Source organism: Candidatus Acidiferrales bacterium, assembly GCA_035515795.1.
In the GTDB taxonomy this organism is placed as follows: Bacteria; Bacteroidota; Ignavibacteria; order Kryptoniales; family JAKASW01; genus JAKASW01.
Genome location: DATJAY010000027.1, coordinates 1 through 57,671, shown reverse-complemented (window position 1 = coordinate 57,671; position 57,671 = coordinate 1). Strand labels below are relative to the sequence as shown.

Sequence of the window (57,671 nt, the reverse complement as noted above, 5' to 3'; positions counted from 1 at the left end):
CCCAGAAGCATTTGCCGAAATGCTCTTTATGGTTGCAGCGTTCTCTTTAAACTTCAGCCATGATGGAATTTTGTTGAACGCGACGGACACATTCTTCGTCTCAGTGCCGGAATTGTTTTGAACACTCAGAGAGATTGTGTTGTCCGATGAGGCGAATGGGACTTGCCAGACCTGTCCCGAACTTTGTTGAGGGATCTGTCCCACGGCATCCGTTTTGCCAACCTTTGCCGGTTGGGCAAAGGCACCTCCTACGATCAGCGATAGAAAGATTAAAATGCATTTCATCTAACTTCTTCCTCCCTTTCTTTTGGCTCCTAATTCTTACCTCTTCCCTCTGGTAACTTCTCTATCAAATACTCCGCATTATATTTCAGCAGCGCATAAGCTTCGCTTGTCATGATCGGAGCCTGTTTTCTATCCTCCAGCTTCTTGCTCAGATTATTCAACAGTTCTACTTCCATCACAAATATCTGCAAATCTCTCCTTGCACCCACAGAATCCCGCTTGGAAAGTTCTGTCTTTGCCCTGTCCAATCTTCTATCCAATACTTCGACTATTCCATTATTCCAATCGCGGTCGAAGTCCCAGTCATTAGTCGGATTCCATTTGCCAAACTTTTCGAAGTCACCTTTCTTATACCAGTCCCTGCCGTTCATTATTTCGTCGCAATCCTGTTTGTGAGTTTTGTCCTCCTTGAGCCAGCCGAGCGTAACGGATTGGTGCTTGTAGGAAATGAGGGTGTCTATCCATGATGACGCAGAGAAGTCTAATGGCGGAGCGGTGGGGCCGAGTGTTTTGCCATAATAATTTAGTGACTCCCTTACGGAATCAATGTTCACGGTGTCTGATTCCGGGTACTCATCAGGATCGGGGAAATATTTTGTGGGGTCATAATCCGGGATTGCCACGAATGATCGTATTCCTGGCAACCCTTTACTCATGATGACAAATCCCCCCAGTGCACTTCCTGGCTTGATCCAATTGCGAGAATCTCCGCCAAAGCCAGCCGCGAGGTCTGTTCCAACTCCCGCGAACCAATGAAGGGGCATCGAAGGAAATCCAACAGGAACGATCTTACCCTTAATCACTGGGTAGTCATTTTGAAAGATCTTCTCAGTGAACCCATCGTCCCTGTAGCGCAAACCGCTGGTATCATACTGAATCGAGTTTTGGCTCGTAGAGATGTCAATGTTAAACATGATAATGTTTCCAACGCTGCTGAGATCGTTCCGTACATCGTAGGTAAAGTAGTACATTCCATTCTGTTGCTGAAATGAAACGGCACACTTTACTTGGACTTCTTTTAGAAGGGGTAATTCTTGCCCTTGTGAGCATAGCGATCCGCACGCAAGCAACACCAAAATAGCTAAATTCTTTTTATTCATCTTAGTTTCTCCCATTTAAATATCCATAGTGTATTTGTCTTTCGCTGTTCCGATAACATTGGTGCTTTGCCATCCAAAAATTAAGTTGGCGGATCTGATCTAAGGTCAACGGGATATCATTTGCATCATTCGGGTTTATGTCTATACTCAGGCCTATCCTGTGAGCACTATGAGGAGGTTGCCAATTCGAATATAGTGCATCGAACAACCCGCCCCACGGCAGGCTCATGTCGTTAATGCTCAAGTACGTTCCGCCGCCATCTGCTGAACCGGACAAGAAATAGAAATCAAGTATTCCAAGGAAGAATTGGTCGCCCGCTTCCGGTGTACACCAGTTGTTGTCAGGATGATTGTCAATGGCGGTTTGAGTCGTTTGTTGGAATGCGTAAGGTCGGGCTCTATTTGGCAGGAATATCAAATCTCTGAAATTAACAAAACCCGGGACCATCACTGAAATGGTATCGTGTGCACTTACATTTTCGGTAGTTGACGAAGCAGTCATCAATACATTTCCGCTAAATTCCGGCGCTGTGAAATCTATAAAGATATTTCCATCACCGTCTGTCAAGGTCGTTATCGTTCCGTTCCCATCAACATGGTGCACATAGTCCTCGAGTTCTCCCATTTCAGCCTGCGGTGGCTGATTTAGATGAGCGTGTCCCCCGGATGGCAGTATCATGGATGCTGTTGTAGTTACACCATAATTGGGCAAGGGTTTGCCTCCACGTGTCACTGTGACCGTGAATTTCTTCTCGTCCCTTGCATTGGGATTTCCTCCAGAATGTGGTGGCAAATTTGGCCATTCCTGCTTTGGTGTTGGGATATTGATTGTGATCTTAGTCTTTTCTATCTCAACCCAGCCGATACCATAGTAACCCGATGAAAAGTTAGGCGCATCGGAGACCGACTTGCGGTGAACTGGTAATATATTCACCTTCCTTGCCGGAGGGTTGATCGCCGTGTTCTTTAGATTTGCATCAACCGTTGTGCCTCCCGCTTTCCTGTTTTGCCCGGAATTCTCTTTTACACCCGGCACCGTTGAGCAAGGTACCTCCTGCTCCCAGCCCACTCTAATCCCGACTATCTCTGAGTCTGCACTTATGCTGTCGACTGCTATGAACTGCAACGGCTGAGGTCTTCGCGCGAAGTATTGAGCCGTATCACCCTGCGACAGAATCGTTCCATATGCGTTCCCGCTGTCTATCCCGACTTCAAAGAATTGATCCGGCGTGAAATCCGTTATCGTACCGTCGGGGTTCTGATTCTTTACGACTATCATCGCAGTATCACCCGGTGAAATCTCGGACGGAACAAGACCGACGACTACCGGTGATGGAAAGATTCGTATCGAATCTATGCTTTTCACCCCTTTGCTCTCTGCTTCGACTACCACCCACTCGCCAGCTGAATCCGGTCGAACACTGTCTGCAGCAAGAAAAAACTGATCCATCCAAATCTCCATCGCGGTCGTGGTAAAGGTCGAGTCAAGCTTTACGTCTTCACCATCGGGTCCAAAAGTATGGAACGAAGCGTATCGATGGCCGGATAATATAGTAAATGTTATAGGATCAGGATCATCGAAAGACCACGCAGTATTCGTGCAGCTATCCGAACCCTGCAATCTTACTATGGATTCATCCCCGTAGAAGAAGCCTGACTCCTGACCGTAAGAAAAGCCGGTGGGCACCAATTGAAGCTGAAATGTTGAATAGTAAGGAGTTGAGTAATATTTGAGGGTGTCGCCTTCCGGATTATAACCCTGGTGGAGATAATTCCACGCATTGGGAACAACATTCCTTGTCGCCCATGACCACCTGGTCTCTTCATAGATAAGTGAGTCATCTTGATAGATGGAGCACTCGCCAATTGAAGAATCTGTTGTAGTCTTGAATAGCGAGAGGCTAAACCAGTAGTCGCCTGCCCTTGCAGGATTTATGACCATAATCGGACGGCGATCTGTGTCTTCACATGTGGTATCAAGACCGCATGGACCGTAGACATGTATACGGCCAATCTCAGTCTGCGTGCAGCCTTCACAATCTGTGTTCCAGACAAATGTAAAGCATATCTTGTGTTTGTTTTCCGATATCTGCACCCTCTTCGCCTGCCCCGGTATAATCGTTGCGCTCTCTCTTATATGCACCTGCGCAAGAAGTGAACTTACCGTTAGAAATGTAATCGCAATAACCGCTGCACTCTTCATCTCAAAGACTCCTTTGATGCCAAGTAATGTTTCAAAACTACTCAGCTTCAAGTTGAAACAATCGTAAGGTGAATCTTCGTGCTTCGGGCTCCCTGACTTCATTTGCCCTCTGGCAATATCTATGCCTAAATTTTAACAAGCCATGGTGTAAATATCAAGAAGAAAACCGGAAAACTTATTTAGTCTAAATAAACCTGCTCAAGTAGCTCGGGCAAAAATCATAAGGAGCCACCTGCTGGCTGAAAGTCTGCTTGGACTTGTCGAAAGCAGGATGAGCCAATGGCTTCTTATGTCTTCTGCGGTTTCCTCTCTGCTGCCGGGAACAAGATATTATTCAAAATCAATCTGTATCCCGGCGAGTCTTTGTGCAGAGACAAATCGGTAGGTGGATCGCCGACCAGATGAGTGTACGCTTCAGGATCGTGACCGCCGAGAAATGTCCAGGTCCCCTTTCCGTAATCGCCATGGATGTACTTCACTTCCCCGGTGCCTTCCTTTTCCCCCATGATCACGACATTAGGTTTGATCAAGCTTTTCTTGAATGACGAAGTCTGCCCCATGAAATTCTTTATCACGTTAACGTGATCCTGAGTCAACATTGTCGGTACCGGATCATATTTTGCGGAGAACTGGAACAGCGTGAAGTAGTCCGTGGTCGGGTCGCGGAACTGTACCATGTTGTTCGGAGGATCGTTGATATCCGAGAAGGCGTACTCATACGGATTCATCACCAGCTTGAAATTCTGGAATGCCAGACACTGCAAATAATCGAGTTTGTCCTGCGCATCGGGATCGGGCGGATCGCCGTCGAACATAACGTCGCAGATATCCGTGTGCTGGGCGGCGAGCGCGATGTCGAGCGTCTCTGTCGCCGAACACATTGCGAACAGAAAGCCGCCCTGCCCCACATAGTTTCTTATTGCGAGCGCAACCGCTTTCTTTTCATCGGAGACCTTTTTGAATCCGAGCCTACGAGCTTCTTTTTCATAAGTTGCTTGCTCCTCGACATACCATGGCGCATTGCTGTATGAAGCATAGAATTTCCCGTACTGCCCCGTGAAATCTTCGTGGTGAAGGTGGAGCCAGTCGTATTGTGAAAGTTTGCCGTCGAGCACCTCCTCATCCCAAACCTGCGTGAATGGGATTTGAGCGTAATTCAGCGCAAGAGTCACTGCATCGTCCCATGGCTTGTAGTTCGGCGGAATATAAACGGCGATTTTTGGGGCTTTCTCGAGACGCACAACGTCCATATTATTGTTCACATCCTGGACGATGGCGTAAATTTGAGATGACTCCACGGCAGTCAGCTCGTCGAACGCGACGCCGCGTATTCTGCATTCATTTGCAATGACATCGTTGTCGTCCATCATAAACGAACCGCCGCGGTAGTTCAGCAACCAGTCGACTTCGATGCCATGCTGGAGTGCATAGTATGCCACGCCGTAAGCCTTCAAATCGTCGGTTTGCTTGAGATCCATGTAAATAAGAAGTTTCGATTGGCCGAAAACGGCCGTTGCCGAAAAGATCAAGAACAAAAAAGCAAATCTTTTCATTTTATCACCTGCGATTGCAATTATTCGCCATCTCTTGAACGATGACACATAATCCGTAAATGTTGATTCGTATACACTGCAGCTATGAATCTTCCCCTAGCAGATTTCTCAGGATTTCCCGGACTCGATTCTGATAAATTGAATTCGGGAATCGGACCAAGAAGTCTTCGTATTCTGAAATTGCCTTTTCATTTTGACGCAGCGTCGTCTGATAAATCCTGCAGATCCTTAAGTCCGCTCTGTCCGCAAATATCCCGGTGCTGTCCTCCGCAAGCAATGAATAGTTTTTCAAAGCTGCGTCTACGTTTCCCATCCTGCAATAATCGGACGCTAAATCAAATCGCGCGTTGTCCGCCAATGGAACATTCGGATATTCGTTCAGAATTTTCTCAAGGGCAGAAGCGGCTTCAGGAATTTTGTCCGATTCTTCCATTGCCGAGGCAGAAGCGAATTCCCGCAGCGCCGCCGGGTTGCCGCGGTTGTTTGTAATCGTATTCAAAAGCTGAATAGCATCATTAGCGGCGTCGGACATTGGATTGGAACTTATCTCGCTTAAATAAAAAGCGGAGCTGTCGTAGTTGCCCAGGTAATAAAGGGCAAGTGCAGCTTGAAATTTTATTTTATCACGCACGCTTTCGTCCGCCGCTGGGCTCGACTGGATGACTCCTAACGATGTGTTGAAGGCATCTTGAAATTTTCCTTCCATCATGCACAAGCGGATACGTGCCATGGTCCAATCATCGGTGCCAGCGCGATCTCTGTGGTCGGACAGTAATTTTCCCGCGCCGGCGAAATCATGAAAATATTTCATCTTCAAGCCGACAGAATTCAGAACCGCGGAGCTCAAGAATTGCGTATTCGGATATTGCTCTATGATTGTTTCGTATGTCGACAGGGCTTGATCAAGTTCGGCTAAAGTGTCCGTTGTGGAACATGGGCCGTCGCCTTCGGTATATTTATTCTCCCCGAGCTCCTGAAGCGAGTTCGCATATCCGTACAAACCCTGGACGACAATGGAATTGTTTTTGGATAGAGTAGAAACTTCCTTATATGCGTTCGATGCCACTTCATACGCCTCGTCGTTATATGCCCTGACGGCAAACTGGAGGAGCTCCGATCCGGGCGCACTGGAATGGTTGTCGAGCCATTTGTATGCCGTATAAGCTGCGGCGTAATTTTTTTTCTCCATATATATAAAGCTGAGCAGCCGTCTGTAGTCTCTATTGTCGGGGTTTTCTACAACCTGTTTTTCCATCTCGCCTGTGAACTGATTGAGAGCCTCCTTGCTCGAACCGTACGATGCTATTTGCACCTCTATGTTTGACAAGATATAGGTGGTTTGCTGTGTTTTTAGCTGCTTCAGGAGCTCGCGTAATGAGCCGGCGTAATTCGCGTTAAGAAAATAAAGCCGCGCTATTTCATTCGTAAACGTCTGATTGGAATTAACCTCGCCGTTTCGGTAAACATCTATCGCCTTGTCAAAAAGTCTATTCTCCGCCATCGTGTTTGCGACTGCTTTATAAACATTGGGATTTTTCGGATCAATTGTCAGCGCTTTGTTCCATATCACCAATGCCGAGTCCTGCTGGCCATTCTTGAAGTACGCATCGCCAAGCTGGCACAACATGACAACATTGGACGGATCACTCTGCAATCTATCATTCAGCAATTCCTTGGCGCTCTCGTACCTTTTCAAGTTCATATAAACTCGCCGGAGTCCGTCGAAGTAGACAAAGTTGTCCGGCGACGATTGATGCAGCTGCAGATAAAAGTCGAGGGCTTTTTCGTATTCACCTGCCTGCTCGAGAGCCTGGGCAATTCTGAGCTTGTTAAGCTCTTCAGTACTTGCCGAAGGCACGGGCAGACTCTGCGAGTAAGTAAAAGATGCAAGTGTTAGAAGGAGAATTGCCGTCAGTGTTCTTCTCATGGCATCAATATAAACTCACCACCGTGCCCGCACAATGAACAAAAAGTTGTTTCATTAAGAATTCGGAGATAAGGCGGATCAACGGGAATTTGTCGAGAAGTAATAAGATAAGATTCGTACTGGCCATAATATTGAGGTCAATCTTTTGTGAACGGATGCATTTGAATCATTTTGTTTGATTTGCAAACTCATTAATTTCTTACTCGAATTGCGTAAATTGAATTCATGAGGAGTCGCGCAGCTACTGCTACATTCTTTCAAAATCGTTTCGTCCGATTTTTTTCAACTCCAAGAGCAAAGGTAGAATAAAATGAAAATGTCTGTGGTTTTCTTACTGAGTATGACCTTTTTGACGGCATATGCCCAAAAACAGTATAGCCCGACCAAAAACGGAATTATTGTTCCGGTAACAGATACTGTCAAGAACGGCGCGAAGCTGATTCGTGTCGTACCCGTCACTGACAGAATAATTCGTGTAAGTGCAGTGAATTCGGATTCCTTTCCCGCCGTGCAAAGTTTAATGGTCGAACCGCAGGAGTTCCCTGCCGTAAAATATGAGACACAAGAATCGGGCGACACCCTGGTACTAAAGACGGCTTCATTACAGGTGAGAATTTCCACCAAGACCGGCGCCCTGGTTTTCTGCGATTCTATAGGGAAACCAATTCTAAATGAAATCAAAGACGGCGGCAAAACAATCGAGCCTGTCACAATTGAGAACAAAGATCTTTTCACGATCCGCCAGCAGTTTGAATCTACATCAGATGAGGCGTTCTACGGGCTCGGTCAGCAGCAGGAAGGATTGTTTGACTATAAAGGCCAGGATGTCGATCTGTACCAGTATAATACTAAGATTTCTATTCCGTTCGTGATCTCAAACAAGAACTACGGAATATTATGGGACAATTATTCAAGGACCAAGTTTGGCGACCCAAGAGATTATGGCTCTCTATCGGATCTGAAACTCTATGATGCAAACGGGAAAGAAGGCGGGCTAACAGCAGCTTACTGCAATTCGCTCGACACATCGAAAGTCGCGGTTGTCCGTGATGAATCAGAAATAAACTACGAATTCCTTTCCGACCTGAAGAAATTCCCTACGGGCTATTCTTTGGCGACTGGAATTGTTTCTTGGAATGGTTCTTTCGAGCCGGATTCCACAGGGCTGTTTAAATTCCGTCTTTATTCTTCCGGTCATTGCAAGATGTGGATCGGCGGTAGGCTGATTGTCGACAGATGGAGACAATCGTGGAACGCTTTCGTCTATCTTTTCAATCTGCAGCTTGAAAAAAGAGAAAGCTATCCGATCAGGATTGAATGGATCCCTGATGGCGGAGAAGCATACATTTCGTTGAAGATAAAAACGCCGCTCAGCCCGGAAGAACAGAATAATCTGTCTTTGTATTCCGAATATGCAAATCAGATCGATTATTACTTCATCTCCGGCCAGAATTTCGATGACGTTATCAGCGGTTATCGACAATTGACCGGGAAGGCTATGATCCCGCCGAAGTGGGCGTTCGGTTTCTGGCAGAGCCGTGAACGATATGCGACACAGGATCAACTACTACAGGTCGCAAATGAATACCGCAGACTCAAAATACCGTTCGACAATATCGTGCAGGACTGGTTTTACTGGAAGGAAGATCAGTGGGGCAGCATGGAATTTGACAGCACGCGTTATCCGAATCCGAAGGCCATGGTCGATGAAGTGCATAAACTCCATGAGCACATCATGATTTCCGTTTGGGCAAAATTCTACAAAAGCATCACGAACTTCGACAGGATGATGGACAAGGGCTACCTTTACCTAGGCAATCTAAATTTAGGGAACAGAGACTGGGTCGGCAAAGGATACCTTTCGACATTCTACGATGCATTCAATCCCGGTGCGCGCAAATTGTTCTGGCAGATGATAGACGAAAAACTCTATCCGCTCGGCATCGATGCATGGTGGATCGATTCGGACGAACCGGATATGAATTCGAATTTGTCGATGGATGGAAGAAAATATATCATGGATCCAACCTACCTCGGCCCGGGGGCAGAATACTTCAACGCATATGCTTTGGAACATTGCCGGGGTGTATATGATGGCCTGATGTCGGCAAATCCGGATAAACGGGTATTCATCCTCAGCCGCTCTGCCTACGCCGGTTCACAGCGTTATGGAGTTTCCGTCTGGAGCGGCGACATCGGTTCCACATGGGAAGATTTGAAAGGGCAGCTTCCTGCCGGGCTGAACTACTCGATGTCGGGTCTTCCCTACTGGACTTTTGATATCGGCGGCTTTGCCGTCCCCAACAAATTCATCAACGCGAAAGGAGAAGCTCTCGACGAATGGCGTGAACTCTTGACAAGATGGTACGAGTTTGGTGCATTCTGTCCTCTCTATCGTTCGCACGGTCAGTATCCGTTCAGAGAGATTTTCAACGTCGCTCCGGAGGGAAGCCCCGAATACGACGCCATGGTCGGCGTGACTACCCTCCGCTACAGACTGATGCCTTACATTTATTCATTGGCCGGAATGGTCTATTGGAATAATTATACGATGATGCGCGCTCTGGAAATGGATTTCCCTCATGACCAGAATGTCGTGAATCTCTCGAACGAATACATGTTCGGCCCTTCGCTGCTTGTCGCTCCGGTTACGACTTACAGGGAACGAGCGAAGGTAGTTTATCTCCCGACCGGATGCGGTTGGTATGATTTATATACCGGCAAATATTTCGATGGCGGTAGAACTATGACAGCCGAAGCGCCTCTGGATAAAATCCCGCTGTTTATCCGCGAAGGTTCAATAATTCCGGTCGGCGGTGAGATCCAATACGCTGAGCAAGAAACTGAGGTAACTCTTTACGTTTACACCGGGAAAGACGCAGAGTTCACTCTTTATGAAGACGAGAATGAGAATAACGACTATGAGAAAGGAATCTGTGCCATGATACCGATCAGATACGACAATCAAAGCGGGAAATTATCGATCGGTCCGACAAAGGGCTCGTACCCTGGGATGCCCAAGGAACGGAATTTCGGAATTGTCTGGATGGGAAAAGAAAATCCGGAGTCTTTCCTGTCCGAGAATGTTAAAGTTCAAGCTGTTACTTATAAGAACGAGTTGATCGAGGTAACAAGAAGTAAATAGTTAGAAATTGTTTTAGCCTTAGCACGTTGATCTCTTATTTGGAAAGGGTCTATCATGAAACGTCCTGAAATGTTTCTCTCTTTGCTTCTTTCCGTGGTGCTGCCCGTGCATGCACAGGTAAAGGAAAGTACCGCTGCTCTAGATGCTTCGAATATTCGATACAAGATAAATAAAAATATCTATGGTCAGTTCAGCGAGCATCTCGGTCACTGTATCTACGGCGGAATCTGGGTCGGAGAAAATTCATCCATTCCCAACATTGACGGCATGAGAAAGGATGTTATCGATGCATTGAGGGAAATCCATGTTCCTGTTCTTCGCTGGCCCGGCGGGTGTTTTGCCGACGAATATCATTGGATGAACGGCGTAGGTCCACGTGATCTTCGCCCGAAAATGATAAACACCAACTGGGGCGACGTCACGGAAGATAACAGCTTCGGAACTCACGAGTACCTGGAATTCTGCAAGCTGATCGGCTGCGACCCGTACATAACCGGAAACGTCGGAAGCGGAACCGTCCAGGAATTTTCGCAGTGGGTCGAGTATGTCAACTCGGATAATGTGAGTCCCATGACCGATCTTCGCAAGAAGAACGGCCGAGAAAATTCATGGGGAGTAAAATATTGGGGGCTCGGGAACGAGAGCTGGGGTTGCGGCGGCACCATGACTCCTGAATATTATGCAGATCAAGTCAGAAGATACGGGACATTTCTGAAAAATTATGGGAAGAACAAAATTTTCAAGATAGCCTGCGGTCCGGGCGGCAGCGATTACAATTGGACCGAAGTCCTGATGAAGAAGGCGAAGAACGGCTTCGACGGGTTGTCACTTCATTACTACACATTCGAGAACAGAAAGCCGGCGGCCGATTTCGACGAGAGCGGCTGGTTCAACACGATCAAAGGTACTCTCAAGATGGACGAGTTGATAGACAGGAATTGCGCGATCATGGATAAATACGACCCCGGAAAAAGAGTGGCTTTGGTAGTCGACGAATATGGAACATGGTACGCGGTCGAACCCGGAACCAACCCGGCATTTCTTTACCAGCAGAATACGATGCGCGACGCCATCGCCGCTGCCTGCAACTTGAACATTTTTAACAATCATTGCGACCGCGTCAGGATGGCAAACATCGCTCAGATGGTAAATGTTCTTCAAGCGATGATCCTTACCGACAGCAGTAAAATGGTTTTAACACCGACTTATTACGTTTTTGATCTCTTCAAAGTGCACCAGGATGCCGAGATGATTCCGATTAAGTTGAACTCTGCCAAATATATTTTTAAAGGAGACACACTCCCAGCTGTCAACGCATCCGCCTCGCTCGATAATGATGGAAGGGTGCATATATCGTTGTGCAACGTCGATCCTGATGCGTCCGAAAAGATTTCTATACGGTTCCTGAAATTCGACGGAGACAAAATATCCGGAAAGATATTGACCGCAGCCAGGATGAACGCAGAAAATACTTTCGAGAATCCTGATCAAATTATGCCCAAAACTTTTTCAGATTTCACTTTTGAAGGAAATGATCTCGTCGTCGACATGCCGCCGATGTCGGTGGTTGTGCTTGAAGCTACCGGAACTATCGAAATGCCGCCTGCGATCGAAATTAAAAATCCAATTATGGGAATCAATTACTCTTATTACGAAGGAAGATGGGAGGATCTGCCGAATTTCAACACTATGGCTCCGGTAAGGAAGGGATCAATGGCAAACTTCGCGATTCCGAATGAAAATTCCGGCGAGAATTTTGCAGTGGAGTATGACGGTTACATAAAGATTCCCAAAGATGGGTCATATGCTTTTTACTTGAATTCCGACGATGGCTCAAGCCTATACATTGACGACAACCTGGTGGTTTCGAACGACGGCCTTCATGCTCCCGAAGAGCAATCGGGGAATGTCTTCTTGAAAGCCGGTTATCACAACATAAAAGTCGGCTTTTTCCAGGCTGGAGGAGGAATGACTTTGGAGGTAAGCATTGAAGGGCCGGGCCTGGCAAAAGAGGTCATTCCCGCCGGTATGTTGTTTGAAGAGGGGAAATAGAGTTATATTTCACGAGTAGGCACAACAAAATGCCGGAAATATCTGCGTGCTTCGGACCGCGTCCATGATAGTTAGTTCCCGTCACCTTAATAATTCATGATAGGGAAAAGTAATAGAAGTTCAGCGGCAAGTTTAAAGTTAGGAGGTATCATCATGGCAGGCGACATTCCTGAAGTACAGGTACATAACGCATTGGCGGCCATCAACAAGGCGTGGCGCAACGGACAGCCGATGGAAATGTACGAATACCTTCACCCTGATATAACCATGGCACTCCCCAATTTTAAAGAAAGAGTAGTCGGGCGTCATACGTTTCTGGCCAGCTTCGTAGAATTTTGCACAAATGCCCAGGTCGTGCAATATTCAGAGACCAACGAAACCATAAACGTGATCGATAAGGTTGCTGTTGCAAGTATTAAGTTTAATATGGTTTACGACCGCGCAACATACCGCGCGAGATCATCAGGAAGGGACCTCTGGGTATTCGAGAACATCGGTGAAAAGTGGCTCGCCGTCTGGCGTACCATGATCGAATTGGAAGAGTCGCGCGAACAACGAAGATGACCGAGAAAACATCTGTCAGACTCGGCGACGTTCAAAAGACACTTCTCCTTCCATTATGGGGACGTGCGGTTGAAGCGATGAAAGTAAGACCGCTGCTGGTTGACAGGACGGCGACCGGAATTATCGACAAAATCGACTACGATTTTTCAACTCTGACAAAAAACATTAGCGACATAACGCAACTTGCCTGGATAGCACGCTCCTTGTTGATCGACAGGCTTGTCTCAAGTTTTCTGAATAAGTACCCAGGGGCGTCAATTGTCAACATCGGCTGCGGCCTTGATACCACATTCGATAGAATTGACAACGGAAGCATACGGTGGTACGACCTCGACCTGGCGGACGTTATTGATTTAAGAAGAAAATTTATTCCCGAAAGCGAGAGAAGAAAATTTATTGCCTCCTCTTTTCTTGATGCCGACTGGTTCAAGCGATTGGAAAAGGAAGAGCATATATTGTTTATTGCTGCAGGCGTGTATTATTACTTTGAAAAGAGTCAGATAAGGAAATTTTTCTTAAAAGTTGCAGATGCTTTTCCCGGAAGTGAAATGGTCTTCGACGCATCTTCCCCGCGCGGAGTCAGGGTCGCGAACAAATTAGTAATTGAAAATGCCGGCTTGGATGAAAAATCGTTTCTCAAATGGGGGTTGTCCAATGCGTCGGAATTGGAAACCTGGGACCGCAGGATCAAAGTGACTGACGAATATTTCTATTTCAGAGAACTTAAGGACAGAATCAGTCTCAGGGCCAGGGTTATCGGTTGCATCTCAGACCGCTTGAAGATACAGTATTTGGTGCACGTTAAATTCTCGGGATGATAATTTCTATTCTCCTCATAAGTACTTTTCTATTCCATCAAAAGCTGCTGGCCACACAAGAGTTTTTTCGACTCGCTCCACTTTCCCAACACCTACAACCGCGTCAATATTTAATCCTCCATAGACATGCGGAAATAATATCCCATCTATGAGGTGACTCGTTCCAGATCCTTGAATTGGCGCCGGAGCTTCGTATTTGATCTCCGATTTCAATTTAGTGGGATCAATTTCGAGTATCAGAATTGTATTGCCCCCAGGTATTTCGAGAAAATAATCATCCAACACAACTAAGGATGTAGATTTTCCGGCCGTACAGTGTATAAAATGATCTTTCTCAAAGCTACTTGGTCTGTAGTAACCATCATTGGTGTGCGACTTAAGCTCATCAAGAGTGACAATGTGATAGATCATGTCCCCCTCTGCCATTTCTGTACCTTGATCAAATTTTTTGCTGCGAATAATTGCATGTAGCGTACGGCGGCAGCAATGCATTGGCGGGCAGCTGTAATAATACACGCCGAAATTTCATTTCTTATCCGGCTCGCTTCAAACAAGCGAGCATTCATGACTGCGATCAAACCAATCCCCCCGTTCCTGCGAATGCCAAAGCTATGCGATTACCTTCAGACTCCCTGGAATAATTTGCACCGCAATCTCACCTACTTTCAAGTTTGATACTTCCCCGTCTCTGTGAATTGAAACCGGCGTTTCGCTCTGTATTCTGATGTGCGTTGTCCTCGTCATTAAAACCTCACGTCGCTTTTCGAGCGTCCCGTTTATTGCTCGCGGCAATATTCGCATTACTTTCGGAATTGAAAGTTCACACGCCATGCAGACGTCGAGGATTCCGTCGTCAAGCAGCGCGTGCGGAGTGAGAAGAAATCCGCCGCCGGCGGAAATACCATTTCCTATCGCCACTAGGAAAGTCCTTTGTTCGATGAGCCGGTCGTCGAGTTCAATCTTCATAAAAGAGGATTTATAATTCCTGAGTGTCTTTGCGACTGCAAGAAGATATTTTGAAATTCCCTTGAGCCCGTGGATGCTCAGACTTTCTTTCGCAACCTCCGCATCAAACCCGACGCCGACCCCGTTTACAAAAAGTGCTTCTCTGCCGTCCATCTGAACTGAACCGATGTCGATGGATTTAATCTTTCCGCTTACAAGTCTGTGGACATAATCATGCAGGCTCTTCAGCTTGCCCAGCGCCCGCGCGAAATCATTGCCGGTGCCGGTCGGAATGACGCCCATGATTTTCTGGGACTTGAAAGCACCTGCGGCAACTTCGTTTACCGTACCATCTCCTCCGACCGCGACCATGACGTCAAACTGATCCGAACGGTCGCTTGCTAATTCCGTTGCGTGCTCCGGCGCCTTCGTCAACTGAAGGTCAAAATTCACGCCAAGCCTCTTCGCTATACCGAGGAGATGAGGAAGTATCTTTCCAGTTCTGCCGTTTCCGGAAACCGGGTTCACAATGAACTTTACCGTATGCCTGAACGAAGTGTCGGTCATTTAGGTGATCTCTTTGCCAGCCGGATTGTCTCCTTTATCCCGTTAGAGATTTGAATTTCCTTCCTGTGACGGATAATTTCATAGACGCTCAATAATCCGAAAATAGTCGCAACGACGATCCTTGAATTGTTCCCGATGATCGGAATATCCGGCATGAAAGTAAAATGCGATGGATACATGAATTGAGCAAGCCAGAGCACGAGCATGAATATCGCGTTCCACCTCGTGAACCGCAATTTTGCCAGCGCGGCACAGCCATAGAAAGTCATCATCATCGAGAGAAGAATTTCTTCGCGATGATGCATATCGAGAGGAATAGTTGAGACTCGGCCCATCGAAAACGAATAAACGATAGGTACCATGGAGACCAAAAGCGTCCACTGGCTCACTTTGCTGCTGATCAAGTTGAGCAGAGCCATCGGCGCGAGCCGGACGGTTCTTGCCCAGTAGAAAGCTGTAACTCCTTCCGGAAACTCGGATAGGAATGGGGCGACCCATTGAACGAACAAGAACACACTTATTCCTGCAGCCGTAGCGACCTCTTTCGTGCTCATGAGAAAAGGATCTGCGACAGCCCACATTGTACCGCCCCCAATTAAGAATAATGCAATGAGGAGCAGCCCGCGCTTACCCTCCCTAATTGAAACAAGATAACGCGGCATCGACAACAGGTCTTCCTTTTTTTCTTCTTCCTCTTCCGGCAAAAACCGAAGGATAAACAGATAACTCACATAGAGGACACCGAGGAAAATTCCGTCGTATATCTGCAAGGTTCGCTTAAGAAGGACCACCACGAAGTACAGTGATGCCATAAACAATGCAATCACTTCGACAATGTTTTCCGGACGAAGGTGGATGGCCTGGCTCCCCTTCTTGTGCCTGATTCGTGAATAGATATTCGATGCGACAAAGATCATTGGCCAACCGATTCCCATGAGAAGCCTGTTGGCACCGGTTACATTCGCGAGCATCAAATCTACGTCTTTGTGCCATGCAATGACTGCTTCGACCATGAACTCCGGAACGACCTGAAGGAGTGCAACGATAGCAACCGCCAGTCCCTGACTTATGCTGAACTCCGCCGCTTCAGCGGCCCAGCCTATGAGCAACGCAGAAGTTATAACGGCACTGAAACACAAAATCGCTACAACGCTGACGAAGTGCGATTCGAAAATACGAAGCCACAAGGAAACGACTGCGGTATACAAGGAGAGGAAGAGAAAAAAATAGCCGTAGCGTGATTTCATGGAATCACAGGTAATGACTTGAAGTGCGGTTGTGATGTTGAAATGAGAAGGCGAAGGACAATGGGATTCGCGAATCTAGCAAGTTGAGTTGTTGCCTAATTTCAAGATTCCATTATTTCAATATTTAGGAATCCGTCTATCCGTCAATCCGCCTTCTCCTCTCTCTTGTTTCCCATCTGAATTTCGTGGACAAACATTTGAGTGATAACAGTCGGCCTTGTGATTGCCGCGCCGACAACTACGGCATACGCCCCTAACTCAATCGCGTGTGCAGCCTCGGATGGGAGAAGAATCCTTCCCTCTGCGATGACCGGAACGACAAGTGCGTCGGAGAGCCGTTCGATGAGATCAAAGTCAACACCTTCTCTTCCCTTCTGTGCAGTCGCAGGGGTATAACCCGAGAGTGTCGTTGAAACGATGTCTGCTCCAAGTTCCGCTGCCTGTACCCCTTCCTCAAAAGTGGAAACGTCGGCGAGGAGGAGCGTCCCGGGATGATTTGTTCTGACCCGTTTGAGAAACTCAAACCCCGTCAGGCCGTTCGGACGTACTCGCTCGGTGACATCGAGTGCAACGATATCGGCGCCGGCTTCTATTATGTCCTTCACTTCCTTGAAATCCCCGGTTATCAGAACGGAGCCGTCCGGATAAGCGGTCTGGACGAGCCCGATTATTGGCAGTGCGACTTTCGATTTCACGGCTTTGATGTTTTCATTTCCCTCGGTTCGGATCCCGGCTGCTCCGCCCCTCTGGCAGGACAATGCAAAAAGTGAAACGTACTCAGGTTTGTTGAAGGGGTCGTCGGCATCAAACTGGCACGAAACAATCAATCCGTTCTTCACATTTGCCACGGAGTTCAGATATTCCATCTACTGTTCCTACTTGTTTTGGTTATCAAAAATCGGCTCAGCGCTTGGTTAAGGTTTGCTTTGTAATTTCCATCGCCGTGAACAATAATATAAAGAAAATTCCCGCAAAGATTGCTGTCTTTTTCCCGTTTCCAAAAAATAGTCTGGTTAATCTGAATACTAAGAAAATTGCCGCCGTTCCCATGAGGCATTCGAGAAATCCGAAGAGATAAAATGGAGCAGGATTAATAGTTTGAGGCGATGGGTTATTTGAAAAAACGTACGAGCCAAATACCGCCGCTTCGGACGGCAGAATGATTATTGCGCCTAACCCGATCGGATGCAGCGCGTATATCATGCCTGCAATGAATCCTTTTAGAGAAGCACCCGTTCGCGACACACGCCCCGCCATATAACTTAAAATTGAATACAGATAAAGAAACGGCAAATAAACCACAATAGCCAATCCGATTCCCGCAGAAAAAAGCTGCACCAGATCGATAGAATAAATATCGCCTGCTTTCAATATGAAAAAGGAAAGGAAACTCAGGCCCACCGCCTCCAATACTCCCATCAATATCGTATGGTTTCTGTGTTCTGCAAGTATAATCTTTCTGAATGTGAAATCCGGATAGCGCCACAGATTGTATATCGTCGAAAATAAATCGAGGGCTTTAACGTTCTGCTGGAGGATGCCACCGCATGAAATACACCTGAGCGCGAAGTCAGGATTGACCGTGTTGCAGATGGAACAGTTATTCAAGGACAAATCGGGCAACCTTGTGATCCATTTTCATCCATAACCTCTCGAAAACTGGAAACCCCTGGCAAAATGGAATACCACTTCTTTAGTTCGAAAGACGGCGATGTCTTATTGCCCATGGCTCCGGTCATGCTTCTTCATAATATAGTGCTTCGAATTTAAGATTTCATTGCTTCGGAGCATTTGGCTTAAAGTGGGCGGTGAAATGGCGAAGATAAGGCGGCTCATAGGTGATACTGTATCCGGGCATCGTGTTTCTTCGCTTGAATAGATCGATTATGATTTCGGATGCGTAATCAATGTGACTTTGTGTGTAGACTCTCCGTGGAATCGCAAGGCGCACCAACTCCAAATTCGAAGGAATGAACTTCCCGTCTATTGTTTTGCCGAACATGACCGAACCTATCTCGACACTTCTTATTCCTCCTTCAAGATAAAGCTCTGCGGCGATCGCCTGTCCGGGATATTCGTGAGGTGGAATATGCGGGACAAATTTTTTTGCATCGATAAAAACCGCATGACCTCCTGTCGGGATAATGATCGGCACATTTTCATTCCGCAATTGTTCTCCGAAGTATTCGATGGATCGTATCCTATATTTCAAATAATCCTCGTCCAATACTTCCATCAGCCCTTGTGCCATGGCGTCTAGATCGCGTCCTGCCAGACCACCATACGTTGGGAATCCTTCAGTCATAATTAAGAGGCTTCTCGCTTTTTCCGCGACTTTTTCGTCATTCAGTGCAAGGAATCCTCCGATGTTCACGAGAGCATCTTTCTTAGCGCTCATCGTGCAGCCGTCTGCATGACTGAACATTTCCTGAGCAATTTCTCTGACGCTCTTATCCTTGTAACCCTGCTCCCGAAGTTTTATGAAATAAGCGTTCTCGGCGAACCGGCATGCGTCGAGAAATAATGGGATATCATATTTTTGGAGCAGTGCTTTTGTCTCTTTTATATTTTTCATGCTGACCGGCTGGCCTCCCACGGAATTATTAGTCAAGGTCAACATGCAAATCGGGATGTCGCTAGCGCCGGCTTTCTTGATGAGATGCTCCAGCCTGTTCAACTCAATGTCGCCTTTGAAATCGGCGTACTTGTCCGTCTCAAGGGCGATAGGTAATGGAAGGTCGATTGCTTCCGCCCCCGAGAACTCCACATTTGCCCGCGTCGTATCGAAATGTGTATTGTTAGGAATAATTTTCCCCTTGCCGCCGACAACTGTGAACAGAATCTTTTCTGCAGCTCTTCCCTGATGAGTCGGTATTATATGTTTAAACCCCGTAAGTCCTTTTACTGCTTCTTCAAACTTATAAAAACTTCGCGAGCCGGCGTAAGATTCGTCACCGTCCATGATAGCCGCCCACTGTTTTGAACTCATTGCTGCCGTCCCTGAATCCGTCAACAAATCTATCAGTACATCTTCCGCTTTTACCGAAAAGAGGTTGTAATATGCCTCCCTGAGTATTTTCTCCCTGTATCCCCGAGTTGTAAAGTTGATCGGCTCGACCGATTTGATCTTGAACGGCTCAATGATAGTCTTTGTCATCCAGCGCGACTAATCATATGGAGATCATCCTCCGCCCTTTCCATTGCCATTTCCATTACCACCTCCGTTGCCATTTCCGTTACCACCTGCGTTACCATTTCCGTTGCCGTTACCAGTGCTAACCGCAGTGGGTATGCCCTTTGCCTTTCCCTTGTTTACATGATATTGACTTTCGGATTGAGGATTAACGCCTACATCTACCGTGAAGGCAGAGGAATTCGATTCGTCGAGGCTGGCCGCTTCGATGAATAAAGAATCTTTGTCTGCATATACAACTGTAAAGGAAGCGAGTTCAGTGGAATCCGGTTGAGAAATTGCATGCAGACTAAAGCCCGTGAATGAACCATTGCCCCCCCCTAGTTCCATCGGCTTGCGGTACCAGATCTGAGCGGAAGACGTAATGTTGCCCAGCTCGTTGATGACTTCATCGATCTCGGTGTCCTGTTTGTTCGATATGAAGTAGTTGATAGCGATTACCACCGCGATAATTACAACAACTGCAACCAGGACCAGCAGAAGAAGCTGTTGCGTTCCCATCTAAGATCTCCTTGGACGCCAAGCTGAGAGAATTAATTCTCTCGTTGGTTTCGTTTGGACGTTCTCAGTTTTCTTCCACCAATTTCTTGTCGAGGCTTGAATCTTAAACGGTTACTGTGTCAACTTTGACTTGTGATTGTGCATCTCGTTAACAACTAAAACTAACAATACTCTGAAAATACTGTCATTCCTGCAATCGCTGGGGACGCCTTCAGTACCAATCCTAAAACCAAGCCCTAGGACTTCAACCGTAAGTTAATAACGATTTGTATTGAAAAGCAATAGCCATCGGAGAAAATCGTATGAATTGGCTAATGAGGCAATCGGGAGTATGAAAAGCCTCATTTTTTGAGCGTTTCTGAAGGATGAAATCATTTGCTTGTTCAAATTGGCGGCAACGAGTTCAGGAGACCTTATACTTGTGCTCAAATCCTTCAAAAAATTGCGCCCTATTCGAACCTCAGTTTCCGATCCCCCTCCCCCCGGTTAATTCCCGCCTGAACCTCACTTGTGGGCTGAACAGGATCACCTGATTGATTTTAAATTGATCACTGGTTTTGTTCTTCACTTGATCACGGTGTACGCTCCAATAGAACTCGGAGACACTACGACGTTGATCGTGAAATGTGAAAAACCAACCGCCTCCAAAGAGAGTGAATCTCCCTTTGCTGAGACGACGTGGTATATGGCAAGCCCGGTCGTATCGGGCTGCGCGACTGTCATCAATGTAAAACCCGTAAAGGATCCGTCCCCTCCTCCGAGTTGTGTCGGCTTGCGGTACCATCCCTGAGCGGTCGACGAAATGTGATTAAGCTCGTTGATGACTTCGTCGATCTCGGTTTGTTGCTGATTCGATCTGAAGTAGATGATGGCGAGAACTACAGCGACACCGACGATGAATGTCCCGAGTACCAGGAGCAGGATCTGTTGCGTTCCCATCTATGAACTCCGTGAACGCCGATTTGAAAAATTGATGTTCACTACGTTTTCATCCGGACGCTCTCAGTTTCCTTCCACAGATTCATGCCGTAACTTCTTTAAAGTTGAAGCGCGAGACGTGTGCATCGTAAGTCTCTTCGAGTATTGACATGAAATTGTCCGCATGCGCTTCTTCAATGACCAGCGGGGGCAAAATCCTGATGACGTTCCCGTTCGTGCAATTAACCAGCACGCCATTCGATAAGAGATTGCTTACGAACTCAGAACAATCGACTGTGCATTCGACACCAAGCATTAATCCAAGACCACGGACTTCCGAGACAAATTGCGGATGTCTCGACTTGAATTCCAGAAGTCTTTGCTTCAAATGGCCGCCGACTTTTGAAACGTGAGAAGCAATTCTCCTCTCCGATAATTCCTGCAAGGTTGCCAGACCTGCTGCACATGAGACGGGGTTCCCGCCGAAAGTTGTACCATGTCCACCATATCCAAGAACATCCACCAGGTGCGGGTCCACCAAGAGGCCCCCCAGCGGGAGGCTTCCTCCGAGCGGTTTAGCAAGTGTAACCATATCGGGATGCACCCCATGATACTCGAAAGAAAAAAGTTTGCCGGTCCGGTAAATGCCTGTCTGAATTTCGTCGGCCACGACAAGAAAGCCATGTTTTTGTTTCAATGCGAACAGTTGCTCTACAAACCGACCCGAGGCGACATTTATTCCCCCTTCTCCCTGGATAAACTCAATAAACACAGCCGCTGTCGTCGAATCGACTTTCGCTGCCAGATCAGTTACATCATTGAACTCTACATGCTCGACATCCGGAAGAAACGGCTCAAAACCTTGTCGATACTTCGGCCTGTCAGTCAGTGAAAGCGCCCCCATCGTTCTGCCATGGAACGAATTTGTCAGGGCGAGGAGTTTAGATTTATTTTCCTTGCTTCCCCATTTCCTCGACACCTTTATTGCCGCTTCGACCGCTTCCGTCCCGGAATTTGTGAAGAAGATTTTCGCATAACCGGAGAGTTCGCAGATCAACTCTGCCAGATCAACCTGCACGTCCATGTAAAACAGATTAGACATGTGCATGTACCGATTGATTTGATTTAATATTGCCGATTTCACTCTCGAATTGTCGTAGCCAAGTGCATTAACGGCGATTCCGCCGAAGAAATCCAGATATTTTCTTCCATCTTTAGCATAAACGTAAACCCCATCGGCATGATCGACCTCGATGGGAAGTCGTTTATACGTTTGCAGGATGTATTGTTTTTCTTTTTCTTTCAGTTCCATCTTCGTTACACTTCCTAAGGTGCTATTTATACATAGATTCTATTACATCAGAATATTTCTGCTCGACGATTTTTCTCTTGACTTTCAGAGTCGGGGTAAGCTCCCCGTTTTCGATCGTGAACGGATTGGGGAGCAATTTGAAGCGCCGAACTTGTTCGTATTTTGCCAAATCCTTCTGCAATTCGTTGATATCTTTTTGTATTACGGTACAGATCTTTTCGTTATTGATCAGCCCGTTGATATCCGGAAAAAATATGCTTTCTTCCTTCGCAAGTTCTTTGAGAGCATCGAAGTCAGGAACTATCAGCGCGGAATTGAATCTCCTCTTATCTCCGATCAAAACTATTTGGTCTATAAATTTACTCTGCTGCAGCAAACTTTCAATCGGCTGGGGGGCAATATTTTTTCCGCCGGAGTTTACAAAAAGATGCTTCTTTCTGTCGGTGATTACCAAAAATCCATCGCTGTCAAAGTGGCCGACATCGCCGGTGTGGAGCCAGCCGTCCCTATCTATGGCTTCTTGCGTTCCCGCTTTATCCTTATAGTAACCGGCCATGACATGCGGACCGCGGGTCAAAATCTCGCCATCATCGGCGATCTTTACCTGAACGTTAATAATCGGTTTGCCCACCGTGCCAAACTTGTAGTCATCGAGCCTGTTTGCACTGATGACGGGCGAACACTCCGTCATTCCGTATCCCTCGATTATAAAAATGCCCATCGCCTCAAAAAATTCGCCCAGCTCGCGGGAAAGGGCCGCCCCTCCACTTACAAAAAATTTTATTTTGCCTCCCGTTCGGGCCTTCAACTTTGAAAAAACCAACCTGTCCGCTAAAACACGCTTGGCCCGCAGGAGCGGACCCGGGCCTCCCTTCTTATTTGCGGCCGCATAGCGCTTTCCCACATTCACTGCCCAGTAAAAGATTTCGCGCTTTACCGCAGAGCCCGTCTCGACACTCTTGATGACCTGGGCGTGGATTCGCTCGAACAATCGTGGTACAGTCGTAACGATCGTGGGCCTTTCCTCAAGAAGATTCTGTGCTACGGTCTCAATGCTCTCGGCATAAGAAACCGTCGCACCGGCTGTGAGCGCACTGTAATATCCGCCCATCCTTTCGAAGCTATGTGAGATCGGCAAGAACGAAAGAAGAGTATCGTCCTGGTTTATTATTATGTGATCGAGCGCTGCTTTTATGTTTGAGACGAAATTGCCGTGGGTCAGCATTACGCCTTTAGGTTCACCTGTCGTGCCGCTCGTGTAAATTATGGTGGCTAAGTCCGAAGGCTTGGCTTGTAGCAGCCACATTCTAAACGCGCCGCGATGTTTTTCTCTTTCGACCCTTCCGAGTTCATAAACATCAGCAAAGTCGAGGAACGAATTATCATCCGAATTTTCTTTGCCGCTCATCGATATGATTTTTCGGATCGCCTTGAGACTTTTTCGAATGCGAAGAATCTTGTTCATTTGGAAGGAATTTGAAACTACAAGGACGGAAACGTCTCCATGAAGAAGTATGTATTCAATCTGTTTTGCCGTCAGCGTGGGGAAAATAGGAACGTCAATTGCGCCGAGTGACAGGGACGCGAGATCGGTGATCGGCCATTCGGGTCTGTTTTCGGATAGAATAGATATCCTATCGCCGCGTTTTATTCCGACTGCCTTGAGTCCGTGGGCAAAGAGTTCTACCTTTTCGTAGAATTCATCGTAAGTTATGCCGACATACCGTCCATCCAATTTATATCTATAAACTTCCCTGCCGGTGCCGGCATATTTCTTCGAGAGGCGCTCGAACATCTCGGTCAATGTCGTAAACTCTACGGCTGCGCCCATCTACTTCTCACGCAAAAACAAAATTTGAATGATGAATGGCAAATCGTCCGCACCCTTGTTCGCCTGTCTCTCAATTGCCATTATTGATTTGTTCCGGCTGGTTCTTCTTTCGCAAGTAGACCGATAGGAGAAAAGCTCCCGAAACAATGATCATCAGAATTCCCCAGAACAGATTTATGTTTAAGTACAGTGATTTCCTGTAGATGTCAGCAGGTCCGAAGATCCCGTACAAAAGGAGCAGTATACCGTAAAATCCCAACAGATAGCCCAGGGGAATTTTCAGGTCAAAAAAATGACGGCGGTTTTGAGATGTCTCCATTTCTATCTCCAACTTCCTTTACCAAAATATAATATTTAGAATTATCATCACGACCAGCGAAAGCACTCCCCAAAATTCCGGTTTGCGAAAAAGGCGATCCCCCGAATGCGGTCTCGGCGTCAGCCCATAAACCAAACCGACGAGGGTGCTTTCGTCTCTTCTCGCCGTGAACAGACTCACTACTATTGTTACCACAAAATCAGTGCACCACGCCCACCATGCCTGATAGAAGTTTGCAGCCATGTCGCTTGAATAATGCACGATCCCATGTTGGTACAAGACGAAATAGTGGAACGCGGCCGCGAAAATCCCCGCCAGTAGTCCGAAAAAGCCGCCCCATGGTGTCGCCTTCTTCCAAAACATTCCCAGAAGAAATGTCGCAAACAACGGGGCATTGAAGAACGAGAAGAGAAGCTGCATATAATCCATCAGATTTGGAAAGGACCGGACGATATACGCAGTGCCGATGCTGAACAGAACTCCGAAAATTGTCGTGTACTTTCCCATTTTCAGATAATGCTCGTCCGGCATTCCCTTCTTGATGTAGCTTCCGTAAATGTCGTATGTCCATACCGTGTTGAAAGCCGTGACATTCCCCGCCATCCCGGACATGAAACTCGCGAGCAGCCCGGTGATCGCAAGCCCGAGGACTCCATTTGGCAAATAATCTGCAAACAGAAGAATTAGGGCCGAATTGTAATTCGGAGTCGGTCCACCTTGTACCACCTTGAATTCAGGCAGAAGTGCGACAGCAAGAAGCCCGGGAATAACCACGATGATCGGCACGAGCATCTTTGGAAACGATGCGACGAGAGGAGTTCGTCTGGAAGCGGAAAGGTTTTCCGACGCCATGGCACGCTGGACAACAAGAAAATCGGTTGTCCAATATCCGAACGACAGGACAAAACCAAGACCCAGCACTACGCCCAACCAATCGACTCCCATCGGATTTTCCGATGCCGACCCCATGTGCCGCCATGCTTCGAGGAACGACGGCGGAATTTTTTGAACAAGTCCCTGGAATCCGCCGACTGCATGAAGTCCGATATATACAACCGGTAGGAGCCCAAGCCAGATCAGGAAAAACTGAATCACTTCGTTGTAAATGGAAGATGAGAGCCCGCCGAAGAAAACGTAAATAAGAACCACTAAAGCCGAAATAAAAATGCTGGATGTGAGAGACCAGCCGAGCGTCGACTCAAACAGAAGAGCCATAGCGTACATGCTGATCCCGCTCATGAGAAGAGTCATTATGGCAAACGAGATGGCGTTCAATCCGCGGGTAGCTTCGTTGTATCTCAGTTTCAAATATTCGGGGACGCTTCTGACTTTGCTTCCATAGTAAAACGGCATCATGAAAATGCCGAGAAAGATCATTGCGGGGACCGCGCCTATCCAGTAAAAATGGACAGTCAAGATTCCATATTTCGCCGAGTTGGCAACCATGCCGATCACCTCGAGTGCTCCCAGGTTCGCCGACAAAAAAGCGAGGCTTGTTATCCAGCTTGGGAGAGAGCGGCCGGACAAGAAAAAGTCTTCGCTTGTCCTCATATACTTCCTCAGTGAATAGCCCACTACGATTGTCACCAGCACATAGGCAGCTAAGATTGCATAATCGATGAAATTCATGTTGATTATCGGATTCACTTTACCCTCAGGCTTTGATTATGAGCATTGAATCGGGGTCATCATTTACGAAGGATATCACAGGCAGGTTGAAGCTAAACGACATCAGCATCCACTAATGTTGCAGAAAGAGCTGTTTCCATTTCAGCTAAATATAATAACAATTTTTGAAGGGTCAAATTCAGAGCCGGAACACGTCTCTCATTGAGTGCATTGAGGTAGATTGCTATATTTTCACAGTGAAACTTGCCTTCTACATATTGAAGCGGCACATCGGACCTTTTCTATTCTCCATGGTCGTGATAACTTTTGTATTCCTGCTGCAGTTCCTCATGCAATCGATGGACCAGATCATCGGAAAGGGTCTCACGCTCTTCGTCATGATTCAGCTTATCGTTTTTAACCTTGCATGGATAGTTGTGCTCGCCGTGCCGATGTCAGTTCTCGTTGCCGTGCTCATGGCGTTCGGCGGGTTGTCGTCAAACAACGAAGTTACCGCAATAAAAGGCTCGGGCGTCGGGCTCGTCAAGATGATGTTTCCGGTCGTCATCGCATCGGTGGGTGTGTTCTATCTTTTGCTGCTTTTCGACAACGACGTCCTTCCCGATGCGAACCACAGAGCCAAGACACTTATGATCGATATTCAAAGGAAGAAACCGACTTTCACCATAGAGCCCGGACAATTCTCTCAGGAGATTGAAAGTCACGCCATCATGGTACGCAAAACTGTTCCTAATTCCACAGATTTGTACGGCATTACGATCTTCGATTTTTCGAATCCTGAAAAGTTCACGACTATAACCGCCGAAAAAGGAAAAGTTGGCTTTTCGCCCGACATGAAGAAAATCATAATGCTTCTCTATAACGGCGAGGTCGACGAATATGACAACACCCAGGTTGGCGCATATCAAAGGATTCGCTATCAGCACCAGCAGGTGGTTATGAAAGCGGAAGGATTCGCATTCGAGGAATCATCTCAAAACGCATTTGGGAGAGGAGACCGTGAGTTAAGCGCTGATTCGATGAGTACCATTGTGGCGGGATATCAAAGGGATGAGGATGTCCTCTGGTCTCAGTTGAACTCTTATATGAAAGCGGAGTTCAGAAAGCTCACTTCGCCTTCTACCAGCCGTAATGTCATGCCGATCGTTGTGGATTCACCTTCGGTCTATCTTCAATCAGAGTCCAAGATAAATTCGAGTGCAGGACTCGCAAGGGGTTTGCTTGCAAGCATTGACAATACCGAACGGCAGATTTATGCATACGATGTGGAGATTCAAAAAAAGTATTCCATCCCTTTTGCTGCGATTGTTTTTGTTTTTCTTGGAGCGCCTCTTGGAATGATGTCACGACGGGGAAACTTCGGAGTCTCTGCGGGAATGAGTCTGCTATTCTTCGTCGTCTATTGGGCATTCCTCATAGCGGGAGAAAAGCTGGCAGACCGCGAAATGCTGAGTCCGTTCATGGCCATGTGGCTGGCAAATATCGTACTGGGCGGCATCGGATTATTGCTGACTTATAAAACATCCAAAGAGACGGTGATCATCAACTGGGACGTATTCTTGAGGTTTGTTCCGAAAAGGTGGGTCTCTGAAGGAACACTCGATGAACTTGCAAGGAAAGAGCGGTGAAAAAGATAGATATCTACATAATCAGACAGTTCATCGGCGTTATCCTGTTTGCGACGCTCGCCTTCGCGGTGATTTTTGTCCTGGTCGATTTGATGGACCACCTGGAGGATTTCCTTGACAATGGCATGGGTATACTTCTGGTTGCGAGGTATTACCTCGTCTTTACGCCTGAGATCCTGAAGCTGATTACGCCGGTGGCTGTACTGTTAGCATGTTTGTTCGTTACCGGAAGGATGTCGAATGGGAATGAGATTATCGTCATAAAAAGTTCAGGTATTGATATTTACAGAATTATGATGCCTTTCTTGATTGTGTCGACAGTAATATGCGTAATGATGGTTTACTTCAATGAGTGGATAGTACCTAAAGCAAACCACGAGAAGTTCAGGCTTGAGAAGGTATATCTTCAACAACACAATGAAGGCTGGTGGAAATACAATATTTTCATGCTGGACAGCCGCAACAGAATTGTGACGATCGGTTATTTTGATGACGTTACGAACACGGCTTCAAAAGTCTCCGTCCAGGAGTTTTCGGACACCAACCAGACATATCTGACTCAGCGCTTCGATGCCCAGACGATGGTTTATGATACCGCATCGAATGTTTGGATTCTTAGAAATGTCATCGAGCGTGATTTTGAGGGACCGAAAGAGAGTTTCAAGACTTACCCCACTCTTCCTCTGAAAAGAATTTCGTTCAAGCCCATCGATCTCCAGCAAAAGGCGCTTAATCCGAACGATATGGATTACACTCAGCTCAAGCGTTTCATACAGCTTCAGGAAAACAGCGGTAATGACGTCAATCGCTACAAAGTCGATTACTATTCGAAGGTTTCATTTCCGTTCGCGGCGATCGTCGTAATTTTTTTTGGTGTACCACTGTCCGCGCGAAAGAAGCGAAGCGGACTTGCGCTCGAATTCGGAATAAGCATACTTATTTCTTTTGTCTATATTCTTTTGATAAAGATAAGTCAGGTGCTCGGATATGACGGGATAGTCAGCCCTCTGCTGACGGCGTGGCTCGCGAATATTGTTTTCTTTGCTGCGGGACTTTACAATACTGCAAAGGTGGAGAGGTAAATCGGGTCGTTCTTGCCGTCATTTAGGTATTGAAAAATCCATTACGGAGATATCAGGCAAAAAGTATGGAAATGGGGGCCTGACCAATCAAGCCCCCATTCGGCCAAATCATACCCCAAACGAATTATTGCCGATCACTTGAGCAGGATAACCTTCTTCGTATCCGTAAACGATCCTGCTTGCAATCGATAGAAGTAGACCCCGCTTGGCATGCCAGCTGCATTCCACTGTTCCACATGGCTTCCTGCAGCGAGCTCGCCATGCAACAAGGTCGCGACTTCCCTGCCCAAGATGTCAAACACTTTCAACGATACGAATGATCTCACGGGGAGCGTGAACGAAATATTCGTTGTCGGGTTGAACGGGTTCGGATAATTCTGCGCAAGCGAGAAGTTTCTCGGTTTTTCTCCGGCAAGATCTTTCACTGAGACGACCGGTCCGTTGATTCCCTGCAAAAGTTGTCCGCCTTTGCCGGCAAGGAATATGCTCTTGTGTGAAGCGACACCGATCGCAGTCCAATCCGAGCTTCCGATGACATTCGGGTGCCATGATGCGCCGCCGTCAAATGTCATACTAAAAACACCGTTTGCCGTGATTACGATGCCGGTGTCGGAACTAAGAAATTCAATCGCATTGACTTGAACACCATTAAAAACCCCGGACACTTCAGTAAATGAAGCGCCGCCGTCAGTGGTTTTAAAGAGATCGCCGAGCGAATTTCCGACCCACGCCTTCTTAGTATCGAATGCGAACACTGCCGTTCGGTTGCCGATAATTGAACCGCCTCCGGGATTCGTCCAGGTAGTGCCTCCATCGGTGCTGAGAATTACGTTGACGCCGTCGGACCATTCCGCAATCCAGATTGTGTTTGCATTCGGGAGAGAGTAACCACCAACTATGTCCACATAGGGGTGGGTTAATGTGGTCCAGTTGACTCCCGAATTCGTTGTCTTGTATAGGTTAGTTCCCTCATCGAATGCGAATCCCGTCGTGGCGCTTAGGAATTCAAAGCCTACCAATATGAGCGCCGGATTGCTCCCGCCTTTAGTTGTCCAAGAGGAACCATTATCGGTTGTAGTCTGCCAACCTGTGGTGCTACCTGCATATCGTATTCCCGATCCATCCGGGAACATCTGAATGAAGGTGATGGAATTGCTGCTTGACACCGCCGTCCAGGAAGTTCCGCCGTCCGTCGTGCGGTAGAGGGCGTTGGAAGTATTATCACCGTAGGGAAGACTCACGCAGAGAAATCCGTGCTGCGCATCTGAAAAAGTAATGCACTTTGTATCTTTGGTTGTGAACGAATTAGACAGCGATGTCCAGGTGGCACCGTCGTCAGTCGTCTTGTACATGACTCCATTCCCGCCGCACACAATTCCTGAGGTTGCTGACGAAAAACTGGCGCAGCAGAAGTCTCCGGTTATCGTTAGGCCATTGTCAATGTTCCCGCCAATATATGGATTCTTGCTGTTCCATGTTGCCCCGCCGTCGGTCGTCTTATAAACGGCATTACCTGTCCCAGCCGCCCAGATGTTATTCGCGTCCAATGCACAAGCAGAATTTATCCATCCTGAGAGGCCGCTGTTAGAGGATGACCAGGTTCCACCGTTGTCGGTGCTCTTGAGGGCTGTTCCGTTATTTCCGAAGGCGAAAACCGACGAACCGGCGGTGCAAACGTAGAACAGATTTTCTGTCGTATGCGAGACTTTTGAGCTCCAACCTGACCCGCCAGTAGATGTCTTGAGAATGACCCCGTTAGTGCCCACGGCGCATCCTACCAACGCGCTGGTAAAACATATACCCCACAAACTCTCGCCGGTCGTGCTGTTTTCCGACTGCCATGTAATTCCGCCGTCGGTGGTTTTCAGAATGATCCCGGACGTACCGCAAACCCAGCCTGTAGTTGTGCTCACGAAGCACATCGCGGTAAGGTAATCGGGAGAGGTCACCCAGCCTGTGTTGACCCACACCCATGTTGTACCATGATCTGTGGTGTATCCGACGCTATCTCCAGAGCAGATCCATCCGTGATTAGCATCAGCGAAGAAGATTTCGTAACCCCCTCCGGGAGACAGAGTCCATGTGGCACCGCCGTTAGTCGTGTGCATTAACGCTTCGTCGGTGACCGCCATGAGTTCGTTAGCAGAGAATCGCCAGACGTTGTTAATCCAGGACCCCGTGGGCGTAGGATTACGCCAGGTCCAGTTCCATTGAGCTGAGGAAATGGGAACCATAAGTGTCATTATCGTGAACAGGTAAATGACTCTTTTCATATGAACCTCCTCGTTAGATGAAAGTTAATTTATCTAATCGGGGTTAATGGCTGGCTACAATTTCTCCGTGAGGCTTGTCTGTCAAGCCTTCGCCAGCAACTTTGCCCGACTTCCTGATCTATCGTTTAAGATAAGGACAATGAGAAAGTCCCTCCATCGAGGGATTCATATGAAAAAGGTGGCAAGGGAAATCTATGCCTCTTCTTGATTTGTCGGTTCCCGTCCTGTAAACACCGTACCAGCAGAAATAAATGAAGAATTTGATCCTCCATCTTTATCCCTTGCCCATTTCATGGTCAAATCTACTTTCTTCATTTTTGAAATGCAAGTCGACAGACATCTTTCCGCCTTATTTGATAGAGCCATGGTCGTCGACGCAAGCGAATTTCCCGATTACCCCGACAGCCCCACGAATCCCCTAAACTGATTTTGACAAAAACTCTTCAACTTCCTTCACATCGTTCTCCGATCCGACAAAGAAAGGTGTCCTTTGATGCAGCGATGCTGGAACGATGTCGAGAATCCTTCTGCATCCGTCGCTTGCCCTTCCGCCTGCGTGCTCTGCGATGAATGCCAACGGCGAACATTCGTATAAGAGCCTGAGTTTACCTTCGGGGTGCACCGTGTCTTTTGGATACATAAATATTCCACCGTATAACATGTTCCGATGGAAGTCTGCGACGAGTGAACCGACATAGCGGGAGCTGTACGGCCTTTGCGAAGGCGGATCATTTTCTTTCAAATAGTCGACATACGTTCTCACGCCATTATCCCACCTTAAGTAGTTGCCTTCGTTTATGCTGTAAGTCTTACTCCGCGTTGGGATTCGCATATTCTCGTGTGAAAGCAAAAATTCTCCGACGGATGGATCCAGCGTGAATCCGTGGACCCCGTTGCCGGTACAATAAACGAAAATTGTGCTCGACCCGTAAATAGTGTACGCTGCGGCCACCTGTTTATAACCCGGCTGCAGGCAATCTGCAAGAGTACCGGGACCGGATGAAGTGACACGGCGGTAAATTCCGAAGATGCTCCCGATCGACACATCTGCGTCGATGTTCGATGAGCCGTCGAGCGGATCATAGATTAACACATACTTGCCAATCGGATAATCGGCGGGAATATTCAGGAGACTGTCGCTCTCCTCTGAAGCCATGGCACAGAGGTGACCGCCATGGTTCATGGCTTTGTAAATTGTCTCGTCGGCAAATTCGTCAAGCTTTTTTACTTCGTCGCCGCTCGCATTATGTTTATTGGTTGTGCCGAGAATATCTATCAAACCGGCTTTACTGACTTCACGCCAGATGAGTTTGACGGCGATCGCAAGGTCGCTCAGCAATCCGCTGAAATCTCCGGTTGCTTCCGGATGTTTTCGTTCCCCTTCATCGATATGGCGTCCGAGGGTCATGAGAGGATTCCTCTCTGGGGCGCGCCTGTAACGTTCTACCGAAGACATATATCCCTCCGTTTTATTTTGCCGGCAATTCTGATGTTTTCAGTCAAAACCGGGTGCTGTTTCGTTACGAGTTTGTCGCAACGAATTTCAGAGATTAGACCGATCAGGAATTGGTCCCGTTCGTGGAACCGACTAATTTGCGGTAACAGAACGGACATTTCTCGATCAGCTTTTTTGAAACGCTTCTATCCTGTCAAAACTATTTCATGACTCGTGATGGCGCAAGGCGCTTAAGGGACTCCGGCGGGACACGGGACTGGCCAAGACGTTCCTGCTCTTTGTACTGAAGCTGGTACAGGCGGTAATAGATTCCGCCGAGTGCAATTAATTCCTGATGTGTACCCTGCTCTCTGATCTCACCTTTGTGAAGGACAATGATCTTCGACGAATGTTGAATTGTGGAGAGCCTGTGAGCGATAACTATGCTTGTTCTTCCCCTCAACAGGTTTTCCGTAGCCTCCTGAATCAGCTGCTCGGTTTCCGTGTCGATATTCGCAGTCGCCTCATCAAGGATCAAAATCCTCGGATCATAAGCCAAAGCTCGTGCAAATGAAATGAGCTGCTTCTGCCCGACGGAAAGTGCGGCACCGCGTTCTTTCACATCGTCGTCGTATTTCTTTGGAAGCCGTTTTATGAAGTCGTCCGCCCCGACCAGCGCCGACGCTTTTTCAATTTTCTCAAATCCGATCTTATTATTACCGAGGGAGATGTTGTCGCGCACGCTGCCTGAAAATAGAAAGACATCCTGCATTACGATGGCAATGTTCTTTCGAAGCTCTGCCGTCGAAATATCTTTGACGTTAACTCCATCGATAAAAACGCCGCCATTATTCACGTCATAAAATCTCATCAGAAGATTCACTATAGAAGTCTTCCCCGCACCCGTGGCACCGACGATCGCAATCGTTTCACCGGGGTTTGCTGTGAAGGATACATTCTTCAAAACGTAATTCTGATCATCGTAAGCAAAGGTGACGTTCTTAAATTCAATTTTGCCTTCCACATTTTCCAACGGCAACGGCACGTCAGGTTCGGGTACGATTGTTTTGTCATCGATGACTTTGAAAATTCTTTCCGATGACGCCATGGCGGTTTGAAGAATGTTGTACTTTTCCGAGAGATCTCTTATCGGCATGAAGAACTGTTCGGTGAATTGAAGAAATGCAATTAAAACACCGATGGTGAGGCCGTTGGATTGAAGAACGGATTCGGGAACCAAATGTGTTCCACCATACCAGATGATGAGGCCGACGGCGATGGCCTGGGTTGCCTCCACGCCGGGATAAAAGAGCGCGTAGTAGAAGACGGATTTTACGTTCGCATCTTTCAGCTTCCCGCTGACTTCTTCAAAGCTGTGGAGGGCCCTTCTCTCCCGGTTATGAATCTGATCTACGATGACCCCTGATATGTGCTCCTGAAGAAACGCGTTCATCCTTGCGATGTGCAGACGGACCTGGCGGTACGCCGCACGCACTTTCTTCCTGAAAAGCATCGTGATGTATGCAAGGATCGGCAGAACCAGCAGCGTCACCACAGCAAGCGAGGCGCTGAGCCCGAACATGTAAATGAGAATCCAGATAATCGTAAAGACGTCCCCGAACGCCATCACTATGCCGGAAGAGAACAGATCGTTCAGGGCTTCGACGTCGTTGGTCACTCTCGTCACTAATCTTCCGACGGGATTTCTGTCGAAGTACTTGATCCCGAGGTTATGGAGGTGTTTGTATATCTCCATGCGTATGTCAAATATCGTTTTCTGTCCAATCCACTGGGTCAGATACGCTGAGCCATATCGCAGCAACGCTTGCGCCATGGTCACCGCAAACAACAATTCGATAATCTTGAAAAGGCCGGCACCATCTCCGCGGCGAATATACTTGTCGATGGCGATCTGTGTCAGATAAGGGCGCACCGGCCCCATCCACGAATAAACGATCGTGATTACTATCGCCACCGCCACCTGCCACCAGTAGGGCTTCAGGTAATGCAGGAGTCTCCGCATCAACCTTGCATCGTATGCTTTCCCTAGTATTTCCTCTTCGTGTATCTCTACCGCCATAACTTTTTCAAATTCTAATTTTTAATCCCTGAAGTTTAAACAAATACAAAGCTCGAATTTCGAAATCATAGATTTCAAGGGACGAGGATTTCTCTTTCGTAATTGACCTTTTCCCGCTTGATGCTTTTCTCATATGATATTGTTCAGGATTTAGAAACGATTGCTTAGTAGTTTCTTAGTCCGGATTCACTACATTCGTCGGATTCCTCGCGACAAACGATTCAATGTTGTTCACCGTTGTTTCGAGGATCCTCTCCACCGCTTCGACACTGTCGAACGCTATGTGAGGAGTTATTATCACGTTCTCACGATTTAGGAGAATATTTTTTTCGAGCACTGCTCGAAGGTGTTCCACCGAGACGTTCCTCGTCAGCATCTGGTTTTCCTCCTTGACCAAATCTTCGCCTTCAAAAACGTCCAATCCGGCGCCGCCGAAGATCCCGGTCTCCAAAGCATAGTGAAGTGCAGCCGGCTCGATGATACTTGCGCGGGCCGTATTTATAAACAACGCTCCTCGCTTTACAAGTTCAATGTTCTTCATGTTTATGAGATGATGTGTCGCCTTATTGTAAGGACAGTGAAGAGTGATGATATCGGAATCTTTTAGGAGTTCGTCAAGCGAAGCGTATTTGAAACCGAGGACCTCTTCCATGAAATGGTTTTTGTGAAGGTCGTAGGCTACGACATTCATCCCGAATCCTTTTGCGATTTTTATAACGTGAGAGCCGATGCTTCCTGCCCCGACGACCCCGAGAGTCTTGCCTTTGATGTCCCACCCCTCGAGTCCTTCGATGGAAAAGTTATTCCTGCTTGTCCGGACATAGGCTTTGTGGATGTTGCGGGAGAGTGCGAGTATCAATCCGAAAGTATGCTCGGCAACCGTGTTCTCGCCATAATAAGGGACATTACAAACGGGGATGCTTCTGCTCGAAGCGGTTTTCAAATCTATGTGGTTGAAGCCGGTGCTCCTCGTGACAATGAGTTTCAGCTTCGGCAGTGCAGAAATGTTTTTCTTGTCCAGGACCGAATATATGAAGACGGACACGACATCTGCATCCTTTGCGGTGTAGATGTTCGATTCTGTAAGCGGTTCGGCAAAGAAAGAGAGAGTAAACTTCCCCTTCAAGGACTTCTTGATGAACCGCTTGTCGTCTTTGTCTACTTCATAGAAATTGATCTTCAACATGTTAGTCTTCGGTGCTCACGTGTGGTTGTGGACTCATTTTCCCCGGCTCTTAGCTCTTCAGTTTTGCTTACATACGCTGCAGCTCTTCTTCGAGAAGCTGGCGGTTGTAAAGATCGGCATATATTCCGTTCTTCAAAACGAGTTCTTCGTGAGTTCCCGTCTCTGCTATCGCACCGTCGTCGAGCACGATAATCACGTCCGCGTCTTTCACCGTCGATATCCGGTGACTGATGATGATGCTCGTTCTTTCCTTCATCACCTGTTTCAATTGAGACAAAATCTCCTCTTCGGTATAGGTATCGACCGCAGAAAGTGCGTCGTCCAATATCAATATGCTGGGCTTTCTCATAATAGCCCTCGCGATTCCGACTCTTTGTTTCTGGCCGCCGGATAGCGTGATTCCTCTTTCACCGACAAGTGTATCATATTTGTGGGGAAACATGTCAATGTCTTTTTGAATCTGCGAAACTCTGGCAGCCCATTCGATATCTTCATTGGTCGCGATCTCCACTCCATACGCAATATTGTTCGCGATCGTATCGGAGAAAAGGAAGGTCTCCTGCTGAACGTAGCCGATGCTTCTTCTTAAAGCATCTATTGGAATTTTCCTGATCGGAATTCCGTCGATCAGGATTTCTCCTGAAGTGCAATCGAGAAGCCGCGGGATAAGGTTGACCATCGTAGTTTTTCCGTTTCCCGTTCTGCCTACGATTGCGAGTGTAGTACCTCTCTCGATCTCGATATTTATGTTGCGCAGCGCGTAGTCTTCTTTCGATGGAAATCGAAAAGAGACATTCTTGAAAGTTATTGTTCCTTCAATTTCGTTAATCGAATGATCGGTCTCCGCAGTATCTTTAATTTCCGGAAGAATGTCGAAGATCTTATTGAGCCTTCCCATCGAGGCGGCGCCACGCTGGAAAATATTTATGACCCATCCGAATGCGATGAGCGGCCAGGTCAGCAGACCGAGGTAAACCAAAAACGCAACCATGGTGCCGAGCGTGAGTGTGTTGAAGATGACGTCCAACCCGCCCCGCCAAATAACTATAACTCCGGCGGCCCCCGTCAGCATACCCATGAGCGGCCAGAGAATCGATTGAACCTGTGCCAGTATCAGGTTTTTCTTCAGGTAATCACGGCTCAGTGATTTAAATCGTTCGGTCTCGTAATCTTCCCTGACATATGAGCGCACGATTCGCACTCCGGAAATGGTTTCCTGTGCTCTCGCGGTCAGACTGCTGTATTGGGCCTGCACGTCTTCAAAATGGCGATTGACGAGCTTCCCGATGTAATATACCGCCGCGGAGACGAACGGCAGCGGAATCAAAGAATAGAGAGTGAGTCTCACATTGATCGAGAACATTATCGCGATGACCATGATGAAGCCGGTGATCGTATCTGAAGTGTACATAATACCTGGGCCGAGGACGTTGCGTACCGCAGAAATGTCGTTCGTCGCGTGTGCCATCACGTCTCCGGTCGGTGTATTCAGAAAAAAAGAATATGAAAGTTTCTGCACATGCGAATAAAAATTATTGACAAGATCGAATTCTATCTTTCTTGACGTAACGATGATTGTTTGTCGGGTCAGGAACGTGAAAAATCCGCTGAGGCATATCAGGCTGATAATCAGCGCTGCGTATTCGATAAGTTTCAATGAACTCGGCCCGGATCTCAACTGGTCGATTGCACCTCCCACAATCAACGGGACGAAGTTGCCGAAGATGTTCGACAGTACCACCGTCAACAAGCCGAGGATCAACGTCGTCTTATACTTTTTCAGGTAAGGAAAAAGGCGAAGAAGTGATTTCATGGTTCAACCGATAACTGCAAATCCTGTATATTCATGGAGTGCCTTAGGCACAACAACTTTTCCTTCCGGCGTTTGATAATTCTCTAGAAGCGCGACCATCAGCCGCGATGTCGCAAGTCCGGATCCGTTCAGCGTATGCACAAACTCCGGCTTCGACTTAGGATCCCTTTTAAACCTGATATTCGCGCGTCTCGCTTGAAAACTCTCGAAGTTGGAACAACTCGAGGCCTCGAGCCAGCCGCTCCTCGCTTCCGTCGCAGGAGCGAAGACTTCAATGTCATAACACTTTGCAGCCGAAAAACTTAAATCTCCCGCGCATAAGAGCATCACTCGATAAGGTATGTTCAACAACTGCAACACCTCTTCGACATCCACAACTAGCTTCTCAAGCTCATCATACGATTCTTCCGGCCTGACAAATTTCACAAGTTCAACCTTATTAAATTGGTGTACTCTCAAAAAGCCGCGTGACTCTTTTCCCCAGCTTCCTGCTTCTCTTCGGAAACAAGCCGAGTACGCAACATATCTAACCGGCAGCTGATCGACGGCCAATATTTCATCGCGGTGCAAATTCGTTACCGGAACTTCCGCTGTCGGAACCAAATACAGATCGTCGATTTCACAGTGGTACATGTCATCGGCGAGTTTCGGAAGCTGGCCGGTTCCGCGCATCGACGCTTGGTTCACGACAAACGGCGGGAATACCTCCGTATATCCATGTTTACTAACATGCAAATCGATCATAAAGTTTATCAAAGCACGCTCAAGTGCGGCCCCTTTTCCGATGTAAACAGGAAATCCGGCGCCGGTAACCTTGCTGCCCCTGGTGAAATCGAGAATCCCCAGCTTCTCGCCGAGGCTTAAATGATCGAGGAGCTTGAAGTCGAAATTCTTCGCCGCCTCTCCCCATTTTCTGACTTCCACGTTGTCGTTCGAATCGTCTCCCGCGGGAACGGATTGATGCGGTACGTTGGGAACATACAGGACGAGGTCGTCGAGTTTTTGTTCAATTTCTCGCAGGTTGTCCTCAAATGTTTTTAGTTGATCCCCTTTTCCTTTTCCTGAAGCGATGAAATCGGAAGCGTCCTTGCCCTGACGCTTCAACTTCGCAACTTCATCAGCTATCCTGTTTCGCTCGCTTTTAATAGCTTCGGATTTTTGAAGAAGCTCCCGTCTCTTCCCATCGAGTTCAATTATCTCGTCGAGTCGGTCCTTTTCATGCTTCTTTTTAATCGCTTCTCTAACTAGGTCAGTATTTTCCCGGATATATTTTAAATCAAGCATTTGTTCTCGCTTAGTTGTGATTCAATGTCTCACGCATGCCGGTCCCTGAGGGATCCATTCTGGACGAGTTTCATCTGTTGCTTCATTTGATAAAGCGAATCGCTAACGGGAGGCATGTTGATGCCGAGTTCGGTCTGAGCTTTCAAGCAGATAAAACTGGAATTCTGTGGCCGCTTTGCCGGCTGTGCAAGCTCGTCCGATTTTACTTTTTTTACGAGCGAGAAATCCAGGCCGAACACATCCGCGATTTTGCTGGCAAATTCGTACCGCGAGATAGTCTCAAAACCTGAAACATGGTACAACCCGGTCGCCTTTTTCTCGCAGACTTTTAGGATCGCAAACGCCAGCTCATCTGCGAGTGTCGGATTTCCGACTTGATCGTCAACGACGCGAATTTTCTCACGGCGCGTGAGCTGCTCGACTACCCATATGACGAAGTTCTTCTTAACGTTTCTCCCAAAGCCGTAAAGAACCTGAGTCCTGATGATAGCATAATCTGTCAGTTTAGATTTGACGAGATTTTCTCCGGCGAGCTTTGTCTTCCCGTAATAGCTGATCGGCTCAGGAAGTGACTCTTCCGAGTACTCGCCTTTCTTGCCGTCGAAGACATAGTCCGTGGAAATATGAACTAATTTTGCATTGAAGACATTCGCGGCATCCGCCAAATAGCCCACGGCCGTTGCGTTGATCTTATATGCCGTTTCCTTTTCCGTTTCGGCCAGATCGACGTTTGTAAAAGCGGCAGCGTTGATTATCAAAGAAGGCTTATAAGAGCCTACGACATCCATGACTTTTTGATGATCGGTAATATCGAGGGTCTGTCCATCATTATTGTTTCCAACCAGATCGCATGAAAGAAGCTCATACTCGGACTCTCTTTTAAATACTTCGACAATTTTCTGCCCGAGCAATCCGTTGGCGCCGGTGACGAGAGCTCTCACAGTTTGGAGCCTTTCGATCTAAATTCAATGAGTTTTTGTTTCACGTCACTGCTGGATAGTCCGATGATTTCCGCAGCAAGGACGCCCGCATTTTTTGCGCCCGCCTTTCCAATCGCAACCGTCGCGACGGGAATCCCCGGCGGCATCTGGACAATGGAATACAATGCATCGACTCCTGAGAGTTCCGATCCGCTTAGTGGTACACCAATGACCGGCAGAATCGTGAGGCTTGCCACAACGCCGGGAAGATGTGCCGCCATGCCGGCACCCGCGATAATAAGGCTGTAACCGTTTCTTTCCGCGTTCGATGCAAAGTCCGCCGTCTCTTTAGGATTTCGGTGGGCGCTCAAGACTTGAAGTTCATGATCTATTCCGAAAAAATCGAGATACGCAACGGCTTCGGATATCGCTGCCTCATCCGACTTGCTTCCAATAAGAATTGCAACCTTCGGTTTTGCCATCATTCTCCCTTATGTTTATAGACTTTTTCCGGATCGAATATTTTCACTCCGATATCGACAACTTTCCCATTTTCAATTTTAGTCGAAAAACACGATCGGTTTCCCGTATGGCAGGCCGCGCCACCGATTTGTTCCACCTTCAACACTACCGCGTCCCCATCGCAGTCGATGAGAATGGCTTTGACATTTTGAAAGTTGCCGGATTCTTCGCCTTTGTGCCAGAGTCTGTTCCTCGCCCTGCTCCAATAAACTGCCTGCCCTGTCTCGACCGTTTTCCTGAAACTTTCTGAATTCATGTGTGCAAGCATGAGGATTTCACCGGTCTCATAATCCTGAGTCACGGCCGTGATTAAACCTCTGTCATCAAATTTTAGCTTGGCAATGATCTCATCCATGTTATTCATATTCTTACCGGAACGCCTTTCTCTGATAAGTAGTCTTTTACTTCCCTTATCTTGAATTTACCAAAATGAAACACAGATGCAGCGAGAACCGCATCTGCACCTCCGCGATTTATTGCGTCATAAAAATGGTCCAGGGTTCCGGCACCGCCGCTTGCTATGACCGGAACGTTCACCGCTGTCGTGACCTTCTTCAGAATTTCCATGTCGTAGCCGCTATTTGTTCCGTCTCTATCGATGCTCGTCAATAGAATTTCTCCTGCGCCGCAGGAAACAACGTACTTTGCCCATTCGACGGCATCTATTTTTGTAGATGTTCTGCCGCCATTTATATAGACTTCGTAGCCGGAAGACTCTTCGACATTCGGCATAGTAAGGTGTTCGAGTGAAGATGGCAATGTGGTACTCTTCGCATTCTGCTGCGAATCGTTCCTGGTTGCGTCAATTGCGACGACAATGCACTGGGCTCCGAACTCTTCAGCGCCTTCAGAAATGAGTTCCGGCTTCAACACTGCCGCCGTGTTCAGGCTGATTTTGTCCGCGCCGTTTGAAAGTATGCTTCTTATATCATCCACCGATCTTATTCCGCCTCCGACGCTGAACGGGAGGAATACGGTTTCGGCGGTTTTTCGAACCACATTCAGCATCGTTGCTCTGTTATCGGAGCTCGCGGTTATATCGAGGAAAACTATTTCGTCGGCACCCTCCCGCTCGTAAAACTTTGCGGATTCAACCGGGTCGCCCGCATCGGTGAGATTGACGAAGTTTACTCCTTTTACTACCCTGCCGGCGTTTACATCGAGGCAGGGTATAATACGTTTGGCCAGCATCTATCGTCTCGTCGGCCCCAGATCGTCGAGTACTTTTTCGTTCATCCTCCAGAGCTCGACACATGGGAAACGGTTTTCGTAGAGTGCCTTTCCGACAATCACAGAGTCAACTCCATACTGTTCCAGCTCCTGGAATCTTAACAAATCCTGATATGATGACACTCCGCCCGATGCGGTTACGCGGAGTCCGGTTTCCTTTCCGAATTCTTTCATCGCATCGAAGTTCGGTCCTTTTAATGTACCATCGCGGGTGATGTCCGTATAAACAACTCGGACGACTCCGTTGCCTTTCAATTTCTTCCCGAGTGCGACGGCAGAGATTCCGCTTGAATCTTTCCATCCTTTTATCTGAACGATACCGTCTTTCATGTCGATTCCGACCGCAATTCTCCTCGGCCCAAAGTCTCTGAGCAGGTTCAAAAGCAAATCTTCATCATTTACAGCAGCGGTGCCGATAATAATACGGTAAACGCCGACATCGATCATCTTTTTGGCATCCTCATAGGTTCTTATTCCTCCTCCGTATTCCACCGGAATGTCGACCGCTTCGACAATGCATTTCACGGTGTCGAAGTTTGAAAGTTTCCCTTCGAATGCCCCGTCGAGATCGATGAGATGCAGCGTCTTGAAATTCTCACCTCTCCATATTATTGCCATTTTTACCGGGTCGTCGGAATAAATTTTTTCTGTCCCTTCCTCACCGCGTATCAAGCGCACACACTTACCGTTCCGCAAATCTATTGCGGGAATTACTAGAATCATCTTAAAACTATCCCGCCTTCTTTTTCTCGCAATGCATTCCACAGTTCCACATATTAGTTTCCAGTCTTTTTCTCATCGCCTGCATTACGGCTCCTTACGCTTTCAGAAAATTGTCTAAGATTTTCAAACCGAAACTCTGACTTTTCTCGGGATGGAATTGGATCCCGAAAACATTTCCATTTTCTACGATTGCGGGAAAATGGATCCCGTACTCAGTCATTCCGGAAACATAATTATCATCGACCTTGGCATAGTACGAATGGACGAAGTACGCATACTGGCCGCCTCCTAAGTCACGAAACAGCCTCGAAGGCTTCATGAACTCCACTTTGTTCCATCCCATGTGGGGGACTTTCATCGATGAATTGAATGCGACAACTTCTCCAGGCATCAGATTGAGTCCATTGTTGATCCCGAGTTCGAAGCTTACCGAGAAGAGCAGCTGCATCCCGAGACATATACCTATCAGAGGCTTCCCGCTTTTTCCAAACTCCACGATAGCCTGCTTGATTCCTAACGACTCCATGTTTCTAACCGCGGCACCGAAGGCGCCGACGCCCGGCAAAACAAGTTTTTCGGCCGTGGCGATCTCGTCCGGCTTGTTTGTCAGCTCGACAATCGCCCCTACTTCCTGCAACGCCTTGGTTATCGATAGCAGGTTGCTCGTGCGATAATCAATCACAGTCACTTTATGCGTTGTCGTTCTCCTCTATTATCTTGCTCAACTCTTTGCTTCTTATCGTTGCCGTCGACACGGCGTTTATTAACATCGTTCTCAATCCGTGAGTTTCAAGTTCATGCACTGCCGCTATCGCAGTTCCGCCGGGTGTAGTAACCTCGTCTTTGAGGATCGCCGGGTGCTTTCCTGTTTCGATCACGAGTTTCGCAGCGCCGAAGACGGTCTGTGCAGCGAGCTTGAAAGCGATCTGCCTGGGTATACCCATCTTAACGCCGCCGTCTGTCATCGCTTCGATCACCATGTATATATAGGCCGGACCGCTTCCGCTCAGGCCGGTCACGGCGTCGAGTAAGTTTTCCGGAACAACTTCGACCGTACCGATAGATTTGAAAATCGCATGTGCAATTTTGAGATGCTCCTCGCCGGCGAACTTTCCTTTGCTTATTGCGGTGGCGCCGCTGTCGACCAGTACGGGCGTGTTCGGCATCGTTCTAATCACGGGGCATTCAACTCCGAGTATCGAATTAATGAATGAAGTTCTGATACCGGCCATAACGCTGATGATGACCTGCGACGGCGTGATGAGTTCTTTGATTTCGTTCAGGACATCTCTTGAGTTCATCGGCTTGATTGCGAGCACTATGATGTCGGAAGATTTGGCGACTTTCTTGTTGTCCGTTGTCGTGTGGATTCCAAAAATCTTGGCAAGCTCAGCAAGATTATCTTCACTCCGTCTCGACGCGATAATATTTTTGGGAGACGTTAATTTCGCCTTGATGAGTCCGCCGATGACTGCAGCGCCGATGTGTCCCGCCCCGATTATACCGATTGTCTTGTTCGTTAGCATTTATAGTTTTCCTTTTGTTGACTGCACACCTGAAATTCGCGGGTTCATTTTCACCGCTTCGCGCAGGGCAAGCGCAAAAGATTTGAAGATCGCTTCACTGCGATGGTGGTTGTTTTTTCCGTAAAGGAGATCGATGTGAACATTTGCCTTCATGTTTTCCGAAATGGACTTGAAGAAATGCTCAATCATCTCCGTCGAAAGATCATTTATCTTTGCGCGCGAAAATTCTGCATTGTAGATGCAGTAGCCGCGGCCCGAAAGATCGAGAACGCATCTCGCCAATGATTCGTCCATCGGGACGTACGCGGTGCCGTATCGATTTATTCCTGCCTTATCGACGAGCGCTTTCTCGATGCATTTTCCCAGCACGATGGCGACGTCTTCGATGGTGTGGTGATCGTCCACACGAACGTCGCCTTTCGCTTTCAGTTGGACGTCGATGAGGCTGTGCTTTGAAAAAAGCTCGAGCATGTGATCGAGAAATTTGATGCCGGTCGAGACTTCATACTTTCCTTTTCCATCCAGATTTAAGGAACAGGAAATTTTTGTCTCTTTGGTATCGCGGTTGAGGGATGCTTTTCTTGCCACTTTTTAATTAAAAATGCGTATTTTTTGGCAGAAATGCAAGAATCCTGCCGGGATGACTCCCAAACATGAAAAGGTTGCTCACAAGTGGTATGTCCAACTTCGGCCTGCAAAAAAGCAAAAGCCCGTCGGTGTTACGCTTGACGGGCTTCTGGAGAGATACTAAATATTATTTCACCGCTTCCGCTTTTTCGGTAACCTTCACGAATTCCAATTTCCCCGATTCCGGGATGTCGATCTCTATCGAATCGCCCGGCATGAATTCCCCGGCAAGAACCTTCTCCGCAAGTGGGTTGGAAATGTATCTCTGTATAGTTCTTTTCAGTGGTCTTGCTCCGAACGTCGGATCATATCCGGCATCAGCCAAAAACAGCTTCGTTCTATCGCTGACAGCCAGCTTGATATTGTTGTTGACATTGACCCTTGAGATTATCCTTTCAAGCTGACGGTCGACGATGCTCCTTATCTCATTTCTTGTCAGCGGCTTGAATACGATTATCTCGTCTATCCTGTTGAGGAACTCGGGTCGGATCGTCTGTTTAAGAAGGTTGAACAAATCATTGCGTAATGTCTCCATCATCTCGGCACGGTCTCGTTCCTTAGTCGTTTCGATTTTCTGCTGGACCAGCTGCGAGCCGAGGTTGGAAGTCATAATTATTATCGTATTCTTAAAATTGACGGTCCTTCCCTTGCTGTCGGTGAGTCTTCCTTCGTCGAGAACCTGGAGCAGCACGTTGAAGACCTCCGGGTGTGCCTTTTCAATTTCGTCAAGGAGGACTACCGAATATGGTTTTCTGCGAACGGCTTCGGTCAACTGTCCTCCTTCTTCGTAGCCGACATATCCAGGAGGGGCTCCCATCAAACGGGAGACCGAGAATTTCTCCGTGTACTCCGACATATCGATGCGTACCATGGCATCTTCATCGTCGAAGAGAGCTTCCGCGAGTGCGTGAGCCAGTTCGGTCTTTCCGACACCGGTTGAGCCGATAAATATAAAAGATCCTATGGGGCGCTTCTCGTCCTGGAGCCCTGCTCTCGCGCGGCGGACAGCGTTTCCAACTGCCGAGACCGCTTCTTCCTGGTCTACCAGCCTTTCATGGATTTTCGCTTCGATGTGAAGAAGTTTGCTGCGTTCGCTTTCAAGCATGCGGGAAACCGGAATTCCTGTCCAGCGTGAAACGATCTCTGCAACGTCTTCGGAATCGACTTCCTCCTTGAGCATCTTGCTGTTTTTCTGTACTTCGGCAAGTTTCTTCGTCGACTCCATCATCTTTTTTCCCTGCTCGACGATCTTTCCGTATCTGATCTCCGCCACTTTTCCGAGGTCGCCTCGCCGCTCGGCGGTATCCGCCTCGACTTTAAGTTTCTCTATCTCCTCTTTAGATTTCTGAATCGACTGGATGAGATCCTTCTCGTTTTGCCAATGGACTTTCAGCTGTCCGCTTTGTTCTCGCAGGTCGGCAAGCTCCCGCTCGATTATCAGCAAACGCTTTTGGGATTCCTCGTCCTTCTCTCTCCGTACCGCCTGTTTTTCGATCTCAAGCTGCTTGATCTTCCTTTCGACTTCGTCTAGCTCTTCGGGCAGAGAATCCATTTCAATCCGGAGTTTTGAAGCGGCTTCGTCGATCAAGTCTATCGCCTTGTCGGGGAGGAATCTGTCCGTGATGTAACGGTTGCTCAGCTGAGCGGCCGCAACTATCGCTCCGTCGGTAATACGAACACCATGGTGCACTTCGTATCTTTCCTTCAAACCGCGGAGGATGGAAATGGTGTCTTCAATGGAAGGTTCATCGACGAAGATCGGCTGGAATCTCCTTTCGAGTGCCGGGTCCTTCTCGATATACTTCCGGTACTCGTTAATTGTAGTGGCACCGATGGCTCTGAGCTCGCCGCGTGCCAGTGCGGGCTTCAACATGTTCGAAGCGTCGACGGAGCCCTGAGCGGCTCCCGCTCCGACAAGTGTGTGCAGCTCGTCCATGAAGAGAATAATCTCGCCGTCGGATTCCACTACTTCTTTGATGATCGATTTTAATCTGTCTTCAAACTGTCCGCGATATCCGGTGCCTGCAACCAAGCTTCCCATGTCGAGTTCTACGATTCGTTTCGACTTAAGTCCATCAGGAACGTCGCCGCTTGCAATTCTTCTTGCAATTCCCTCGACGACCGCCGTCTTCCCGACACCGGGATCGCCGATCAGGACAGGATTGTTTTTTGTCCTCCTCGCCAGGACCTGCAGCACCCTTCTTATCTCATCGTCACGGCCGATCACCGGATCGAGTTTTCCTTTCCTTGCAAGGTCGGTCAGGTCCCGTCCAAACTTCTGCAGGGATTGGTATTTCTCTTCCGGATTTTGATCCGTCACTTTTTGAGTGCCGCGAATTTCACGAAGCGCCTTCAAAACCAGATCACGATTGAGTCCCTGTGCTGTCAGAATCTTATATGAGTCCGTCCCCTTTTCGCTGATAAGGGCAAGCAAAATGTGCTCGGTGCTGACAAACTCGTCTCGCATTTGAGCCGCTTCCTTTTCGGCTGCATCGAGAGTTTTTGCCAGCGGCTGCGAGAGGTATTGGTTTGCTATTCCGCCGCCCGAGATCTTCGGGAATTTCTTGATCGATTCGTTTGCCTTTGAGCGGAGATAATCGACGTTGGCACCGGCCTTCTTCAGGACAGATGCCGGGATCCCTTCGTCGTCGCGCAGTAGAGCCATCAAAAGATGTTCGGGCTCTATCGCCTGGTTGCCATTTTCCTCCGCAATCGATCTTGCGGCTTCCAAGGCTTCCTGAGATTTTACCGTTAGTTTATTTGGGTTCATAAAATTCTTCCTGCAAAAAGCTCTACGACAGTTGAACTGCCGCGGAGAGACCGGTGCAGGAGTTCAACTCCTGCACCATCGATTAATTACTTCTTATCCTTATCGTCGATTATTTCGTAGTCGGCATTCTCGGCAGCCTTCTGTCCGCCGGTGTTCTGGCTCTGACCGGACTGAGCCGAATCTTGCGTACCCTGGCTTTGCTGACCGGGCTGCTGCTGAGCTTGAGCTTGCTGGTACATGTATGTTGCAGCTTCACTCCACACTTTACTCAGATTCTCGATCTCCGGTTTCAGCTGCCCGACCGCAGCGGTCTTGGCAGCGCTTTCCAGTTTCTGGATGGCGTCTTCCAATGCCTTTTTCTTATCGGCCGGAATTTTATCTCCGAATTCCTGCAGCTGCTTCTTGCTCTGGAAAATAAGATTGTCCGCCTGGTTCCTTGTCTCTACTTCTTCCTTGCGGGTCTTATCTTCGGAGGCATGTTCCTCCGCGGCCTTTTTCATTTTTTCCACTTCTTCTTTGCTCAAACCGCTTGAAGAAGTGATCCGTATGCTTTGTTCCTTGTTCGTTGCCTTATCTTTTGCCGTAACATGGAGAATCCCGTTAGCGTCGATGTCGAACGCGACTTCGATCTGTGGAATTCCCCTGGGAGCAGGCGGTAGTCCATCGAGAATAAATCTGCCGAGAGTCCTGTTGTCAAGCGCCATCGGTCGCTCGCCCTGCAGGACATGTATTTCGACGGATGTCTGATTGTCCGCTGCAGTGGAAAATATTTCGCTCTTCCGCGTCGGGATCGTGGTGTTCGACTTGATCAATGGGGTCATCACACCGCCAAGAGTCTCGATTCCCAAAGAAAGCGGAGTTACGTCGAGAAGGAGAACGTCTTTTATTTCTCCGGTCAATACCGCGCCCTGGATGCTGGCGCCGACTGCGACGACTTCATCCGGGTTCACTCCCTTGTGAGGCTCACGGTTGAAGAAATTCTTCACGATCTCCTGCACCTTCGGCATCCTCGTCATTCCACCGACGAGAATTACTTCTTCGATACCTGCAGGCGTTAGCTTCGCATCTTCGAGAGCTTTCTTGACGGGATTTATAGTTCTTTCAACGAGATCGCCGACAAGCTGCTCAAGCTTCGCGCGAGTAATTGTCATGTTGAGATGCTTCGGACCATCGGCGGTTGCAGTGATGAAAGGAAGGTTCACTTCAGTCTGCAATTGCGACGAAAGCTCCATCTTTGCCTTCTCGGCAGCTTCCTTCAATCTCTGGAGCGCCATCGGATCCTTGCGAAGGTCGATGCTCTCCGTCTTCCTGAACTCATCTGCTATATAATCCATAATCTTCATATCGAAATCGTCGCCGCCGAGGTGTGTATCGCCGTTCGTGGATTTCACTTCGAACACGCCTTCTCCCAGCTCGAGAATGGAAATATCGAAAGTGCCGCCACCAAGATCGTAGACCGCAACTTTCACGTTCTTGTTTTTCTTGTCCAGTCCGTACGCTAAAGCGGCAGCCGTCGGCTCGTTTATGATTCTGCGAACATTTAGTCCTGCAATCTCGCCGGCTTCCTTTGTTGCCTGCCTTTGAGCATCATTGAAATAAGCCGGTACCGTTATTACGGCTTCCGTGATCTTTTCACCGAGATAATCTTCTGCGGTCTGTTTCATCTTCTGCAAAATCATCGCACTTATTTCAGGCGGAGAATATTGTCTCCCGCCGATCTCTACACGCGCGGAATCGTTCGGGCCGTGTACCACTTTATAAGGCACGCGGGACATTTCTTCGGTGACTTCATTAAAGAATCTCCCCATGAACCGCTTGATCGAGAAAACCGTGTTCTGCGGATTTGTTATTGCCTGACGCTTGGCGGGCGCGCCGACAAGCCACTCGCCCGTCTTCGATTGCGCCACAACCGACGGTGTAGTTCTCGCTCCTTCGGAGTTCGCTATTACAGCCGGATTATTACCTTCCATCACGGCAACACATGAATTCGTGGTTCCGAGATCGATACCTATTATTTTTGCCATTTTAAATATCTCTCCTTTGCTTGAGTGAATTTTACGAAGAATAGGTCAAGCATTGTGCCGTTAAAAATCTTCGTTTTTGATCCATTTTGCAAGGACCATAAGATGACACTTTGACATTTCCAGGAAAGAGTCTGCCACTCTGACAAAAGAGGAAGAAGTTTACAAAGGAGTGATACTTCATTTCTATCATAATATTCTTCAACATTCTGTTCGACCCGGACTTGGAGAAGAGGAGTGGCTTTGACGAAATATGTCGAGTTGAGTATATCGGCGAAGCCAAAGATGATTTCGAGGGAAAGACTTCTTGTGTGAATTGGCGTATGTCGTTGGGAAATGAATACAACAAAGGCGGAGTACTGCAATGGGAAAAAGTGGGATTGAAAGCTTGCTGGTACACCCTTCGACAGTAATTTTCGAGCATTTTTTCATCTGGAGGGATGGGAGATAGCAGCAGCACTCCTTTTACACACCATTACCCGCCGCCAAGTTTCATCCTTATCGGATTCGATCCCTCAAGCGGATCAGTCGTTCCCTCACTTCCGGCCACTCTGACGCGATGATTGAGTAGCGTGCAGAGTCTCTCGCCGTGTAATCGGCAGCCATACGGTGAGATCGGAGCACCCCTTCGAATTTCCCGCCGACGCGCTCGATTGCAGCACGCGAACGCTCGTTACGAACATCCGTATGCAGACAGACGCGGAGCACATGCCACACTTCGAAGGCGTGTGTCAGCATGAGAAGCTTTGCTTCAGTATTTGCGCCCGTTCTTATCGCCGGGCGGGACAGCCATGTATAACCGATCTCGCAAGCATCGGGTTCGCTGCGTCCATATGAAGGATGGCCTTCCGGCCATGGCCAATACTCCAGGTTGAAGAATCGGCTGGAGCCTATGACTACTCCATCATCCATGCGGACAGTTGCAAACGGAACCGCACTTCCTGTATTGCTCCACGATACTGCGAGGTCAACATACTTCGTGACTTCGTCTCTGCCCTGTGGAACAGGACTCCATTTGTAAAGAGCTGGATCAATAGCTGCAGCAGCAACCAATCCATCGATGTGTCGATGCGAGAGCTGCTCCAGACGAATATAATTACCTTTCAACTTAAGACTTTCTATCTTCATTGTTATTTCCTGTATACGATAGTTCTTGTCGCTGTTCTGCTTTAAGACGTATTTTGAAAATTACGTTCGACGCCTCTTCGTAGCAAATCTTATTTTCTTCCGTCACAGCAGGAGCTGACGATCTGCTTATTACAACTTAAGATGGGATGGTGATCCGGCGCCTTCCGTCATTGCCATCCACGTATGGCAGATTGGCGTCACAGAAATGACCAGGTTCACATTTGCTCACCTTCGAGACTACCTCCACTATGACTGTCATTCCAACCAAACGAGGCACGCCTAAAGCTTGACGAGTGTGTGGAGAAATCTTGCATTAACTTCCACTCAACCGGAATTCACGATCGTCACAGAAGATTTCTCTCCGCCGAAGGCGGATCAGCCTTTGGCCGACTCGCAAGGAGCGCTCGTCGAAATGACAAACCTGTAGTGTTACAATCCCTCACGCTTCACGTCGTCGTCCCTAAGACACGACGGGTTCCTTGGGAGGATCAATATCACGTTCCAGACTGAACTTTCCAGCAAGACTAGGCGTCTAACTGAGAAGAAATCCTTACGATGAAAACAAAATCAATTGCCCTGATAGCTTCGTTGCTCTTCGCCCTCGGCTTATCGGGTTGTTACACGGTGGTGGAAACCGGTGATGAAACGAATACCACCCCGCCGCCGCCGTATGATGAAAACTATAACCCGCCGCCGCCGTATTATCATGAACACCATCGACCACACAACTGGGTTCCAGGCAACACCCCGGCACCTCCACCGAACTATACCCCGGCACCCAATCCACCACCCGTTGTGAGAGAGAGGGTACCGAGCAATGTGCCGCCTCCGCGGCCAAATCCTAATCCGCCCCCGCCTCAGAAGCCGCCGGTTCGCGAACCAACGCCAAACAAGCCGCCTGCCCCGCCTCCGCCGCCAAGGGTCAGACATTGAAATATCACTTCCGATCGCGGCAGCCATAATATGAATTTATCCAGAAACAGGAGGATACAATGAGTTTACACGACAAAAGCATAAGGTCGATATGGTTCCCGGCCATGATCTTCCTGCCTCTTATCATCTTAGCGCCGGCGGGAAAAATTTTTGGACAAGGAAGCGACTCTCTTTTTGATTTTTCTGCAGATGCCAGAGTCTTTACCGCTTATGCGATGATGAATGCAGCGGGAGGCGGTGGTGAATGGCGCCACGCAGGAATGAATCCGATAAGGACCGAGCTCCGCGACGACCTTGCCGGCAGAATCGATTCAACCCTTCAGCGGAAGATAACGAACTTTGACGAAAGCCATGGAAGAATATTAGAAGCTTATGAAGCTGCGCTTCTGACGGACGGGCCGCCGGATTTCCATTGGAGCTTTAACCCGAAGATGACCGGTGACATAAGTGAAACCGTCGAGTCGGACTCCGGTCTCCCCGCGCTCCTCGCCGAGTTTTACCGGAAAGCCGGCATCGCGGATCTCTGGGCGGAGTATCGTCCGCTGATACAGGCGAAGAACGACAGGTATAAGCGGTTCGCGGAAAAGGCAATGCAGGATGTCGAAGCATATTGCCGCCTCGACAGTAATTACTTTTCGCACAGCAGCAGGCATATCCATTTCCAATTCATGCCTTTACTTCCCTATTACGCTTCGCTGACGGCCTGGGTGAACGGTGACATATATGTGATCGTCGGACCGCAGGAAGATAAACCCGACAAATCGATTTTTTATTACCACCTTCTTACCCGGATTGCCCTCCCTCTCGCACGAAGCGACTCGTCGGACATGGCACGGATTGAAGGACTCTACGATACAGTCAAATCAAAAGTCGGCCTGAAGCACGGGAACTGGAATACACTCGTCGCGGAATGTTTTGCGGAAGCCATGGACATAAGACTCGAGAAGAAGCTCTACGACCTGGACAGTTCCACAGTCGATTCGTCGCTGCAGACCGAGTACAAATACGGCTTCATACTCTGCCCGACAATTTACAATTCCCTTGAAAAGTATGAAGGATCGACCATGGCATTCGGTGATTATTTTCCGCTGATAATGAGAAGCGTAGATCTTCAGCAGGAAACCGAACGATGGAACGACTTCTGGTCTAAGAAATAGGAACAACTTTTCCGTCCATTCCTCCTGTCATTGACACAAAGGCATCCCCTGAGAGGCTTCTAATCGATGCCGTGACAAAACGTTTTTATCGCGATCTGTTAAAACAGACGGCTTCAAAAATCTCGAAATCCGCCAGAGGCGGATTTGCGCCTTCTCAAGGCGTCGGTTTCCAACCGATGCCGTGCATCGTACCACCCAAACGGCATTCACGATGGCCAGAGAAGATTTCTCCTCTCGATGCCGGGTTGTCCTCAATTCCTGCTTTCCGTAACCGGCATTGAGAAAAAATGGCGTTAAGTCACCGCCTTGCGGGATGGCGCCAAGGGCGCTCATTGGGTTCTTTCGGGAGCCTGTCCCGATGAAAATCGGGATGGCAAGACAAGAGAAAGAACATAGTTTTCTTCGGATATGGTTCAGGCTTGTTGTCTGTCTACTTTCTTTTGCTCGCCCAAAAGATTCGGAATCGTATAAATACATGTCTGGAGATGAGGAGATTCCAATCTTCCTGCACGACAACGGTTAAGCGAACCAAAAGTCCGCCACAGGCGGATCGTCCCGCCTCTTGACAGGTGAGGCGATTTTAATACACGGCGGTTAATATATAACAGAGGAGATTCCCAAAATCGCCTTTAGAGGAGTCTTGATAGATTCGTGGAGGGAGACGGGACTTCATTTTCGCAAAGGAGACAATTCGAGCAGAGGATTACGATCTGGAAAGGTAAAAAAGAGGATACTATTCATGACATTTTATTTGTTTTAGCGGCGCAAAGAAATTTCCCGTCATTTTTTTCATAAGTCTTGATCTTTTCTTTGGTTCTTTCTTTTCTATCAAGAGAAAAGAAAGAACGCTTTTCAAAAGATAAGTCGCCGATTTATGTCTTAATGGACCGGTGAAGCCGAACTAGTGGCGGTCTGTATTCCCAAAACAGCCGCTGCAATAGCGAACGAGTTCAGCAATGCGAAGATGAATCCGAGTACTTTGCTTTCTGTGGTTCAGCTGGGCGGTTCAGTTGTAGCATGTGAATGTTGTTCGGCACCATCGCCCCCAAAAGGATAAGAGTTTTTCCATAACGCGGGATCTCTTTCGGCTAATATCTCTCTGAATTATTTAACCATCATCATCTTCTTCACCTTGCTCCACTTGTCAGCGCTGATGCGGTAGAAATAAACACCGGATGACACCATAGGTCCATTCTTGCTTGTTCCGTTCCATGTCAGCTCGGTATAACCGGCAGGATAATCTGCATCTGCCACCTCTACGACTTCCCTTCCAACCACATCATAGATGATGAGCTTTACATGCGATGCTTTCGGAAGCTCAAATGCAATCTTTGTCGACGGGTTGAATGGATTGGGAAAATTATTGTAAAGCTTGTAGTCTTTCGGTGCACCAACGGAAATTTTTATCTCCTTCGTCCATGACTGACCATCTGTTGTAGTTATTGTCGCGGACAAAGTCGTGTCCTTCCCTACAGGAGCTTTCTTATCGACGGAGAATGTAAACACAGCATCCCCAGAAGCATTTGCCGAAATGCTCTTTATAGTTGCGATGCTCTCTTTGAATTTCAGCCAAGAAGGAATTTTGTTGAACGCGACGGACACGTTCTTCGCCTCAGTGCTGGAATTGTTTTGGATGCTAAGTGAGATCGTGTTGTCCGATGAAGCGAATGGGATTTGCCATGTCTGGCTGGCGGCATCCGTTTTGCCAGGCTTTGCCGGTTGGGCAAAGGCACCTCCTACGATCAGCGATAGAAAGATTAAAATGCATTTCATCTAACATCTTCCTCCCTTTCTTTTGGCTCCTAATTCTTACCTCTTCCCTCTGGTAACTTCTCTATCAAATACTCCGCATTATATTTCAACAGCGCATAAGCCTCGCTTGTCATGATCGGAGCCTGTTTCCTATCTTCCAGCTTCTTGCTCAGACTATTCAACAGTTCTACTTCCATCACAAATATCTGCAAATCTCTCCTTGCACCCACAGAATCTCGCTTCGAAAGTTCTGTCTTTGCTCTGTCCAATCTTCTATCCAATACTTCGACTATTCCGTTATTCCAATCGCGGTCGAAGTCCCAGTCGTTAGTTGGATTCCATTTGCCAAGCTTTTCGAAGTCCCCTTTCTTGTACCAGTCCCTGCCGTTCATCATTTCGTCACAGTCCTGTTTGTGAGTTTTGTCCTCCTTGAGCCAGCCAAGTGCGACGGATTGGTGCTTGTAGGAGATGAGGGTGTCGATCCATGATGATGCGGAGAAATCCAATGGTGGAGCTGTCGGGCCAATCGTCCAGCCATGGTAATTCATATTTCTGGTCGCCGAATCTATGTAGTTGTAAACGGCAACGTAAATCGAATCCAAAGCTGCGGTAGTATCTCCATCAATATCCGGCGTGTACTTACCCTCATCGAAATCGGGATGAACTGTGAACTCCCTTATCCCCGGCAGAGCTTTGCTCATCATAGTGAAACCAGACACTATAGTACCGGGTGGCATTTGCGTTATACCTGTGGCAAAACTCGCCACGGAGTTATGTGCTATGACTCCAACCCATTTAAAACTTGGTAAAGAAGGAAATCCAACAGCCTCGATAGCTTTTGTCCCGGCTGGATAGTAACGCTGGAAATCACCTTGTTCAAACCTGCTCGCAAACTTCAGTCCCACGGTATCATAAATAATTGAACCAGGACGGCGCCTGATGTCAATTTCAAAATACCAGATGTTTCCCCTATTCCCGTTGCTATTTGTGAGAACATAGTCATAATAGTAAAATTCACTCTCGGGCGCGTAAGATACACTGTTTACCAAAACTACATTAGAAAGGATAGGGTAGTCTGTACTCAAACCGTGTTGAGTAATCCATGTCCTTATATCATTCTGGGCGTGCGTCTCCAGCCCTAATAGAAGAATCGAAAGAAACAAAGTTAAATTTAAATGTCGCATGAGCATCCTCATTAATATGCATTGTAAAATTCATAATGAACTGATTTGCCTTCATCAACCCTATATCCATGGTGATGATTCATCCAATATTTTAGCCAACCTCCCAGCTCAGTCGAGATAGCACGCCTAGAATCGTTCGGATCGGGATACTGAAAAATTCTGCCGGGGTTATTGATGTCAACACTTCGTCCAATACGGTGCCATTTATGATCAGGCTGCCACGTATCATAAATATCGAACACGCCACCCCAGTGCAGACTCATATCGTTTAGACTCACGATTATCGGAATAACACCATTGCCAGCCGAATCAGATGAGGACCAGCTGTAAAAATCAAGAATGCCGAGAAACAAACTGTCGCCCATGGCAGTGGTACAATAGTCGTTGTCGGGATGATTTGCTCTTCCGGTGTCGGATTGAGAAAAGCTAAATCGTTTCTCACCTCCTGGAAATAATTCATCGAATTTAACAAGTCTCGGCACCTGCACGGCCAGATTCACGGTATCCTTGATAGACGGGTCGGATGCTAAATATGCAGTTATAAGATACATACCCGAGACTTGTGAAGCCACGAGCGAATCGATGACAGCTATCCCATTTGCATCAGTTGTTAATTCAAGCAAAGAGTCACTCTTCCCCTGACCGTAAAATATTCCTTGCAACTTCTGTGGAGGGGTCAGGCTGTTTCCGTCATGATACCCATGCAGATGGCCGCCGGTACCTTGCTGGTAGTCATGCCTTATTTCCACCGCCATAGGCTTCCTCGGAGGCTTTCCATTTTCATCGGTAACTGATATGATGAATCCGCGTTTATAATTGTAATCTGGTGGATAAACCTCAGTCACAATTGAGTCCGCTGTCCCGGCCGAGTTTGGAATCAGCACATGAACCGGCGGCAGATCAGGCCATATAGACCATGGATCATGGTGCACAATTTTCAAAATATATTTCTGGGAAATCTCCACCCAGCCGATGCCATAGTCGCCCTCATAAAAGGAAACCTTCTTGCGATTACCAGTATTTGCTATCGACGACGATGATTTCACCGGAGAACTCTTGCTCTTTATATTAGCAGATTTGTTTTGTCTCAATTGCAGCTGAGGGAATTTGGATAAAGCACTGCTTTCTTTACCCGACTCCTTTATGCCCGGCACTGTTGCAGTAGGTAAAGAAGCTTCCGGTCCGACCTGTACGCTTATCATCTCGGAGTCTGCCTGTATGCTGTCAACTGCTATAAACTTGAGCGGCTGAGGCCTGGAAGCAAAATATTGTGAGGTATCACCCTGCGACAGAATTGTCCCATAACTCCCTCCGCTGTCTATTTGAACTTCAAAATGCTGATCCGGCAGAAAATCTGTTATCGTGCCATCCGGATTCCGCTGCTTCAGAATAATATCGGCTGTGTCGCCGGGCGAAACCTTCGGCGGATTGAAGGTGACCACAATCGGCGGCGGCATAACCTCTATCGAATCTGTGTTAACCCTGCCGTCACTCTCCCCTCGTACCGTAACCCATTCGCCTATTGAATCCGGTTGAACGCTGTCCGCAACGAGAGTAAAGCAGTAGAGGCTGTCTCCCACTGTGTTTACAACAGAGTCCAACTTTACGTCGTTTCCAGTTACTGGGTCGAATGTGTGAAAGGATGCGTATTGATTCCCTGAAATGATAGTCAATTTAAGCGGATCACTCGAGTACCATGGACTCCAGGGTCCACTGCAGTCGTAGCCGCCATTTACGGCAATTGAGGCTGTCCCTCCATGGTAAAGCGGCATTCCATTAAACAATGGAGACAGCGAAAGTGAAAAGTTTGAAAAGTCTGTATAAAAGACCGGCCACGGTTCAGCACAACAGCGTCCGTACACGTAGCCCGCCTCTGATGTCCCTGATTCAGCATACCAATCACCATAAGATGCGCCATCCGAGCCTTCATCAATCAACGAATCGTCGAAGTATAGACTGAACCCGACCCGATATTGCGGCGGGTTAGGTGAACTCTGGATGAGCATCAATGGCTCGAAAACATACACCCCGGAGCCGGCAGAGTTCAGATCCACTATGATCGGGCTGTTTGCCGACCGGATAGTTACCGCTGGCTCGTCACATTCCAAGTTCACATAATCAAGAGTCGCTGAGTCCTCTCCGCTCCAGTTGAATTCATATCTGAGGTGATGGTTGATTCCTACCACCTCTACTTTCTTCGCCTGCCCCGGCGTAATCGTTGCGCTCTCTCGTATATGCACCTGCGCGAGAAGTGAGCCTACCGTTAGAAATGTCATTGCGATAACCGC

General features: G+C 47.8%; 46 protein-coding genes (1 of these 46 running past the window's edge). 8 read left to right on the top strand and 38 right to left on the bottom strand.

The features are described 5' to 3' along the window. The 5 genes from VLX91_11480 to VLX91_11460 all read right to left on the bottom strand — a co-directional run. Positions 1-285: the 5' portion of a FlgD immunoglobulin-like domain containing protein gene (locus VLX91_11480; GenBank protein ID HUI30831.1), read on the bottom strand. 408 nt of this gene lie to the left of the window's left edge; only the first 285 of its 693 coding nucleotides appear in the window; it begins with the start codon at positions 283-285; its stop codon lies beyond the left edge, outside the window. 29 nt (positions 286-314) lie between these two features. After that, a complete protein-coding gene (locus VLX91_11475) occupies positions 315-1,385 on the bottom strand; it encodes a hypothetical protein (protein ID HUI30830.1) in 1,071 nt (356 codons plus the stop codon). A gap of 1 nt (position 1,386) precedes the next feature. Continuing rightward, entirely contained in the window at positions 1,387-3,690 is a 2,304-nt protein-coding gene (locus tag VLX91_11470; protein ID HUI30829.1) for a hypothetical protein, read from the bottom strand. Between the two features lie 185 nt (positions 3,691-3,875). After that, positions 3,876-5,141, bottom strand: coding sequence for a hypothetical protein (locus VLX91_11465; protein ID HUI30828.1), 1,266 nt, complete (start codon positions 5,139-5,141; stop codon positions 3,876-3,878). Between the two features lie 82 nt (positions 5,142-5,223). Then, positions 5,224-7,068: a tetratricopeptide repeat protein gene (locus VLX91_11460; protein ID HUI30827.1), complete on the bottom strand. Its 1,845-nt coding sequence runs from the start codon at positions 7,066-7,068 to the stop codon at positions 5,224-5,226. 310 nt (positions 7,069-7,378) lie between these two features. Here VLX91_11460 and VLX91_11455 point away from each other — a divergent pair, with 310 nt between their 5' ends. From VLX91_11455 to VLX91_11440, 4 genes are all read left to right on the top strand, one after another. Beyond that, positions 7,379-10,213: a TIM-barrel domain-containing protein gene (locus tag VLX91_11455; GenBank protein ID HUI30826.1), complete on the top strand. Its 2,835-nt coding sequence runs from the start codon at positions 7,379-7,381 to the stop codon at positions 10,211-10,213. A 54-nt stretch (positions 10,214-10,267) separates the two neighbouring features. Then, the gene (locus tag VLX91_11450) at positions 10,268-12,265 is read left to right on the top strand and encodes an alpha-L-arabinofuranosidase C-terminal domain-containing protein (GenBank protein HUI30825.1); all 1,998 of its coding nucleotides are present in this window, start codon (positions 10,268-10,270) and stop codon (positions 12,263-12,265) included. 153 nt (positions 12,266-12,418) lie between these two features. Beyond that, complete coding sequence (locus tag VLX91_11445; GenBank protein HUI30824.1) at positions 12,419-12,829, top strand: DUF4440 domain-containing protein; 411 nt, start codon at positions 12,419-12,421, stop codon at positions 12,827-12,829. After that, the gene (locus tag VLX91_11440; protein HUI30823.1) at positions 12,826-13,647 is read left to right on the top strand and encodes a class I SAM-dependent methyltransferase; all 822 of its coding nucleotides are present in this window, start codon (positions 12,826-12,828) and stop codon (positions 13,645-13,647) included. Before VLX91_11445 ends, VLX91_11440 begins: the two co-directional genes overlap by 4 nt. Positions 13,648-13,662: 15 nt before the next feature. Here the strand turns inward: VLX91_11440 and VLX91_11435 are convergent, their stop codons facing one another. From VLX91_11435 to VLX91_11380, 12 genes are all read right to left on the bottom strand, one after another. After that, complete coding sequence (locus tag VLX91_11435; protein HUI30822.1) at positions 13,663-14,163, bottom strand: DUF952 domain-containing protein; 501 nt, start codon at positions 14,161-14,163, stop codon at positions 13,663-13,665. Positions 14,164-14,256: 93 nt separating this feature from the next. Continuing rightward, the gene (locus VLX91_11430) at positions 14,257-15,159 is read right to left on the bottom strand and encodes a diacylglycerol kinase family protein (protein ID HUI30821.1); all 903 of its coding nucleotides are present in this window, start codon (positions 15,157-15,159) and stop codon (positions 14,257-14,259) included. Further along, positions 15,156-16,406 (bottom strand): hypothetical protein, encoded by a 1,251-nt coding sequence (locus VLX91_11425; protein HUI30820.1) that lies wholly within the window; start codon positions 16,404-16,406, stop codon positions 15,156-15,158. Before VLX91_11425 ends, VLX91_11430 begins: the two co-directional genes overlap by 4 nt. A 143-nt stretch (positions 16,407-16,549) precedes the next feature. After that, positions 16,550-17,272 (bottom strand): N-acetylmannosamine-6-phosphate 2-epimerase, encoded by a 723-nt coding sequence (locus tag VLX91_11420; GenBank protein HUI30819.1) that lies wholly within the window; start codon positions 17,270-17,272, stop codon positions 16,550-16,552. Between the two features lie 37 nt (positions 17,273-17,309). Next, the gene (locus VLX91_11415) at positions 17,310-18,014 is read right to left on the bottom strand and encodes a hypothetical protein (GenBank protein HUI30818.1); all 705 of its coding nucleotides are present in this window, start codon (positions 18,012-18,014) and stop codon (positions 17,310-17,312) included. Positions 18,015-18,180: 166 nt separating this feature from the next. Continuing rightward, the gene (locus VLX91_11410) at positions 18,181-19,563 is read right to left on the bottom strand and encodes a tryptophanase (GenBank protein HUI30817.1); all 1,383 of its coding nucleotides are present in this window, start codon (positions 19,561-19,563) and stop codon (positions 18,181-18,183) included. A gap of 24 nt (positions 19,564-19,587) precedes the next feature. After that, on the bottom strand, positions 19,588-20,100 hold the full coding sequence (locus VLX91_11405) for a hypothetical protein (GenBank protein HUI30816.1): 513 nt from the start codon (positions 20,098-20,100) through the stop codon (positions 19,588-19,590). 564 nt (positions 20,101-20,664) lie between these two features. Then, positions 20,665-21,039: a hypothetical protein gene (locus tag VLX91_11400; GenBank protein ID HUI30815.1), complete on the bottom strand. Its 375-nt coding sequence runs from the start codon at positions 21,037-21,039 to the stop codon at positions 20,665-20,667. An 82-nt stretch (positions 21,040-21,121) separates the two neighbouring features. After that, positions 21,122-22,330, bottom strand: coding sequence for an acetylornithine/succinylornithine family transaminase (locus VLX91_11395; protein ID HUI30814.1), 1,209 nt, complete (start codon positions 22,328-22,330; stop codon positions 21,122-21,124). Positions 22,331-22,352: 22 nt separating this feature from the next. Continuing rightward, complete coding sequence (locus VLX91_11390) at positions 22,353-24,161, bottom strand: long-chain fatty acid--CoA ligase (protein ID HUI30813.1); 1,809 nt, start codon at positions 24,159-24,161, stop codon at positions 22,353-22,355. 70 nt (positions 24,162-24,231) lie between these two features. Beyond that, positions 24,232-24,480, bottom strand: a complete 249-nt coding sequence (locus VLX91_11385; protein HUI30812.1) for a hypothetical protein — start codon at positions 24,478-24,480, stop codon at positions 24,232-24,234. 18 nt (positions 24,481-24,498) lie between these two features. Beyond that, the gene (locus VLX91_11380; protein HUI30811.1) at positions 24,499-26,127 is read right to left on the bottom strand and encodes a sodium:solute symporter family protein; all 1,629 of its coding nucleotides are present in this window, start codon (positions 26,125-26,127) and stop codon (positions 24,499-24,501) included. 218 nt (positions 26,128-26,345) lie between these two features. Between VLX91_11380 and VLX91_11375 the strand changes: the two genes are divergently transcribed. Both VLX91_11375 and VLX91_11370 read left to right on the top strand, forming a co-directional pair. Continuing rightward, a complete protein-coding gene (locus tag VLX91_11375; protein HUI30810.1) occupies positions 26,346-27,737 on the top strand; it encodes an LptF/LptG family permease in 1,392 nt (463 codons plus the stop codon). Then, a complete protein-coding gene (locus tag VLX91_11370; GenBank protein ID HUI30809.1) occupies positions 27,734-28,819 on the top strand; it encodes an LptF/LptG family permease in 1,086 nt (361 codons plus the stop codon). The genes VLX91_11375 and VLX91_11370 overlap by 4 nt, the downstream gene beginning before the upstream one ends. 134 nt (positions 28,820-28,953) lie before the next feature. On the opposite strand, the gene VLX91_11365 is transcribed toward VLX91_11370, so the two are convergent. The 18 genes from VLX91_11365 to VLX91_11280 form a co-directional block, all read right to left on the bottom strand. After that, positions 28,954-31,092, bottom strand: coding sequence for a YCF48-related protein (locus VLX91_11365; protein HUI30808.1), 2,139 nt, complete (start codon positions 31,090-31,092; stop codon positions 28,954-28,956). 192 nt (positions 31,093-31,284) lie between these two features. Further along, positions 31,285-31,407 (bottom strand): hypothetical protein, encoded by a 123-nt coding sequence (locus tag VLX91_11360; GenBank protein ID HUI30807.1) that lies wholly within the window; start codon positions 31,405-31,407, stop codon positions 31,285-31,287. Between the two features lie 103 nt (positions 31,408-31,510). After that, a complete protein-coding gene (gene fbp / locus VLX91_11355) occupies positions 31,511-32,548 on the bottom strand; it encodes a class 1 fructose-bisphosphatase (protein ID HUI30806.1) in 1,038 nt (345 codons plus the stop codon). Between the two features lie 199 nt (positions 32,549-32,747). After that, positions 32,748-34,607, bottom strand: coding sequence for an ABC transporter ATP-binding protein (locus VLX91_11350; protein HUI30805.1), 1,860 nt, complete (start codon positions 34,605-34,607; stop codon positions 32,748-32,750). Positions 34,608-34,782: 175 nt separating this feature from the next. Further along, positions 34,783-35,793 (bottom strand): hydroxyacid dehydrogenase, encoded by a 1,011-nt coding sequence (locus tag VLX91_11345; protein HUI30804.1) that lies wholly within the window; start codon positions 35,791-35,793, stop codon positions 34,783-34,785. Between the two features lie 67 nt (positions 35,794-35,860). Next, positions 35,861-37,606, bottom strand: coding sequence for an ABC transporter ATP-binding protein (locus VLX91_11340; protein ID HUI30803.1), 1,746 nt, complete (start codon positions 37,604-37,606; stop codon positions 35,861-35,863). A 3-nt stretch (positions 37,607-37,609) separates the two neighbouring features. Next, complete coding sequence (serS, locus tag VLX91_11335) at positions 37,610-38,890, bottom strand: serine--tRNA ligase (protein ID HUI30802.1); 1,281 nt, start codon at positions 38,888-38,890, stop codon at positions 37,610-37,612. A 29-nt stretch (positions 38,891-38,919) separates the two neighbouring features. Further along, positions 38,920-39,831, bottom strand: coding sequence for a dTDP-4-dehydrorhamnose reductase (gene rfbD, locus VLX91_11330; protein HUI30801.1), 912 nt, complete (start codon positions 39,829-39,831; stop codon positions 38,920-38,922). Further along, positions 39,828-40,292 (bottom strand): 5-(carboxyamino)imidazole ribonucleotide mutase, encoded by a 465-nt coding sequence (purE, locus tag VLX91_11325; protein ID HUI30800.1) that lies wholly within the window; start codon positions 40,290-40,292, stop codon positions 39,828-39,830. Before purE ends, rfbD begins: the two co-directional genes overlap by 4 nt. Continuing rightward, positions 40,292-40,687: a phosphoribosyl-AMP cyclohydrolase gene (gene hisI, locus VLX91_11320; GenBank protein HUI30799.1), complete on the bottom strand. Its 396-nt coding sequence runs from the start codon at positions 40,685-40,687 to the stop codon at positions 40,292-40,294. Before hisI ends, purE begins: the two co-directional genes overlap by 1 nt. Positions 40,688-40,692: 5 nt before the next feature. Next, positions 40,693-41,523, bottom strand: a complete 831-nt coding sequence (gene hisF / locus VLX91_11315; GenBank protein HUI30798.1) for an imidazole glycerol phosphate synthase subunit HisF — start codon at positions 41,521-41,523, stop codon at positions 40,693-40,695. Beyond that, positions 41,524-42,285 carry a 1-(5-phosphoribosyl)-5-[(5-phosphoribosylamino)methylideneamino]imidazole-4-carboxamide isomerase gene (gene hisA, locus VLX91_11310; protein ID HUI30797.1) on the bottom strand — a complete coding sequence of 254 codons (762 nt, stop codon included), beginning with the start codon at positions 42,283-42,285 and terminating at the stop codon, positions 41,524-41,526. A gap of 94 nt (positions 42,286-42,379) precedes the next feature. Beyond that, positions 42,380-42,967 carry an imidazole glycerol phosphate synthase subunit HisH gene (hisH, locus tag VLX91_11305; protein HUI30796.1) on the bottom strand — a complete coding sequence of 196 codons (588 nt, stop codon included), beginning with the start codon at positions 42,965-42,967 and terminating at the stop codon, positions 42,380-42,382. Positions 42,968-42,974: 7 nt separating this feature from the next. Further along, positions 42,975-43,811: a pyrroline-5-carboxylate reductase gene (proC, locus tag VLX91_11300; protein ID HUI30795.1), complete on the bottom strand. Its 837-nt coding sequence runs from the start codon at positions 43,809-43,811 to the stop codon at positions 42,975-42,977. After that, entirely contained in the window at positions 43,812-44,399 is a 588-nt protein-coding gene (gene hisB / locus VLX91_11295) for an imidazoleglycerol-phosphate dehydratase HisB (protein HUI30794.1), read from the bottom strand. Positions 44,400-44,565: 166 nt separating this feature from the next. Then, complete coding sequence (clpB, locus tag VLX91_11290; GenBank protein ID HUI30793.1) at positions 44,566-47,208, bottom strand: ATP-dependent chaperone ClpB; 2,643 nt, start codon at positions 47,206-47,208, stop codon at positions 44,566-44,568. Between the two features lie 86 nt (positions 47,209-47,294). Beyond that, entirely contained in the window at positions 47,295-49,232 is a 1,938-nt protein-coding gene (dnaK, locus tag VLX91_11285) for a molecular chaperone DnaK (protein HUI30792.1), read from the bottom strand. Between the two features lie 495 nt (positions 49,233-49,727). Next, positions 49,728-50,357 carry a GNAT family protein gene (locus tag VLX91_11280; GenBank protein ID HUI30791.1) on the bottom strand — a complete coding sequence of 210 codons (630 nt, stop codon included), beginning with the start codon at positions 50,355-50,357 and terminating at the stop codon, positions 49,728-49,730. A 555-nt stretch (positions 50,358-50,912) separates the two neighbouring features. On the opposite strand from VLX91_11280, the gene VLX91_11275 reads away from it, so the two are divergent. After that, positions 50,913-51,290, top strand: coding sequence for a hypothetical protein (locus VLX91_11275; GenBank protein HUI30790.1), 378 nt, complete (start codon positions 50,913-50,915; stop codon positions 51,288-51,290). A 59-nt stretch (positions 51,291-51,349) separates the two neighbouring features. After that, on the top strand, positions 51,350-52,447 hold the full coding sequence (locus tag VLX91_11270) for a hypothetical protein (GenBank protein ID HUI30789.1): 1,098 nt from the start codon (positions 51,350-51,352) through the stop codon (positions 52,445-52,447). Between the two features lie 1,104 nt (positions 52,448-53,551). Here VLX91_11270 and VLX91_11265 read toward each other — a convergent pair. From VLX91_11265 to VLX91_11255, 3 genes are all read right to left on the bottom strand, one after another. Further along, the gene (locus tag VLX91_11265) at positions 53,552-54,220 is read right to left on the bottom strand and encodes a FlgD immunoglobulin-like domain containing protein (protein ID HUI30788.1); all 669 of its coding nucleotides are present in this window, start codon (positions 54,218-54,220) and stop codon (positions 53,552-53,554) included. A gap of 29 nt (positions 54,221-54,249) precedes the next feature. Continuing rightward, on the bottom strand, positions 54,250-55,383 hold the full coding sequence (locus VLX91_11260; GenBank protein ID HUI30787.1) for a hypothetical protein: 1,134 nt from the start codon (positions 55,381-55,383) through the stop codon (positions 54,250-54,252). Positions 55,384-55,394: 11 nt separating this feature from the next. Next, the coding region (locus tag VLX91_11255) for a hypothetical protein (protein ID HUI30786.1) at positions 55,395-57,671 on the bottom strand (2,277 nt) is incomplete at its 5' end.

Excerpts from the sequence above, each read along its gene's own strand:
- VLX91_11475 (HUI30830.1), bottom strand. The coding sequence starts at position 1,385 with ATGAATAAAAAGAATTTAGCTATTTTGGTGTTGCTTGCGTGCGGATCG.
- VLX91_11470 (HUI30829.1), bottom strand. The coding sequence starts at position 3,690 with ATGAAGTCAGGGAGCCCGAAGCACGAAGATTCACCTTACGATTGTTTC.
- VLX91_11465 (HUI30828.1), bottom strand. The coding sequence starts at position 5,141 with ATGAAAAGATTTGCTTTTTTGTTCTTGATCTTTTCGGCAACGGCCGTT.
- VLX91_11460 (HUI30827.1), bottom strand. The coding sequence starts at position 7,068 with ATGAGAAGAACACTGACGGCAATTCTCCTTCTAACACTTGCATCTTTT.
- VLX91_11455 (HUI30826.1), top strand. The coding sequence starts at position 7,379 with ATGAAAATGTCTGTGGTTTTCTTACTGAGTATGACCTTTTTGACGGCA.
- VLX91_11450 (HUI30825.1), top strand. The coding sequence starts at position 10,268 with ATGAAACGTCCTGAAATGTTTCTCTCTTTGCTTCTTTCCGTGGTGCTG.
- VLX91_11445 (HUI30824.1), top strand. The coding sequence starts at position 12,419 with ATGGCAGGCGACATTCCTGAAGTACAGGTACATAACGCATTGGCGGCC.
- VLX91_11440 (HUI30823.1), top strand. The coding sequence starts at position 12,826 with ATGACCGAGAAAACATCTGTCAGACTCGGCGACGTTCAAAAGACACTT.
- VLX91_11430 (HUI30821.1), bottom strand. The coding sequence starts at position 15,159 with ATGACCGACACTTCGTTCAGGCATACGGTAAAGTTCATTGTGAACCCG.
- VLX91_11425 (HUI30820.1), bottom strand. The coding sequence starts at position 16,406 with ATGAAATCACGCTACGGCTATTTTTTTCTCTTCCTCTCCTTGTATACC.
- VLX91_11420 (HUI30819.1), bottom strand. The coding sequence starts at position 17,272 with ATGGAATATCTGAACTCCGTGGCAAATGTGAAGAACGGATTGATTGTT.
- VLX91_11410 (HUI30817.1), bottom strand. The coding sequence starts at position 19,563 with ATGACAAAGACTATCATTGAGCCGTTCAAGATCAAATCGGTCGAGCCG.
- VLX91_11405 (HUI30816.1), bottom strand. The coding sequence starts at position 20,100 with ATGGGAACGCAACAGCTTCTTCTGCTGGTCCTGGTTGCAGTTGTTGTA.
- VLX91_11400 (HUI30815.1), bottom strand. The coding sequence starts at position 21,039 with ATGGGAACGCAACAGATCCTGCTCCTGGTACTCGGGACATTCATCGTC.
- VLX91_11395 (HUI30814.1), bottom strand. The coding sequence starts at position 22,330 with ATGGAACTGAAAGAAAAAGAAAAACAATACATCCTGCAAACGTATAAA.
- VLX91_11390 (HUI30813.1), bottom strand. The coding sequence starts at position 24,161 with ATGGGCGCAGCCGTAGAGTTTACGACATTGACCGAGATGTTCGAGCGC.
- VLX91_11385 (HUI30812.1), bottom strand. The coding sequence starts at position 24,480 with ATGGAGACATCTCAAAACCGCCGTCATTTTTTTGACCTGAAAATTCCC.
- VLX91_11365 (HUI30808.1), bottom strand. The coding sequence starts at position 31,092 with ATGAAAAGAGTCATTTACCTGTTCACGATAATGACACTTATGGTTCCC.
- VLX91_11360 (HUI30807.1), bottom strand. The coding sequence starts at position 31,407 with ATGAAGAAAGTAGATTTGACCATGAAATGGGCAAGGGATAAAGATGGA.
- fbp (HUI30806.1), bottom strand. The coding sequence starts at position 32,548 with ATGTCTTCGGTAGAACGTTACAGGCGCGCCCCAGAGAGGAATCCTCTC.
- VLX91_11350 (HUI30805.1), bottom strand. The coding sequence starts at position 34,607 with ATGGCGGTAGAGATACACGAAGAGGAAATACTAGGGAAAGCATACGAT.
- VLX91_11345 (HUI30804.1), bottom strand. The coding sequence starts at position 35,793 with ATGTTGAAGATCAATTTCTATGAAGTAGACAAAGACGACAAGCGGTTC.
- VLX91_11340 (HUI30803.1), bottom strand. The coding sequence starts at position 37,606 with ATGAAATCACTTCTTCGCCTTTTTCCTTACCTGAAAAAGTATAAGACG.
- serS (HUI30802.1), bottom strand. The coding sequence starts at position 38,890 with ATGCTTGATTTAAAATATATCCGGGAAAATACTGACCTAGTTAGAGAA.
- purE (HUI30800.1), bottom strand. The coding sequence starts at position 40,292 with ATGGCAAAACCGAAGGTTGCAATTCTTATTGGAAGCAAGTCGGATGAG.
- hisI (HUI30799.1), bottom strand. The coding sequence starts at position 40,687 with ATGGATGAGATCATTGCCAAGCTAAAATTTGATGACAGAGGTTTAATC.
- hisF (HUI30798.1), bottom strand. The coding sequence starts at position 41,523 with ATGCTGGCCAAACGTATTATACCCTGCCTCGATGTAAACGCCGGCAGG.
- hisA (HUI30797.1), bottom strand. The coding sequence starts at position 42,285 with ATGATTCTAGTAATTCCCGCAATAGATTTGCGGAACGGTAAGTGTGTG.
- proC (HUI30795.1), bottom strand. The coding sequence starts at position 43,811 with ATGCTAACGAACAAGACAATCGGTATAATCGGGGCGGGACACATCGGC.
- clpB (HUI30793.1), bottom strand. The coding sequence starts at position 47,208 with ATGAACCCAAATAAACTAACGGTAAAATCTCAGGAAGCCTTGGAAGCC.
- dnaK (HUI30792.1), bottom strand. The coding sequence starts at position 49,232 with ATGGCAAAAATAATAGGTATCGATCTCGGAACCACGAATTCATGTGTT.
- VLX91_11280 (HUI30791.1), bottom strand. The coding sequence starts at position 50,357 with ATGAAGATAGAAAGTCTTAAGTTGAAAGGTAATTATATTCGTCTGGAG.
- VLX91_11275 (HUI30790.1), top strand. The coding sequence starts at position 50,913 with ATGAAAACAAAATCAATTGCCCTGATAGCTTCGTTGCTCTTCGCCCTC.
- VLX91_11270 (HUI30789.1), top strand. The coding sequence starts at position 51,350 with ATGAGTTTACACGACAAAAGCATAAGGTCGATATGGTTCCCGGCCATG.
- VLX91_11265 (HUI30788.1), bottom strand. The coding sequence starts at position 54,220 with ATGAAATGCATTTTAATCTTTCTATCGCTGATCGTAGGAGGTGCCTTT.
- VLX91_11260 (HUI30787.1), bottom strand. The coding sequence starts at position 55,383 with ATGCGACATTTAAATTTAACTTTGTTTCTTTCGATTCTTCTATTAGGG.